This window comes from Nonomuraea sp. NPDC003560, assembly GCF_042878785.1.
GTDB lineage: Bacteria > Actinomycetota > Actinomycetes > Streptosporangiales > Streptosporangiaceae > Nonomuraea.
This window is the reverse complement of record NZ_JBIAOF010000015.1, coordinates 114,198-171,868: the sequence shown is the minus strand read 5'-3', so window position 1 is coordinate 171,868 and position 57,671 is coordinate 114,198. Positions and strand designations below refer to the sequence as shown.

The window sequence follows — 57,671 nt, the reverse complement described above, 5'->3', positions numbered from 1 at the left end:
AGGCGTTCAAGGGGCAGATGCTGGGGATCTGGTTCATCGCGGTGTCGGTGGGCGACGCGGTGGGCGGCCAGACGGGGCGGCTCACCCGGTACCTGTCCGACCCGATGTACTACCTCGTCCTGGCGATCATGGCGATCGCGGCCGGGGTGGCGATGTTCCTGTTCACGCGGAAACTGCGGGTGCTCATGGCCGAGCACTACCATGCGGCGGCCATGCCGCCGATCCGGTAAAAACATCCAACGTGTCTGAAATTCTCGACCTTGTCGGTATTTTTGTCTTCGCACTGACCGGTGCGCTCATGGGTGTGCGCAAGCGGCTCGACGTGGTCGGGATGGGCGTCCTGGCCGAGATGACCGCGCTCGGCGGCGGCCTGGTCCGCGATCTCATTCTCAACGTGCGGCCGGCCGCCTTCCAGAGCCTGGGTTACGTGCTGGTGCCGGTGGCCGCCACGGTGATCGTCTTCTTCTGGCATCCGCACGTGGCCCGCGTGATGCCGGTCATCCTCGTGCTCGACGCGGCCGGCCTCGGCCTGTTCGCGGCCGTCGGCACCGAGAAGGCCCTGGAGTACGGCCTCAGCCCGCTGCACGCCACCATCCTCGGCGTCACGACGGCCGTCGGCGGCGGCGTGATCCGCGACGTGCTGGCCGGCGAGATCCCCACGCTGCTGTACGACCGCCAGCTCTACGCGGTGCCCGCCCTGCTGGGCTCGGCCGTGATGGCGGGCCTGTCCACGGCCGGGCTGCACGGCTGGCCGGCCACGCTGGCCGCCGCGCTGCTGGCCTTCGGCCTGCGCATCACCGCGATGCGCCGCAACTGGCGGGCGCCCCTGGCCAAGGGCGCCGAGGAACATTCCTGACCTTTCACACCATCGGCACGAGCGAGTCGGGGTGGCGGCGGGCGCCGGTGGGGCCCTGGACGCGGGCGCGGGCGATGCGGGCGACGGCGTCGGCCACCGTCTCGGGCGGCAGGGTGAACGGCAGCCGCAGGTAGCCCTCCAGCGTGCCTTCCAGGCCGAACCAGGGCCCGGGGGCCAGGCGCACGCCGTGGGAGACGGCGGCGTCGGCGAGCGTGGTGGAGGTGTCGCCGTTGAGCCGCACCCACAGCGTGCCGCCGCCGCGCGGCAGCGTGTACGTCCACTCCGGCAGGTGCCGGGCCAGCGCGGCGGTCAGCGCGTCCCGCGAGGCGCGCAGGCCGCGCAGGCGTTCGGCGCGGGTCTGCGCCATCCGCTCGAACAGGCGGGCGGTGACCAGCTGCTCCATGACCGGGCTGGAGATGTCGACGACCGCGCGGTGCCGGGCCAGCCGGCGGGCCAGGGCGGCCGTGGTGCGGATCCAGCCGATGCGCAGGCCGCCCCACCACAGCTTGGACGCCGACCCGATGCTGATCACCCGGCTGTCGGTGTCGAAGGCGGCCATCGGCGCGGTGCGCGGCACGTCGTCCAGGGCCAGCTCGCTCCAGGTCTCGTCGACCAGCAGGATGACGTCGTTGCGGCGGGCCGCGCCGGCGACGGCGGCGCGGGTGGCGTCGTCCATGAGGGCGCCGGTGGGGTTGTGGAAGTCGGGCATGAGGTAGGCCAGGCGGGCGGCCGACTGCCGCATCGTGGCGGCCATCAGGTCGGGCTGCCAGCCCTCGTGCGAGATGCCGAAGGGCACGATCCGGGCGCCGTGCTGGCGGGCCACGTCGATGGCGTGCGGGTAGGTCGGCGACTCGACCATGACGGGGTCGCCGGGGCCGATCAGCAGCCCGGCCACGAGCTGGATGGCGTGCTGGGAGCCGGTGGTGACGACGATCTGGTCCGGCCGGGTGGCCAGGCCGCGCTCGGTGTAGCGGGCGGCGACGCGCTCGCGCAGGACCGGCAGGCCCATGGGGTCGTAGCCGTTGCCCATGCCGTACCTGGGCAGGTCGTCCAGGGCCTCGGCCATGGCCTCGCGCAGCGCGGACGGCGCGGGCGGGGCGGCGCAGTGGAGCTGGATCAGGCCGTCGTCGCCGGTGGACAGCCAGGGGTTCTCGCGGGTGGTGGCCGGGTCGGGCAGGCTGGTCCAGCTTCCCGAGCCCTGCCTGCTGTCGAGGTAGCCGCGCTCGCGCAGCAGGTCGTAGGCGGAGGTGACGGTGGTGCGGCTGACGCCCAGGGTCTCGGCCAGGTGGCGCTCCGCGGGCATGCGCACGCGTACGGGGATCTGGCCGTCCATGATGAGCGCGCGCACGCCGTCGGCCAGGGCGCGGTAGTACGGCCGCGCGGCCGGATCGACGTCGACCAGCCGCGCCACCTGCGTAGCCGACAAATGCCTCATAAGGCCACTTTCCACGATTGGCCCTGTTTTGGCAACCAGTTGGCCTGCCACCATAGGGCCATCATGAGCGAAGCAACCGTCCCCCGCCTGAGTTCCCTCCCCTCCCGCCTCCTGCGCCTCTACGGCGGCCTGGCCCTGTACGGCGCCGGCATCGGGCTGCAGGTGGAGTCGGGCCTCGGCAACGACCCCTGGGACGTCTTCCACCAGGGCCTGGCCCTGCGGCTGGACGTGTCCATCGGCACCGTCATCATCGGCGTCGGCGCCCTGGTGATGCTGCTGTGGATCCCGCTGCGCCAGCGGCCCGGCCTCGGCACGATCAGCAACGTGGTGTTCCTCGGCCTGTTCGCCGACGCGGCGATCCTGCTGCTGCCCACGCCGTCCCACCTGGCCGTCCAGGCGCTGTACGTGGCGCTCGGCGTGGTCGCGATCGCGCTGGCCACCGTGCTCTACATCGGGGCGGGCATGGGCCCGGGGCCGCGCGACGGCGTCATGACCGGCCTGATGCGGCTCGGCCTGTCCGTCCGGCTGGCCCGCTTCCTCATCGAGCTCACCGTGCTGGCCGTGGGCTGGCTGCTCGGCGGCAGCGTCGGCGTCGGGACGCTGGTCTTCGCCCTCGCCATCGGCCCGCTGACCCAGCTGTTCACCCGCTGGTTCCCCTTGTCGTGATCCCGCGCCGGGCCCGTCCTGACGCGACAGGCCGGGCCCGGCGCGGGATCGCCCGCGCGCGAGTAGCGTCTTCGGCATGCGGATTGAGGACTACGCGCTGATCGGAGACATGCAGTCGGCCGCACTGGTGGCGAGGGACGGTTCCATCGACTGGCTCTGCCTGCCCAGGTTCGACTCCCCCTCGTGCTTCGCGGCCCTGCTCGGCAGCGAGCGCAACGGCCACTGGTGGCTGGGGCCGGCGGCCCGGCGGCCGGCCACCCGGCGCCGGTACCGGCCCGACACGCTCATCCTGGAGAGCGAGTGGGACACCCCGACCGGCACGGTCCGGGTGATCGACTTCATGCCCCCGCGCGACCGGAACCCCGACGTCGTGCGCATCGTCGAGGGGGTCTCGGGCAGCGTCGAGGTCTCCACCCAGCTGCGCGTGCGCTTCGACTACGGGCGCATCGTGCCGTGGGTGCGCCGGACGAACGGCCACCTCCAGGCCGTCGGCGGCCCCGACTCGGCGTGGCTGCACTCCCCCGTCCCGCTCAAGGGCGGCGACTACGCCCACCGGGCCACGTTCACCGTCAACGCGGGCGACCGGCTGCCGTTCGTGTTCACCTGGCACCCCTCCCACGAGCCGATGCCGCCGCGCATCGACGCCGAGGAGCAGCTCGCCGAGACCGAGACCATGTGGACCGAGTGGGTCGGCAAGTGCGCCTACCAGGGCCCCTACCGGGAGGCGGTGACCCGGTCGCTGATCACGCTGAAGGGGCTGACGTACGCGCCGACCGGCGGCATCGTGGCCGCGCCGACCACGTCCCTGCCCGAGGACATCGGCGGCGTGCGCAACTGGGACTACCGGTTCTGCTGGCTGCGCGACGCCACGATGACGCTCGACGCGCTGATCAGCTCGGGCTACCTCGACGAGGCCGCCGACTGGCGGTCCTGGCTGCTGCGCACCATCGCCGGGCGGCCCCAGGACCTGCAGATCATGTACGGCGTCGCCGGCGAGCGCCGCCTGCCCGAGCTGCGCCTCGACTGGCTGGACGGCTACGAGGGCTCCCGCCCGGTCCGCATCGGCAACGAGGCGGTCCAGCAGCTCCAGCTCGACGTCTACGGCGAGGTGATGAACTGCCTGTACGTCTCCCGCACCCGCGGCCTGGCCGCCGACGAGCGCGCCTGGTCGATCCAGCGCCAGCTCCTCGACTACGTGGAGGAGCACTGGGACGAGCCCGACGAGGGCCTGTGGGAGGTGCGCGGCCCGCGCCGGCACTTCGTGCACTCCAAGGTGATGTGCTGGGTCGCCCTCGACCGGGCCGTCAAGTACGTCGAGAGCTTCGGCCGCACCGGCCCGGTCGACAGGTGGCGCGTGCTGCGCGACACGATCCACGCCGAGATCTGCGACAAGGGCTTCGACCCCCACCGCAACACCTTCACCCAGTCGTACGGGTCGTCGGAGCTGGACGCGGCGCTGCTGATGATCCCGGTCGTGGGCTTCCTGCCGCCCGACGACCCCCGCGTGACCGGCACCGTGGCGGCGATCGAGAAGGAGCTCATGTCCGACGGGTTCGTCCTGCGTTATCCGCTGGCCGCCGACAACGACGTCGACGGCCTGCCCGGCGGTGAGGGCGCGTTCCTGGCGTGCAGCTTCTGGCTGGTCGAGGTGATGGCGATGCAGGGCCGCAAGGAGGAGGCGCGCGAGCTGTTCGAACGCCTGCTGGAGCTGCGCAACGACGTCGGGCTGCTGGCCGAGGAGTACGACCCCCGCTACGGGCGCCTGGTGGGCAACTTCCCGCAGGCGTTCAGCCACGTGCCCCTGATCCACGCCGCCCGCGCCCTGTCGCGGGCCTGACCCGGCGGGAACGGGTTTCCTCCACCTCGCGGAGTGGGACAAGACCTCGCATGGGTGAGGAATGGGACCTGGCAGTCGTGGGCGCGGGACCGGCGGGCTCGGCGGCGGCGCTGCGGGCCGTCCAGCTGCGGCCGGACCTGCGCGTGGTCCTGCTCGACCGGGCCGGTTTCCCCCGCGACAAGCCGTGCGGCGACGGCATCGCCGCGCACGGCCGCGACGAGCTGGCCCGGCTGGGCCTGCCGGACCTCATCGACGACTACCGGCCCACGCCCCGGCTGACCGTGGTCTCGCCGGGCGGGCTGCGCGTCTCGGCCGAGGCGGCCCGGCCCAACCACGTGGTGCCGCGCCGGGTGTTCGACGCGCGGCTGGTGGCGGCGGCCGGGGCCAGGGGCGTCGAGGTGCGCCGCCACCGCGTCAGGGAGCTGGCCCACGACGGGTCCTGGGTCGTCCTGGACGGGCGGCTGCGGGCCCGCGCGGTGGTGGCGGCCGACGGGGCCTACTCGGCGGTGCGCCGGCTGATCGGGCTGCCCGCGGCGGGCGAGCGGCACACCGCCCTGGCCGTGCGCGGCTACGCGGACGTGCCCGAGGCCGACGACGTGCAGCTCATCGCGATGCAGCGGGCGGGCTGGCCGGCCTACGCGTGGTCGTTCCCGATCGGCGACGGCACCGCGAACGTCGGGTTCGGCATGCTGCTGCCCCGGCTGCGGGCGGCGGGGGCGCCGGGCCGCCAGGTGCTGCACGGCAGGCTGGCCGAGCTGCTGCCCGACCGGCCCGCGCGCGACCTGCGCGCCCATCACCTGCCGCTGTCGACCGGGCGGCCCGCGCCGGGCGCCGGGCGGGTGCTGCTCGCCGGGGACGCGGCGGGGCTGATCAACCCGCTGACCGGCGAGGGCATCTACTACGCGCTGCTGTCGGGACGGCTGGCGGCCGAGGCGGTCGTCGAGGCGGCGGGCGACCCGCTGGCGCGGTACCGGGCCAAGCTTCGCGGCGCGCTGGGGCGGCACCTGCGCACGACCGACGTGCTGGCCCGGCTGGCGCAGTCGCCGGGGTTCATCGACGCGGCCATCGCGACCGCCGCGCGCCGCAAGGAGGTGTTCGACCTGCTGGTGGAGGTCGGGCTCGGGGCCGGGACGGTGCCCGCGCCGCTGGCCCTGGCGGTGGGCCTGCGCTGGCTGCGCGGCGCGGCACGCCTGCCCCACCGCGGTTGACCGAGGCTCAGACCGTCAGGACGGCACCGTCGGCCCAGACCGTCAGGACGGCCCACTTGGCTCAGGCCGTCAGGGCGGCGCCGTTGGCGAGCAGCAGGAGCACGTCCACGGCCGCCACGGCGACGGCGGTGACAAACGGCGCCCGCGCGGACCGTCCGGCCAGCAGCGCTCCCCCGGCCGCGAGCAGCACCGCGGCCGCCATGGCCGCCCATCCCGCCACCCCGGGGCCGCCCGCGGGCCCGAGGACGAGCAGGCAGGTGGCGGCCACCAAGGGCACCGGCACCAGCAGCCGTACGCGCGCCGCGCCCAGCCGCTGCGGCCACCCGCGCACGCCCGTCGCCAGGTCGCCCTCGATGTCGGGCAGCACGTTGGCCAGGTGCGCGCCCACGCCCAGCAGCGCCGCCGCCGCGACCGCCCACCACGCCGGCCACGGCTCCCCGGGCAGCCCCAGCGTCACGAACGCCGGCAGCACCCCGAACCCGACGGCGTACGGCGCCCACGACAGGACGGTGGCCTTCAGGCCGAAGTCGTACCCCCAGGCCCCCAGCACGCCCGCCAGGTGCGCCAGCCCCGCCGTCCGGCCCGAGGCCAGCGAGAGCGGCACGCACAGGGCGAGGGCCGCCAGCGCGGCCACCCGCACGGCGGTCACGCTCACCGTGCCGTCGGCGGCCGGTTTGCCCGTGCGCCCCGCGGCGGCGTCGCGTCCGGCGTCGAGCGCGTCGTTGCACCAGCCGATCGACAACTGCCCGGCCAGCACGGCGGCGGCCACCAGGACGCACCCGGCCGGGTCCCGGCCCGCCGCCACGGCCAGCGCGGTGACCAGGGCGGTCACGGCCACGGTCGGGCCGGGATGGCAGGCCAGCGCCAGCGCGACGGCCGTACGGACCGGCCCGCCGCGCACGGCGGCGGCGGCCGCGGGATCCGGGTCGGTCACACGGTGATCGTAGACCGGGAGATCCGGACCGAGAATTCCCACGCGCCGCGTATGGCTTAAATGACCATCCTTGCGGGAAGCGTGCGGGGAGTGGATGTTGTGGGCGACCTGTCGAGGGAGCACTGCATGACCCGAATCTCCGCAGTCCGTTGTGCGTTCCCTCCCCACCGCTACCCGCAGTCCGAGCTCACCGACATGGCCGCCCGCCTGTGCCTGCCCGACGGCGCCGACCGCCGCCTGCTGGACCGGCTGCACCGCAGCGCCCGCGTGGAGCACCGCAACCTCGCCCTGCCCATCGACCGCTACGAGAAGCTGAACGGCTTCGGCGCGGCCAACGACGCCTTCGTCTCCGTCGCGGTCGAGCTGGGGCTGGAGAGCGTGAAGGCCGCCCTGGACGCCGCCGAGCTGGAGCCGACCGACGTCGACCTGATCATGTTCACGTCGGTGACCGGCATCGCCGCGCCTTCCGTGGACGCCCGCCTGGCCGCCGCGCTCGGGCTGCGTCCCGACATCAAGCGGGTGCCGGTCTTCGGCCTGGGCTGCGTGGCGGGCGCGGCGGGCATCGCCAGGCTGCACGACTACCTGCGCGGCTGGCCGGACCACGTGGCCGTGCTGCTGTCGGTGGAGCTGTGCTCGCTGACCCTGCAGCGCGGCGACTCCTCGCCCGCGAACCTGGTCGCCAGCGCGCTGTTCGGCGACGGCGCGGCGGCCGTGGTCGCCAGCGGCGCCGGGCGGGGCACGGCCGGGCCCGCCGCCGGGCCTGCGGTCGTCGCCACCCGCAGCCACCTGTATCCCGGCTCGGAGCACGTCATGGGCTGGCAGGTGGGCGACACCGGGTTCCGGGTCATGCTGGACGCCAGCGTCCCCGCCGTGGTGCGCCGCTACCTGGCCGACGACGTGCACGGGTTCCTGGCCGAGCACGGGATCACGCCCGGGGAGGTGACGGCGTGGGTGTGCCATCCGGGCGGGCCGAAGGTGCTGGAGGCGGTGTCGGAGGTGCTGGAGCTGCCGGTGGGCGCGCTCGACGTGACGTGGCGCTCGCTGGCGGCCAACGGCAACCTGTCGTCGTCCTCGGTCCTGCACGTGCTCGGCGACACCCTGGCCGGGGAGCCGCCCGCGCCGGGGAGCTGGGGGCTGGTCATCGCGATGGGCCCCGGTTTCTGCTCCGAGCTCGTGCTGCTGCGCTGGTAGTCCCCCGTCCCTGCGATCGGCTGGTGGTTGGCCTGTGACCTGGTATCTGGTGCTCATCATGCTCGTCGGCCTGGAACGCCTGGCCGAGCTGGTCGTCGCCAGGCGGAACGCCGCGTGGAGCATGGCGCGCGGCGGCGTGGTGACCGGGCGGGGGCACTATCCGTGGATGGTGGCCCTGCACACCGGGCTGCTGGTGTGCGCGCCGCTGGAGGTGGCCCTGGCCGGGCGGCCGTTCGTGCCCGCGCTCGGCTGGCCGATGCTCGCGGTGGTCGTGGCGGCCCAGGCGCTGCGGTGGTGGTGCATCACCGCGCTCGGGCCACGGTGGAACACGCAGGTGATCGTGGTGCCGGGGCTGCCGCTGGTGCGGCGGGGGCCGTACCGGCTGGCGTGGTTGCGGCACCCCAACTACGTGGCGGTGGCGGCCGAGGGGCTGGCGCTGCCGCTGGTGCACACGGCGTGGCTGACGGCGCTGGCCTTCACGCTGCTCAACGCCGCGCTGATGGTGGTGCGCATCCGCTGCGAGAACGCCGCGCTCGCCCTCGCGACCAGGGGGTGAGCCGGTGATCGACGTGCTCGTGGCGGGCGATCGGGAGGCGGGCCGGTGATCGACGTGCTGGTGGCGGGTGGGGGGCCGGCGGGGCTGGCCACGGCGATCCACGCGGCGCTGGCCGGGATGGAGGCGGTGGTCGTCGAGCCGCGGGCCGCGCCGGTGGACAAGGCGTGCGGCGAGGGCGTCATGCCGGGCGGGGTGGCCGCGCTGGCGGCGATGGGCGCGCCGGTCGAGGGGCGGGGCTTCCGCGGCATCCACTACCTCGACGGGCGGCGGGAGGCGCGGGCCGCGTTCGCCGCCGGGCCGGGGCTCGGCGTCCGGCGCACGAGCCTGCACGCCGCGCTCTGGCAGCGGGCCGCCGAGCTGGGCGTCAAGACGGTCACCGGCCGGATCACCCGCGCCGACCAGGACCGCGACGGCGTGAGCGCGATCGGGCTGCGGGCCCGCTGGCTGGTGGCCGCCGACGGCCTGCACTCGCCGCTGCGCCGCTCGCTCGGCCTCGACCTGCCGGTACGCGGCCCCCGCCGGTACGGCCTGCGCAGGCACTACCGGATCGAGCCGTGGAGCGACTTCGTCGAGGTCCACTGGTCGGGGGCGGGCGAGGCGTACGTCACGCCGGTCGGCGACGACCTGGTGGGCGTCGCGGTGCTCAGCTCGGCACGGCGCGGCTTCGAGGAGCACCTGCGCGGCTTCCCCGGGCTGGCCCGCCGCCTGAGCGGCCCGGCCGTCACCCCGGTGCGCGGCGCGGGTCCGCTGCGCCAGGCGGTGCGCTCCCGCCGGGCCGGTCGCGTGCTGCTGGTCGGCGACGCCGCCGGTTACGTGGACGCGCTCACCGGCGAGGGCGTCTCGCTGGCCGTGCGCTCGGCGGAGCTGCTGGTCGGGTGCCTGGCGGCGGACCGTCCGCAGGACTACGACGGCGCGTGGCTGCGCCTGTCGCGCACGCACCGGCTGCTGACGGCGGCGCTGGTGCAGGCCGCCCGCCGTCCCGGCACGGCCCGCCTGGTGGTCCCGGCGGCGCGCCGGCTGCCCCGCCTGTTCGCCGGCGTGGTCCGCGTGCTGGCCTGAGCCTTCCCCGGCCCCCGGCCGGACGCCGATAATGAACCCCCACGGTCCCCGTCAAGGACGGTCGCCATGACAGACAAGCTCGTGCGGCAGGTGCTCGACCAGGTGGACGCCCCCGACCCGCGGGTCGGCGAGATCGTCTCCGCGCTGATCGCCCACCTGCACGCGTTCGTGGACGAGGTGCGTCCCACCGAGGCCGAGTGGCGGGCCGGGCTGGCCTTCCTCGCCGAGACCGGCAGGTGGTGCACACCCGACCGCGACGAGTTCGTGCTGCTGTCGGACATGCTCGGCCTCACCTCCGCCGTGGACGACGTCAACCACGCCGGCCCGGACAACATGACGCCCTCCTCGGTCGAGGGCCCCTTCCACTCCCCCGCCCCCGAACGCGAGCCCGGCGCGTGGATCAGCGAGGGGCCCGAACGCGGTCGCGGGACGCCGATGGTCGTGCACGGACGGGTGCTGTCCTGCGACGGCACGCCGCTGCCCGGCGCGACCGTGGACCTGTGGCAGGCGGCCGACGACGGCCTCTACGACAGCCAGGACGACGCCCAGCGGCCCGGCAACCTGCGCGGCCTGTTCACCGCCGGCGAGGAGGGCCGCTACTGGTTCCGCACGATCCGCCCGAGCAGCTACCCGGTGCCTGCCGACGGCACCGCCGGCCGGCTGCTGCGCGCGATCGGACGGCACCCGATGCGCCCCGCCCACCTGCACTACCAGGTCACCGCGCCCGGCCACCGGCCGCTGACCACGCACGTGTTCCTGGCCGGCGACCCCTACCTGGGCTCGGACGCCGCGTTCGCGGTCAAGGAGGAGCTGGTGCGGCGGCCGGTCCCGCGTACCGGCGGCTGGGAGATGGACGGGCCGTACGAGGAGGTCGAGTTCGACCTCAGGCTGGTGCCGCTGGGGTGGGCGCCGGGCCGGTGAGCCGCTCCGGGGGGCGCAGGCCGTCCATGATCAGGCCGAAGAGGTGGTCGCCGCGGGCGGCCAGCGAGGGGGCCTGGTCGGCGATCCAGCTCACCGCGCTGGCCAGCGCGAACAGGTCGAGCCCGGTCACGTCGGCGCGCACCTCGCCGGCGGCCTGGGCGCGTTCCAGCAGCCGTCCGCCCGCCTGGCGCATGGCGTGGCAGGAGGCGTGCAGCGGCGAGCCCTCGTCGTTGATCGTGGCCATCATCGAGGCGGCCAGCCCCCGGTAGGCGCCCGCGCCCGCGACGAACGAGCGCAGCCACTCCACCAGCGCCTCGTGCGGCGCGGCGGCGCCGGCCAGCGTCCTGGCGCGCTCGGCGAGCAGGTCGAAGCGCTGCCGCAGCAGCGCCTCCAGCAGCGCCTCCCTGGTCGGGAAGTGCCGGTAGAGGGTGCCCAGGCCGACCTCGGCGCGGCGCGCGACGTCGCGCAGGGACGCCTCCGTGCCCTGCTCCTCGATGACGGCGGCGGCCACGGCCAGGATGCGCTCCCGGTTGCGCTGGGCGTCCGCGCGCTGGTTCCGGGGTGTTGAGGTCATCCGATACCTTCCGGCGATTGACAAGCGGAGCAGTGCTCCAGTTATGATCCGGAACACTGCTCCGCATCATAGCGGCGCCCGTCTCCCCGAGGAGAATCGATGATGAAGGCCATCCGCGTGCACGAGACCGGCGGCCCCGAGGTCCTGCGTCTGGAGGAGGTGCCCCGGCCCGCGCCGGGGCCGGGCGAGGTCCTGGTGCGGGTGCGCGCCGCCGCGCTCAACCCGCCCGACTGGTACGCCCGCCGGGGGTTCGCCAACATTCCGCCGTCGATGCGGCCGGAGATCCCGCTGCCCTTCACCCCCGGCTCGGACGTGTCGGGCGTCGTGACGACCGTCGGCCCCGGCGTCACCGAGTGGCAGCCGGGCGACGAGGTGTACGGCCTCGTGCGCTTCCCGCGCGTCGGCGACGAGGGCGGCAGGGGGTACGCCGAGTACACCACCGCCCCGGCCGGCCACCTGGCCCGCAAGCCCGCCTCGGTGGACCACGTCACCGCCGCCGCCGTGCCGATGGCCGGGCTCACCGCCTACCAGTACGTCCACGACGTCATCGGGCTGCGGCCCGGCAGCCGGGTCCTGGTCAACGGCGCGGCCGGCGGCGTCGGCCACTTCGTCGTCCAGCTCGCCACGGACCTCGGCGCGTACGTCATCGGCGTCGCCTCCGGCCGGCACGAGGCGTTCCTGAAGGACCTGGGTGTGGCCGAGTTCGTCGACTACACCCGGGTCCGGCCGCAGGACGCGGTGCGCGACGTGGACTGCCTGATCGACACCGTGGGCGGCCCCGACGGCCACACGCTGCTGCCCATGCTCAAGGACGGCGGCACCCTCAGCCCGGTCTTCTTCGGCGACTACCACGACGAGGAGCTCGCCCGCCGCGGCATCGTGCGCCGCGGCGGCCAGGTGCACTCCGACGGGGCCCAGATGGCCGCGCTGGCCGAGCTGATCGACGCCGGGCGGCTGCGCGTCGGCGTCGACAGCGTCTTCCCGCTGGAGGAGGCCCCGAAGGCGCACGAACGCGCCGAGCGGGGCCACATCCAGGGGAAGATCGTCCTGAGCGTGGCCTGAGCGCGGCCCGCTCCAGCGGGCGGATGGGGTCGCGGGCGAGGTCAGGACCGGGTCCACCGCTGGTTGGCGCCGCCGTTGCAGGTCCAGATGACGAGCCTGGTCCCGTTGGCGGTGGCGTTGCCGGGCACGTCGAGGCACTTGTTCGCGCCGACGGCCGTCAGCGTGCCGTCGGCGCCGAGCCGCCACTGCTGGTTGGTCTGGCCGTTGCAGTCCCAGATGATCACGCGGGTGCCGTCGGCGGTGCCGCGGTCGTACACGTCGAGGCACTTGCCGCCGTAGACGCGCAGCTCGCCCGCGGTGGTGGGGGTCCACTGCTGGTTGGCGCCGCCGTTGCAGTCCCAGATCTGGACCTGGGTGCCGCTGGTCTGGGACGCGCCGGGCACGTCCAGGCACCTGCCGGAGCCGACGCCCTTGAGCGCGGTGGCCGCGGGTGGCGTGCCGCCGCCGGTGACGACGTACATGGCGGCTCCGTGGGCCGGGACGGAGGCGCTGATCGTGCCCGTCGAGGAGCCGGTCGTGTGGGCCCACAGGTCGCGTACGGAGTAGGTGGCGGCGGCGCCGAGGCCGAGCGCGGAGGCGGTGGTGGAGACGGTGGCCGCGGCGCCGCCCCGGTTGAGCAGCACGACGGCGGCCGAGCCCGTGCCCGTGCCGGTCGCGGCCATCGGCTTGCGCCAGACCTCCAGGTCGCCGCTGTCGGCGATCTTCTGCCCCTGCCTGCCGCCCCAGTCCTGGTCGACGGCGATGACCTCGCCGTTGGTGAGGATCGTCCGGGTCTCGGCACCCATCGAGCGCAGGTCGTTGCCCGCGACGAGCGGCGCGTTGAGCAGCGCCCAGAGGCTGAAGTGGGCCCGCGACTCGGTGGCCGTGAGCCCGGCGTTGCCGACCTCCAGCATGTCCGGGTCGTTCCAGCCGCCCGGCCCCGAGTACGCCGCGAGCCCCGCCTGGCTGTCCAGGATGCCCATGACCGAGCCCCAGTTCGCCTGGATGTCGCCCGTGGTGCGCCAGGAGTTGCCGACCGGCATGCCCCAGGTCCAGACGGCGTCCTGGCCCCAGTTGCACAGGCTGTAGAGGATGGGCCGGCCGGTGGCGGCCAGCGCGTCGCGCATGGCGGTGTAGCGCTGCTGCGCGCTCTGCCCGAGGTGGTCGCCGCAGTTGTCGTACTTGAGGTAGTCCACGCCCCAGGACGCCCACAGGGCCGCGTCCCTGCGCTCGTTGCCGAGGCTGGCCGGGTAGCCGGCGCAGGTCGTGGTGCCGGCCGAGGAGTAGATGCCGATCTTGAGCCCCTTGGCGTGCACGTAGTCGGCGACGGCCTTGACGCCGCCGGGGAACTTCTGCGGGTCGGGGACGAGGTCGCCGGCCGCGTCGCGGGTCCTGGTGGACCAGCAGTCGTCGATGTTGACGTAGGTGTAGCCGGCCGCGGCCATGCCGGAGGCGACCATGGCGTCGGCCGTCTGCCTGACGAGGGCGTCGCTGACCGAGCAGCCGAAGCTGTTCCAGTCGTTCCACCCCATCTGGGGCGTTCTGGCCAGGCCGTTGTCCAGGGCGGCGGCGGGGGGCGCGAGGCCGGCGACGGCGGTCAGGCAGGTCGCGGTGAGGGCCAGGGCGAGGGTTGACCGAAGGATCGCACGCATGGGACTCCTTCAACACCGAGGGTGAGGACCCAACATGATCCGACTAAATCAAACAGGATCGTCCGTCGGTTTGCGTGTGCAGTCAAGGGGTCTTGAGGGATTCTGTTGCCTGCCGTTCGGCGCGCAAAGGGCTGCCGAAGGGGTGCCCCGGAGCCCTCCGGGCCGCGTTTCAAGTCGCTGACCTGCGGTTACTATCTGTAGCGGTTAGATCATCGACAGTGATTGGATCGGTGTGATGCGACGACTCATCGCAACACTTGTCTCTTGCGCCACCGCCGGCGCTCTTCCGCTCGTCACCGCCGGTCCGGCTGCCGCCGACCCGCGTCCGGAGCCGATCGAGTACGTGGCCCCGGACTACGACGTCAGGGGTCCGTACATCCTCGCCGACGACCCGTGGTGGCACCACCACCACAGGCACCACGGCGACCACCACTGGGACGGCGACCGTTCCTGGGACGGCGACCGCGACCAGGACGACCGGCACAAGGACGACGACCGCTGCAAGGACGACGACCACGGCAAGGAACACGCCTGGTACCAGGACGACGACCGGTACAAGGACGACGACGACCGGTGCAAGGACGACGACCACGGCAAGGAACACGCCTGGTACCAGGACGACGACCGCGACAAGGACGACGACCGGTACAAGGACGACGACCGGTACCGCGACGACGACCGCTACCGGGACGACGACCGTTACCGGGACGAAGGGCGCGACGACGACGACCGCTACCGCGACGGCGACCGCGACTGGGGCTACAACTACCGGTACGTGACCTCGCTGCGCTGCAGCCTGGGCGGCGGCGTCGTCGTGCGCAGCTGGCACAGCCCGACCAGGCTGTCCTGCTACGGCGGACGGTACAACGGATACTGGGTGGTCAGCTACGGGCTGTGATCCCCATGGCTGCCATCAGGGCGGGTCCGCACCACGCGGGCCCGCCCTTCTCGTGCCCGCCTACGGCGCGCACATGGTGAACCTGACCGACTTCGTCCTGGGCGAGGGGGTCAGGATCCGGTAGGTGACGGTGTGCCTGCCCTTCGCGGGGGTGATGAGCCTCCTGGAGCTGACGTAGCCGCTGCGGCTGTTGGCGGGGAAGCGGGACGAGCCGCGCTCGATGACCCTGCCGTCGTAGAGCCACTGGTAGGAGTAGGCGGCGCCGGGGCGGCTGGCGTTCACCCCCGCGGCGAAGTTCACCGCGCCGGTGTAGCAGGCGACCCCGGCCGAGTTGATCGTCGAGGAGCCCTGGACGCGCACGTACGCCAGGGCGAAGGAGGCCCTGCGGGTGGTGGCGGGCGGTGTCGTGGAGCGTTCCGACGGGCCCGTGGCGGAGGGGGTGGGGCGGGTCGCGCGGCGCTGCGGCGTCCTCGTGGGCCTCGACGCCGCCGTGCCGTGCCGGGACGGCCCCGCCGAGGCGGACGTGCGCACGGGCTCGCGGGCGGACCGCACCTCGGCGTCCGCCTGACGCTTGCCGGAGTTCCACACCACGACGCCGGCCGCCACCGACACGGCCACCGCCCCGGCCGCCAGCGCCAGCACCGGCGACCGCCGTCCCACCGCCCACCTGGACCGGCCATCCGGTGAGGCGACCGGACCGTCGGCCGCCCTCGCGGGAGCGTGCCGATGACCGTCAGGAGGGTCCGCGGCCGTTCCCGCGGGAGCGTCCCGAGGGTCCTCGGGAGGCGCCGGGGCAGCGGGGCGGGGCTCGCCCAGGACGAGCGGCAGGACGGCCGTCATGGGCGGGCGGGCCTGCGGATCCTTGGCCAGGCAGGCGCGGACGATGTCACGCAGCGGGTCCGGCAGGTCGCCGAGCTGGGGCTCGCCGCGCAGGATGCGTCCGGCGACCGCGGCCGGGGCGTCGTCGCCGAACGGCGGCCGGCCCGTGGCCGCGAACGCCATCACCGACGCCCAGGCGAAGACGTCCGCCGCCGCTCCCGCCGCTGCTCCCGCCGCCGCTCCCGCCGCCGCCCTCGACGTTGCGCCCGCCGTCGGGCCCGCGGTCGCCCCTGACGTTGCGCTCGCCGTGTGCCCGTCCAGTTGCTCCGGCGCCATGTACGCCACCGCGCCGCCGTCGGAGCCGTGCCCGGGCCCGGTGCCCGCGCCGGCGCGGCCGGAGCCCGGGCCGGTTCCCGCGGCGCCGAAGCCGACCAGGCGTGCGCCGTCCCGGCCGAGCAGCACGCTGGACGGCTTGAGGTCGCCGTGCGTGAGCCCCGCCCGGTGCAGCGCGGCCAGCCCCGTGGCCGTGCCGACCGCCAGGTGCCGCAGGTTCCCGCCGCCGAGCCTGCCCACCTCGGCCAGCGACGGCCCCTCCACGTACTCGCTCACGATGTACGACAGCCGCCCCCAGGCCGCGTCGAGCACCCGCGCGACGCCCGGCGAGTCCACCCGGCGAGCCGCCTCCGTCAGGGCGGCGAACCGCTCACCGGCCACGACCCCGTGCAGGACCTTGACGGCCACGGGCCGCCCGTCCGGCCCCTGGCCGAGGTAGACGACCCCCTGCCCGCCGGAGGCCAGCCATCCGGTGATCCGGTGGGCCCCCAAGGACGTGGGATCTCCAGGACGTAAAGGCTCGGCGTTCGGCATGAGGCGGTGACTCCTGGGACAGCAGCGGTACCGAATCATGAACTTTAGCGGGATGAATCAGGATCCGCCGCCCGCGGGTTCACCTCACCGTTCCGCGCGGGACCCGTCCTGCGCCCGTTGGACAGCAGCCGGCTCCTCACACTACGGTAATCATCAGCACTACTGACGATCAGTAGTGCTGATGACAAGGAGTTGGGGCAATGATCCTCATCACGGGCGGGCTCGGTTTCATCGGCACGCACACCGCGCGAGCGCTGCTCGACCTCGGCGAATCCGTCGTGCTCGTCCAGCGCAGGGCCCCCGAGGTGCCCGCGCCGCTGGCCGGGGAGGCCGAGGGGCGGCTCGTCGTCGAGCGGGCCGACCTCACCGACCGGGCGGCGCTGCTCGCCCTGGGCGACCGGCACAAGATCACCGGAATCGTGCACCTGGCGGGCTCGATGCCCTGGCCGGTCGGCGCGCACGAGCCGGTCGAGGCGGTCGAGAAGTCCGTCGCGAGCCTGCTCAACGTCTTCCACGCCGCCACCGAGTGGCAGGTGTCCCGGCTCGGCCTGGCCAGCACCATCGGCGTCTACGGCGGCGTCGAGGCCCCGAGCCCGCTGGCCGAGGACCTGCCGCTGACGATGTCGGCCGGCCACCCGATCCCGACGTTCAAGAAGATCGGCGAGCTGATGGCCGGTCATCTGGCCGGGACCGCCGGGCTGGACGTGGTCAACCTCCGCATCGGCGCGATCTGGGGGCCGCTCGGCCACGCGCGTTCGCCGTTCTTCCTCCTGCCGCAGCTCGTGCACGCCGCCGTGCAGGGGGCCGCGCCGGACCTGACGAGCCCCGCGTGGGGCGCGTACGCCGGGGACGGCGGCGACCTGTGCTACGTCAAGGACTGCGGCCGGGCCATCGCCCTGCTGCAGACGGCCGAGCGGCTGCGCCACCGCACGTACAACGTCGCCACCGGCCGGATGACCACCAACGGCGAGGTCGCCGCGGCGATCCGGCGGGCCGTGCCCGGCGCGGACGTCGAGCTGCGGGAGGGCCGCGACCCCGCCGGCCCCGGCCGCGACCTGTGCCTCGACGTCACCCGGCTGCGCGAGGACACCGGCTTCGAGCCCGCCTACGACACCGCCTCCGGGATCGCCGACTACGTCTCCTGGCTGCGCGCGGGACACGCCCGCTGACCGGGCGCGGCACCGCGGCCCCCGACGGCCCCCGACGGTACCCGGCGGCTGGTCAGCGGCGGTCCAGGCACCCCTGCCTGCCCAGCAGCCGGAACGCCCGCGCGGCCGGCGGCGGCAGGGCGCGGTAGGACCTGGGGAACACCGCCCGTACGGCGGCGGGCCGGTCCGGGGCTCGCTGCTCGGCGGCGAGGTCACCGTCGAGGTCGCCGTCGAGGTCACCGGCGAGGTCACCGGCGAGGTCACCGGCGAGGTCGGCCATGGTGAGCGACGGGTTCACCACCAGGTGCTCGGCCACGATGCGCAGCGCCAGCGGAAGATATCCGCACAACCGCGTCATGCCTGCGACGGCCCGCGGCTCGGCGGCGATGCGTTCCGCGCCGGCGGCGGCGGCCAGCAGGTCGGCGGACTCGGCGGCGGTCAGGGTGCCCAGGGCGAGGTGGTGGGCGCCGTCCCGGGCGACCAGACCGCCCAGCCGGTGACGGCTGGTCACCAGCACCAGGCAGCCGGGGTTGCCGGGCAGCAGCGCGCGGACCTGGTCCGTGGAGACGGCGTCGTCCAGCAGGACGAGCATGCGCCGGCCGCCGATCAGGCTGCGGAACAGGGCCGCCCGCTCCCCCACGTCGCCGGGCAGGCGCCGCAGGTCCGGGGCGAGGGCCCGGACGAGCTGGGCCAGCGCCTCGGCGGGCGGCAGCGGCCCCCGTTCCACGTCGGAGCCGCGCAGGTCGAGGTGGAGCTGGCCGTCCGGGAACCGGCCGGCCACGCGATGCGCGAAGTGCACGGCGAGCGCGCTCTTGCCGACGCCGGCGACGCCGTCGATCACCGCGATCGCGATGGCGTTGCCGGAGTCCGGCATCAGTTCCGCCAGGCGGGCGAGCTCGGCGCAGCGGCCGGTGAAGCCCGGCACGTCGTGCGGGAGCTGCGCCGGACGCGGCCGCTCGGGAGGACCGGCCACGGCCAGCTCCCACAGCGCCACCAGGCGCGCGGTGTCGCCGCAGCACGCCTTGCTGATGGCCTCGACGGCCTGGCGGGGCGGCAGCAGCTTGCCGCTGAGGTAGCGCTGGAGCGAGGACTTGCTGCAGTGCGTGTGCCCGGCCAGCTGCACCAGCCCGAGACCGGAGGCGGCCTTGAGCAGGCTCAGTTCGGCCGCGAGCATGCGGGCGTGGATGCCGTTCACCACTGCGGGGCTCATTCGCCCGCCTCCTTTTCCGGGGTTCACAGGACGTTCCAGGCGCGGATGACCGGGGGTCAGGCGTTGGCGAAGTAGGCGTACAGGTCGACGTCGACGCTCACCTGCCCGGTGCCCTCGTTCTTCAGCACCACCGACCCGTCGGCGCGGACGGCGGCGATGGTGGACCCGACGGCGTCCTTGCCCGCCGGGTAGGCGACGACGCGGGCGGTCGAGGGCCCGCTCTGCGGCAGCACCGAGACGGTCCCGGCGGCCGAGCCCCGCGCGGCCACGGTCAGCGCGACCGCGGTGACGCCGGAGGCGGGCAGGCCGGTGAAGCGCACGGTCTTGGTGCCGCCCGCCGGGATCGCCAGGGCCCGTCCCGCCGACGTGGGACGGACGGCCTTGACCAGCGCGCCGCGCCGCTCGGCGGAGAAGTAGCCGGTGACGTCCACGGAGATCTCGGCGTTGTCGTAGCCGAGGTTGTGCACGTTGATCTTGCCGTCCTGGCCCGGTTTGACGATCGTGTGGAACTGCGTGGTGAGGTTCGCCGGGTAGTCGATGTTGGCGTCGACGGGGTAGGCGTCTCCGGCGGCGTACATCCGTACGGTGCCGGTCGACGGGCTCTTCAGGACCACGGTGAGGGCGACCTGGGCGACCCCGGTGGCGGGCAGGCCGTTCACGCCCGCGACGGACAGCTCGTAGTTGCCCAGCGCGGGGATGACCGTGTGGTCGGCCACCCGGGCGGGCGTGACGGGGAAGTAGGTGCCGCCCACGGCGGCGGCCGCCTTGTCGAGGGTGTGGCCGTGCGCGTCGAGCGTCACCTTGACGGGGCCCGTCCCGCGGTTGACCAGCTTGATCTTGCCGTCGGCGCCGACCCTGGCGATGATCATGGTGGAGGCGTAGCGGGAGGTGTCGTAGGCGAGCACCTTGCCGTCCGGTTCCTGCTCGTCGGAGGCGTGCACGGTGATCGTCCCGGTGTTGAAGAAGTCGCCCTTGGCGCTGACGTTGAGCGCGACGGACCGCACGCCCTGCGCGGGCAGCCCGGCCACACCCGCCACCTGCACGGCCATGGTGGAGTTGGCGCTGATCCGGACGTTGTCCAGGATCCTGCCCCGCGAGTGGAAGTACTGGTCGGGCCCCGGCCGGGGCGTCGCGCCCTGGGCGGCGGCGTCGAGCTGGATGCGGGGCGTGGTGGCGCCGGTGTAGGCGATCGCGCGCCCGGTCTCCTTGAGCTTGGCCTCCAGAGCCACGGGCCCGACCCCGGGGAACGCCTGGCTCAGCACCGCGAGCGCCCCGGCGACGTGCGGCGCGGCCATCGACGTGCCGCTCATGGACGCCCAGCGGTCGCCGGGCACGGAGGAGACGATGTCGCTGCCGGGTGCCAGCAGATCCAGCAGCGGGCCGCGGTTGCTGAAGGAGGACAGGACGTCGGCGTCGGTGGTGCTGCCCACGGCGACGGCCGACGAGACGCAGGCGGGGGCGGCCACCGCGTTCGGGGAGGCGTCGTTGCCGGCCGCCACGACGGTGGCGACCCCGGCCGCCAGCAGGGCGTCGATGAGAGCCTTGCGCTCGTCGATTTCGCAGGGCGCGGTGTACTCGCCGCCGCCCAGACTCATGTTGACCGCCACGATGGGCAGTGTCGCCTTCAGCGCCTGGACCTTCTCCAGCGCGGCCACCTGGGCGCTGACGAAGCTGAGCAGGCACGGCGTGCCGAGGGAACGGCAATGGACGTCGGAGTCGAAGCGGCTGAAGACCTGGATGGCCACGAGGTCGGCGCCCGGCGCGACCCCGCTCCCGCCGTCGCCGTCGATCCCTTCGCCGTCACCGGCGATGATCCCGGCCACGTGCGTCCCGTGGGAGCAGTCCAGCAACTCGTCGGAGCAGCCGCCGCGCTCGGCGTCGGCCGAGCCGGGGCCGTCCTGCTCGGGGGTGCCGTCGGGGCACAGGCTGGTGGCGGAGTAGTCGGGATCGGCGGGTGAGAAGCACGCCTCGGCCACGACGCGGCCGCCGAGGAAGGGGTGGCCGGTGGCGACGCCGGTGTCCAGCACGGCCACGGCGGTGCCCGCGCCGGTCAGGCCGGCCGCCCTGGTGCGGTCGCCGCCGATCAGCGGGACGCTCTGCCCGAGGGCCGGCGGCACCGGCCGGTCCTCGGACACGCTGAGCACGCCCGGCCTGGCGGCGAGCCGCTGGAGGCCCGCCCGGTCGGTCCGCAGGGTGACCATGGGCAGGCGGGACAGCGTCTGGAGCACCTGGCCTGCGCCGGAGCCGGAGACGGCGGCCAGCTCGTCGCGATCCCTGGTCACGACGTTGACCCGGAGCCTGCCTCCGGCGTCGAGCTTGCGGGCCAGTCCGGGCTCCACCCACGGCACCGCGTCCGCCCGCTGCCCCGCCTCCGTCCGCTGCCCCGCCGCGGCGGCCGGCGAGCCGGTCGCGACGGCGAGCGAGGAGAGCAGGATCGCCGTCAGGACGAGCACGCGGTGGATGGTCGCCGTGACGGTGGCTGATCGCCTCATGAGGCTCTCCTTCGGCGCGGGACGAAGATGCCCGCGCAATGTAAGCGCCCCCTGTTGCCACCCGTTTGCCAGCGACGTCAGCGCCCTTCGCGGCTGCCGATCCGGCTGAAGATGGCGGTCGACTCCTGGCGGGCGGCGCCGGCGTGCGCGGCCTCGCCGTTGCGCGACTCCAGGCGGGCCAGGACGGAGAGCGTGCGGGCGCGCCACAGCGGCAGCTCCAGCGTGTCCCACAGGTCGAGGGAGGCGGACAGCGCGGCCCTGGACTCGGCCACCGCGTCCTGCTCCAGGCGCAGCTCGCCGAGCGTCCGCAGGCCGAGCGCGCGGCCGAAGCGGTCGTCCTGGCGGGTGAAGACGCGCAGGCTCGCCTGGAGCGCCCGCTCGGCCTGCGGCAGGTCGCCCACGCGGATCCGGATCTTGGCCAGGGACTGGTCGGCGTAGGCCGTCCCGTGCGGGTCGGACAGGGCGGCGAACAGGCGGCGGGACTCGCGCGTCCTGGTCGCGGCGTGCCCGTACTCGCCCCTCGCCCGGTGCACCAGCCCGATGCTGCGCTGGAGCAGGGCCTGGCAGCGCAGGTCACCGATCTTCTGGTACGTCTGCAGCGCCCGGCCGAGCAGCCACAGCGCCAGCTCGTCGTCGCCGCGTTCGCGTTCCACGAAGCCCAGCATGTAGATGGCGTGCGCGTGCCCGGCCTGGTCGCCGAGGGCGGAGCAGAGCGAGGCCGCCTCCAGCAGGTCGGTCTCCCCCTCGGCGAACCAGCCGCCCTCGGCCCGTACCGTGCCCAGCCCGGACAGGGCGGCCGCCAGGTGCCGCCGGTCGCCGAGCCGCTGGAAGGCCCGCCGGGCCTCCTCGTAGGCGGCGACGGACTCGGCGAAGCGGTCCTGGGCGAAGCGGATCCGGCCCAGGCCGAGCATCACCAGCCCCTCCCCCTCCAGGTCGCCGGACCGCCTGACGGCCTCGGGGCCGCCGGCGCCGCCCTGCCCGGACCGGCCGCCGAGGCGGGGGTCGCCGCGCAGGATGTCCAGGCGCAGCCGTACCAGGGCGGGGCCGGGATCGAGTCCCAGCTCGTCGTTCAGGTGGGCGCGTGACCGTTCGAAGGCGTCCAGGGCCTCGGCGATGCGGCCGGAGCGGTAGAGCGCGAGCATCAGCAGGCCCACCAGCCGTTCACGGGTGGGGGCGGTCGCCACCTCCTCGGCCAGCGCGCCGAGGACCTGCCGGTGGCGGCCGAGCCGCAACGACGCCTCGGCGTGCTCCTCGATCGCCTCGCGCCGAGCCTCCTCCAGCCGGACGCAGAGCGTGTCGCGGGCGGCGCCGACGGCCGCCTCATCGAGCACCGGGCCACGCCACAACTCCAGCGCCTGCCGCAGCAGCCCGGCCTTCTCCTCGTCGTCGTCACTGCCCCCGGCCCGCTCCCTCAGCACGGCGAACCGGTGGGCGTCCACGGCCATGGGGTCGATGCGCAACCCGTAGCCGGAGCCGGTGGCGAACACCTCCACGTCGCTCCCGGCGGCGTCCGCGAGCAGGCCGCGCAGCCGGGAGACGAGCACCTGGACCTGCCTGCGCGCGCCCTGCGGCGCCCCCTCGGGCCAGAGCACCTCGGCCAGGCGCTGGAGCGGGACGACCCGGCCGGCCGACAGAGCCAGCACGCCGAGCAACAGCCGCTGCTGCCGCCTGCGCAACACCACCGGCGCCCCCGCCCACCGGAAGTCGACCGCCCCCAGCACCCGGACGCCGTCGTTCGGTGAATTGATCACCTCCCCATGATTGACCGACTGTCGAAGCCCACCGTCAACCGATATTCAACCGAGACAAATCCCGCGATTCTTCGGAAAACCTTTGGCATTTCCGAGTCGCGGCCGAGATCCGAATGAGACGAAAAGCCAATCACGTAAGGGGCAGGTCGCATTCCGCCACACCGGTTCGGGCGAGGAAGGCAGGGTCCGGCGCCCCTGTACGGCACGAACAGGGGCGCCGGACCGGCGATCGCGACCACATTGCGCCGATCGCCGGTCGCTGTTCAGGGTCGACGGGTCAAGAAAAGCTCTCCGTCCGCGCCCGCACCACGATCGCGGTCGCTTCGCGTACGGCTGAGAGCAGCGCCTCTCGCTCCTGCGCGACATTTCCCGCCCTCGCGCCCGCCGTCCTGTACAACTCCTCATAGGCGACCCAGGCTTCATGGACCACACGCAACCCTTCGGCGACGGCCCGGTCCACCGCGAACCGCTGTCGCAGTGTCACCGGCGGGTCGACCCGGCCTGTCCACTGTTCGAACCGCGCCTTCTCGAGCACGAACTCCGCGATGACCTCGATCTCGTCGTTGCCCACGATGTTGCTGCTGAGCATCTGAAGCGCGAGGTTGAGGGACACCGACGCGGTCGGGACCCGCAGCCCCTCGGGAGCCTCCCAGGCCGGCGGCAGCCCCTTGGGCCATTCCCAGTCTTCCTGCTCCACCTAGAGCCTCCTTTGCGGGAATGACGAGTTCAGCAGCCAACCCACGATGTTCGGCGAGTCGGAGGCCGGCACTGTGAATCCTCCTGCTTCCAGGATCCTCGCGCAGTACGTCACGCAGTTGTTCGACAGGTTGTCATGCGGGCCGAAGTTGTATTCGTCAAAGGCGCGTTGCGCATTCTGTGCGTTCCGCGCATCGCTGAGCGGAATCCTGACGACCGTTGAACCAGGGGTGTGTCTTCTTGTCCGGGTGGTGGCTATCGAAGGCAGTCCTGGCGCGGACCCTGCTTCGGTGTGCACCGTTTCACCCCCGTATGTGACTGCGATGGACACATGCCCTTCATAGTCGTCGAAGTACACGTCCGCATATCCGTTGCCGCAGTTGTGGACCAGAACCGGGGTGGCGCCCACCAGCACGTAGTACGTGTGGATGTCGGCGACGGTCAGGTTGTGGACGCGGGCCTGCGTGGTCTGGGTCCTGACGGCGGTGATCTGGACGTAGGTGCCGGCGGAGGTACGCAGGAACTGCCCGGGACGCAGGTCCTTGGCGTCGCGCCACGCCTTCTCGCTGTCTATCCAGAAGGGATGGCCGTCGGTGGCGATGATGTCGCCGGTGGCCTTTCCGGCGGCGCCGTCAGTGTCGACGGTGACGGTCACGAGGTTTTTCGAGCCCTGCCCGACGATGGTGGCCAAGATCGCCTTGGCCTCGGTGCGGCCGGTCTCCGGGTCGGTGGCCAAAACCTTGTCGCCGGGTATCAGCTGGTCGATGCGTTTGGCGGAGCCGTCGGCCAGCAGCACCTTCGTCCCGGGGACGAAACTGTTGGACAGACTGCAGGACCGGCCTCCGGACGGGTTCTTGCTGCGTTTGCCCGCGCGGGCTATCAGGCCGTCCAGGGCGGCGATCTTCTTGTTGATGTCGTCGATCTTGGCGTCGATGGCCTCGATGGCGCGGCGGGCCGCCTTGATGGCGCCCTGGACCTTTTTGTAGATCTTGATGCCCATCCGGACCCTGGTGGCCAGTTTCCAGATCAGGCCGCCGATCTTCTTGGCCGGCACGAATTCCAGGATCAGGCTGACGCAACTGCCGACGCTGCCGCCTAAACAGCCTTTTATGTCATCTATTTTCAGGAAATCTTTGATGAATCCGATGCCTGCGGCCTTCAAGGCTTCGAGCACCGCGTTCCGCTTGGCGATCTGCTGCTGTTGCTGCCGCTCGTTCTGTTGCGAGTCGCGGGCGTTGTTGAGGCGTTTTCTGGCGCCGTCCCGATCGCAGGGGCCTTCGCAGTCCGGGTTGTCGTGGTCCTCGCCCGGCGCGCAGGGGGGTGCGATGGAGTGGAAGCAGCCGACGCCGGTGCAGCAGGGTTTCTTGCCCGTGGGGTCGGCCAGGGTGGGGGGATTGTTGTTGGCGTAGTTGTAGCCGTTCATCTGCTGGGAGTCGCCCATCTGGATGAGCGGGTCGACGGAGATGAAGCGGCCGGTGAGCGGGTCGTAGCTGCGGGCGCCGAGCGTGGTCAGGTCGGTGCCGGCGTCGTTGATGCCGCCGACGAATCCGCGCTGGTGGTCCTGGGGCCAGGCGCCCTGGCTGCCGCGCAGGGCGCCGAAGGGGGTGTAGCGGCGCTGGCTGAGGGCGCCGGTCTCGGCGTTGATGGCCAGTTCGGCGGTGCCGTGGTGGTCGCCGAGGACGTAGGTGACCCCGGTGGTGGTCCGCATGGCGTTGCCGACGTAGCGGCTGGCCGTGGGGCTGGTGGCCCCCTTGACCAGGTGCACCTCCAGACCGGGCAGGTACAGGGTCGTGCCGTCCTTGTCGCGCCGGATGAGCCGCTCGCCGTCGGCGGTGTAGAGGAAGCGGGTCTCGCCCTTCTTGTCGTCGTTGACCTTGACGAGCTCGCCTTCGGCGTCCCAGGTCAGCGTCTGGTTGCTCGCCTGGGTGCGGCGCTCGACCGTGTTGCCGGAGGCGTCGTAGGCGAAGGAGGCGGCGCCGGGGACCGTGGTGAGGCGGTGGGCCTTGGCCGGGTCGTAGACGTAGGCGCGGTCCGACTGCTGGACGCCGCCCGCCGGGCCGGCGCCGTAGAGGGACTCGCTGCGGCGGTTGCCCGTGTCGTCGTAGGTGTAGGCGGCGCGGTAGGGGGCCGGGCCGCCCACGGTGGCGGTCGCGCCGGTGGCGGCGCAGGCCGCGTCGCCGTCCTGGGTCCAGGCCTCCGACAGGCGGGACAGCTCGTCGTAGCGGAAGCACTGGTTGTCGACGCCGTCGCGGGAGGTGTCCTTGATCTGGGTGATGTTCCCGGCGGGCTGGTAGGCGTACTGGGTGCTGCGGTCGGTGCCGGCCATGCCGAAGTGCCAGGTGGTGGCCTTGGCCAGGCGGCCGGTGCCGAACTCGTAGTCGAAGGTCTGGTCGATCTGCTTGCCGTCGCCGCCGGACTGCATGCGCAGGCCGATGACCCGGCCGGTCTTGGTGTAGTCGGTGCCGACGAGGTACGTCGACAGCTGGGACTTGGTGGAGACCAGGCGACCGAGGTCGTCGTAGGTGTAGGCGATGTTCTCGGCGGGCAGCCCGCCGACGGCGGGGCTGCTGCTCGCGGCGACGCTGCCGTCGAGGTTGTAGCTGGTGTCGAAGACGTACCCCTGGGCGGGCGCCAGGCCGCCCTCGACGGCGGGCAGGACCACCCTGCTGCGCTGCGGGCGGTCCAGGTTGTCGTACGCCTCCACCTGCGTGGTGTACCGGTCGTTGCCGACGATGCGGGTGGAGCTGGTGAGCTGGCCCTTGCGGACGGTGTCGTACACCCACTCGGCGACCTTGGTGCCGGGCGACGACGTGGTGGCGTCGTACTTGGCGACCATGCGGTCGAGCCCGTCGTACTCGATGCCGATCTTCTGGTTGCGGGCGTCGGTCATCAGGACCGGCCGGTCGAGGTTGTCGTAGGCGGTCTTCTCGACGCCGCGGTCGGGGTCGTTCGACTGCACCCGGCGGCCGAGCAGGTCGTAGCTGTAGGACCAGACCTGGTTGCCGGGGCCGGTCACCGACTCCTGCTGGCCGCGGTGGTTGTAGGCGAACTTGGTGACGACCGGCCCGGCGGCCGTCTGCTGCTGGATCTCACGGGTACGCCCGTGCACGTCGGTGTAGGTGGTGACCGGGGTGCCGCCGGACGGGGGGACGACCTTGGTCCAGTCGCCGCCGTACTCGTAGCGGGTGTTCCACAGCTCGTTGACGTCGCCGTCGCTGTTGCCGGACAGCAGCCGTTCGGACAGCAGCCGGCCGCGGCCGTCGTAGGTGTTCCACAGCTGCGACTCCACCGCGCCCACGGTGGCCACGCCGAACCGCTTGGGCTCGGGGTCGCCGTCGGCGTAGTAGGGCGCGAAGGTGTAGTGCACCTGGCCGGCCCCGTTGTAGACGCTGTCGGAGACGATCCGGCCCCTGGTGTCGCCGTTCTTGCCGGGGGCCTGCGACTGCCTGGGCCGCAGCCACCCGTCGAACAGCGTGTACGACGTCTGCTGGCCGCCTTCGCTGGTCAGCGTCTTCGCGCCCACGGCCACGATCGCGCCGGCGTTGACGAGGTACTGGTACTCGTTGTCGGGCGTCATGCTCGTCGTGCGGCCCGGCCCCCAGACCTTCGCGGTGCGGCCCAGCGCGTCCCGTTGCGCGATGGTCACCTTGCCGGCCGCGCCGGTCTCGCGCGTCGCCAGGCCCCACGCCGGGTCGAGCACCCGGGTCGTGACCATGGCCGAGTCGGGGTCGTCGGCGCGGGCCCGCGGGGTGGTGGTGACCACCTGCGTGGTGACGCCGTGCGTCTCGGTGTAGTCGGTTGAGGTGGTCAGCCCGGCGGCGTCGGCGACGGTCTTGGGGCGTCCCAGGTCGTCGTAGGTCGACCGGGCCATCACCTGGTAGCCGGTGACCGCGGTCGCCGAGGCGGCGTTCCCGCGTTCGGTCCTGGTCACGTCCCCGTGCACGGGCGCGGCCTTGAACGCCTTGTCGTCGTAGTAGGTGCGCGCGTCGGCGATCAGGTCGGTGAGCAGGTTCGGCGTGTCGGCGCAGCGGCGGGCCACCGTGGTCACCCGGGCCGGCAGGCGCAGCACCCGCGCCCCGTCGGCGGTCAGCTCGGTCCTGGTGCACTCCTCGTCGCCGGCGACGCCCACCTCGCCCTCGTCGTCGGTGGCCAGCGCGGCGCCGGTGGTCAGGTCGAACTCGGTCACGGTCGAGCGGGTCTGCTGCCAGGACAGGCCGACCAGGCCGAAGGTGCGGGTGGACCTGGTGCCGGTCAGGTTGGCGGTGATCGTGCCCCACGGGCGGGACCTGGAGGCCGTCTGGTGGTACCACGGCGTGCTGATCGACTTGCTCACCGGCACGCCGCCGGCCTTGTCGTAGGTCACGGTGCGCAGGGTCGTGCCGTGCAGGGATTCGTGGTCGGTGTACGTGCCGCCCTCGCCGTCGTCCACTGTGACGGCCTTGGTTCCGCCGGAGACCGCCGCGCGGTCGCCGTTCATGCCCTGGAAGTACCAGTAGTCGGTCTGGGACGGGGTGCCGCCGCCGGCCGCGCTGGTGGCCCCGCCGATCACCCGGACCTTGTCGAAGCCGCGCCAGTTCGACCACGTCTTGAACTTCTCCGGCGTGATGCCGTCGTCGTCGGCGTAGTGCCAGGCGGGCTTGCCGATGCTGTAGTCGTAGCGGGTGACCATGTCCGGGCCGCCGCCGGTCAGGTCGGTCTGGATCAGCTCCCGGACGACGTACTTGTGGAACCAGTCCAGGCTCGGGTCGGCGCCGCCGTTGGAGTTCTGCCAGAACGTCGGGAAGCACAGCCGCCGGTTGCTCGCCGGTTGCGGCAGGTCGGAGGGGCTGCAGTCCATCCCCGAGTAGGTGACGTCCAGCTTGCCGCCGGTCTCGTTCTGGATCGAGGCCACCCGCTCCTTGACGAACGGGCCGACGTCGTCGCCCAGTTTGTCCACCCGGTTGGCCAGCTGCTGGTAGACGAAGCTCACCGGCGGCATGGTGACCGGCGCCGCACCGGCGTGCCCGGTGTGGACGATGTCGGTGAGCTTGAGCTGCCGGTCCACGTCGGCGATGCCCCATAGGTGCTTGAACTCCCAGGAGTCCACGTCGCGGTGGCCGGTGCCGGCCGCGTTGACGACCTTGGTGGTGACCTTCGTCAGGCGCTTGCGGGTCCAGAAGCTCGGCGAGGCCGTCCCCTTGCCGTCCTTGCACTCGGTGCCCTCGTCGCAGTTCATGTCCCAGGGCACGTCCGGCCAGCGGACCGGATGGGCGGAGATGTCGGCGCACTCGGCCGCGGTCAGCAGGCAGCGCTCGGCGTTGGTGAAGTCGACCCGCGCGGGCGGCGTGGCCGGGAACAGGTCGCCGGTGCGCAGGCCGTACTGGATGGAGGTCAGGTAGCCGCCGCGGTCGTAGGCGGTGTCGTCGGCGGCGCGCAGGTTGCGGCCGTAGCGGTTCTGCTCCTTGGCGTAGTAGAAGGTCACCGCGTTGCCGTGGGTGTCCTCGATGTAGTCGAGGTTCCACCGCCAGGTCTGACGGCACCAGGAGTCCTTGAAGGCGTCCTTGTGGCAGGGTTCGCCGGCGTCGTCGCCGAACACCGGGACGTCCCAGGCGGAGTTCGTCTGGGGTTTGCCGGCGGTCCAGCCCGGCAGGCGGTTCTTGCCGAAGTAGTACTGGGTGCCGTCGGCGGTGGTCACGCGCCAGTACTCGTTGTCGTCGTCGCCGTTGGCGGTGTCGGCGGCGGTGCCGGTGAGGCGCTGGACCCGGGTGCCGTCGTCCCTGGCCAGGACCCAGGCGTCGGGGCCGGTCGGGACCAGCTCGCCGCCCGATCCGCCGAGCGCGAGCGTGGCGTTGTCGTAGGCCCAGCACTGGTCCATCGGCTCGACCTGGTAGGTCGGGTCCTTGGGGACGCCGTCGTCCTTGCAGGACTTGTACTTGCGCTCGATGTACCCGGGCGACAGCTCGAAGCCGTCGCCGAGCCAGGACGCCTGGTTGTTGGTGGTGGCGGTGCGCCCGTCGATGGAGGCGGCGGAGTAGTTGACCACCAGGTTCGGCACCAGCCCGCCCGGCACCGGCGGCACCCGCAGCGGGTAGGACCAGGTGAAGTCGCCCGTCTGCGGGCTGACCTGCCAGGTCGCCGACGGCGACAGCGAGGTGACGCCGAAGTCGCCCTTGTCCCCCGACGTCCCGGAGGTCACGGCCAGCACCATCGGCTCGGCGGCCAGGTCGACGTCGGCGCTGAGCGTCCTGGTCTCGGTGTCGTTGCGGCCCTTCAGCGGCACGGCCTGGCGGCACTCGGCCTTGTCCGGGCTGGTCAGGGCACATGCGGGCAGGGCCGCCAGGCGCACCCGGGAGCCGAAGCCGCCTCCGTAGGCTTCGGCGAAGGGGGCGTAGTCCACCTTCATCGTGACCTTGCCCGGCGGTCCCGACGTGCGGGCCGCGGTGAAGACCGGGCCGCCGACGCCCGCGCGCTGCGAGGCCGCGCGGTCGTGGGTCTGGATCCGCACCCGCCCGGCGGCGGAGGCGGCGTCGGCCGCCGTCGCGGACAGCGTGCCCGCCTTGCGGGCGGCGGCGGACGCCGGGGCGGCCGCCAGGTCCACCTCGACCGTGCCGGGCGCGGGCCAGGCGGCCACGGGGTCGGGGGCCTTCGGTTCGGTGATCCGTGGCTTCACCGCGGCGGGCCGGCCGGGCACGACCCGTTCCCGGTCGACGGGCTTGGGCCGATCCCGCTCGGCGGCGGCGCTCGCGGAGGGGAGCGTCGTCGGCACGACCATCAGGCCGACAGCGAGCAGCAACGTGAGGGCCGCGCGGAGCAGCCGGGACCAGGAAGAGCGACGTCGGCGTGCGGCATGGACGCGCATGCCGTACCTCCCAGGGAAGAGAGCGGAAGCGGCAGGAGGGACGGCGGGGGCGCCGGCGCGGCGCCCCCGCACCGGGGTCAGTCGGGGGTGTTGTCGTTGAGCGCGTCTTCGGAGACGGTCGTCATCTCCGACCACAGGGACAACAGGTCGATCAGGCTGCCGTCCGCGGGGCCGCGCAGCACCCACACGTCGTCGACGTGGCCCGACCAGTTCAGGCCCGTCCCGCCGCGGCCGAGCTGGGCCGAGGTGATGGGGCCCGTCAGGGTGACGTCGTTGCGGTAGGACTTGACCTCGGCCTCCGGCGCCGCTTCGAGGGTGCCGTTCACCCAGAACTCCAGCGTCTTCTCCCGGGCCCGGTAGACGATCGCCAGGTGGTCCCAGTCGCCGAACCCGGTGTGGAAGGCGGGGTGCTCCACGACGGTGCCGCCGGGGATCTCCACGACGTACCGGCCGGTCTCGCCCATGTCCGGGTCGCCGCGGGCGGGGTCGAACTTCACCGTCAGCGCGCTGCCGGTGGCCATGGGCAGGTTCAGCAGGGTCATCGCCTTGCGCGCCTGGCCGCTGGTCTCCACCCAGGCCGAGAGGGTGAAGCTCTCCCGCGGATCCAGCACGGCCGACTCGACGGCCGCGTAGTCGCCGGTCGCGCCCGGCAGGCGCAGGGAGCCGGGCACGACGCTGTTGCTCATGGGGGTCTTGGCCACGAAGCGGGCCGCGCCGTACAGCTTGACGGGGGTTCTCGGCGCCTCGCCGCTGTCGTCGGGGACGTTGTTGAGGTGCCACTTGTGCGTCACCGTCAGCATCTCCTTGGACAGCGCCGCCGCCTCCTCGACGCCGACGATCCGGTCGTAGACGCGGACGTCGTCGATCTTGCCGGGGAAGTGGTCGAGCTGCTGGGCGCCCCACAGGACCCGGCCGATGGTGAGCGGGCCGTTGGCCGCCCAGGCGGCGGTGTAGTCCATCTCGGTGCCGGGCTCGCCGTTGACGTAGATGCGCACCTTCCTGGCCACCGAGTCGAAGACGCCCATCAGGTGCGTCCACTCGCCGGGTCTGGCCTGTTTCGCCGACCACGCGCTGGCCGAGGTCGCCGAGGTCGAGTCGGCGTTCATGCGCCAGAACACCCATTTGCGGTTCGGCGCGTCGTAGCGCAGGCAGAAGCCGGACACGTTGGCGCCGTCCTGGGCCAGCACGGTGGCGTAGGACGAGGGCAGGACGTCCGGCAGCTTCGCCCACGCCGTGACCGTGAAGCTCTTGGTGGTGTCGAGCACCGCGGCGTCGGTACGGGCGTAGGCGGTGGTGCCGTTGCCAGCCATCGCCGTGCCGCGGGAACCGGCCACGCCGAGCTGCGGCGTGCCCGCGGTACGGGCCGGGTAGCGGCCGCCGGTCTCCGCCAGGGTGGTGGCGCCGGCCGGGTCGTTGAGCTTCCAGTGGGCCTTCGGCCCGCGGCCGGGCGCGACCCGGAACCGGTAGACGGCCGACCCCTTGGAGTAGTTGCCCGCCTGGTCCTTGACGCGGACGTAGAGGCTGTTGCTGCCGACGACCTTGGGCAGGATCTGCACCGTCTCGGTGGCGCTGCCCGCGGTCCTCTTGCGGAACTGGGTGGGGTCGTCGTTGACCGCGTACGCCCACTCGGTCACCGACGGGTCGAAGGTGATGACGAACCGGCCGTAGCGGCCCATGCCGTCCTGCGGCGTCTGCGCCGGGTCGAGGGGGTCCTCCGCGGCGTACCCGTCGGCGCCGGACGAGGTGATAACCGGCAGCGGCGGCGCCTTGGTGTCGAAGACGAAGTAGCAGGCGGTCGCCGCCCCGGCCGAGCTCCACGGCCCCTTGCCCTTGCGGCTGTCCTGGGCGCGGACCTGCCAGTTGACGACGGTGTTCTCCGGCAGCAGCCCGCGCGGCACCTGCGCCATGAAGCTGTTGCCCGCCTTGCCGGACTTGGCGCTCTTGGCCGGCGTGAGGTACCGCCATTCCTTGTTCTGCCCGGCGGCGTTCTTCCACGACACCAGGAACTCCGCCTGGACCTTGTCGGCCGTGCGGTTGTAGGTGTCGGGGTCGCGGAGGTTCTTGGCGATCAGCTTCGGCGTGGACCAGTTGAACACCGACGGGTTGCCCGGCCCCTTGCACGGGCCGCCCGGCTCCATCTCCAGCTGGCTCATTCTCGGCTGCAGCGGCGGCCGGTTGTAGTGCACCCGCAGGTAGGCGCGCGACTCGAACCGCTTCCAGCCGAGCTGGTCGCCCTCGTCGGCGGCGCGCAGGCCGAACGTGGTGTCCCGCCAGCCCTTCTGCGCCGCCTCCTTGACGCCCGAGGTCACGTTGAACAGCACGTCACCGGCCGGGCAGGACTTGGCGGCGCAGCCCGACCACCCCTTGGCCACGTTGCGGCTGTCCAGCTTGCGCAGCCAGTTGTCGGAGGTGGAGTTCCAGGTGGAGTTCTTGCCGAACGCCTTGGCCAGGTGGATGTTGACCGGCCGCTTGCTGCCGGAGGCGGCCCACACCTCCCGTACGTGGAACTCGGCGGACAGCACCTGCTTGCCGGCCAGCCAGCCGGTGGGGATGCGGTAGAACAGCCGCTTCTTGTGCGGGGAGCCGCAGCTCTTGCCGCTGGAGGGCAGGCCGATCGGGCATCGGCCCATGCCCTGGTCCTTGGTGAAGTTGTAGAGCTCGAACCCGCTGCTGGCCACCATGAGGTTCGCCGAGCTCATCGGCGTGCGGTACATCGGGTCGATGTAGACGGGGAACGTCGTGTCGGCCGCGGTCAGCATGGCCGGGTCGGGGGTCAGCGTGAGCTGTCCCTCGCCCAGTTCGGTGCCGATCGTGGCGATCTTCGACGCGTCGCCGGGGGTGCCGTCCGTGGCGTGCGTGGTCGGCGGGTCGACGGGGCCGTCCTCGCCCACGGTGCCCGTGCCCGCGGCGGGGGGCGCGGGCGCCGAGTCCCACATGACGGGCTTGGGCGCCTCGAAGATCACCGCGCCGTTGTCGGGGTCGACCGCCTCCTGCGTGCCGTCGGCGCCGGTGCTCACCGTCAGCGTCGGCGCGGACAGGCCGAGGGTCAGGCTGGCCAGCCGGGGGTCCTGGGCGGCGGCGGGGGTCTTCACCACCAGCGTGTGCGCGAAGCCGTCCGCGGTGGCCCGCACGCGCAGGTCCACGTCCGGCCCGAGCACGCCGGCGTACACGGCGGTGTCGCCGTCCAGGCTCGGCGTGGGCAGCGTGGTCGGCCAGGTCAGCGACATGGTGTGGCCGGAGCGGGTGAGCGTGGCCATCGGCCCCGTCCCGCCGGCCAACAGCCTGAGGTCCACCAGCGAGGAGTACGGCCGGACCGTCCCGTCCTGGAACCGCAGGCCGTTGTACAGGGGGACCCACGTGTCGCCCTGCTTCTTCCTGATCGGGGCGAGCCGGTCGTTGACGTACATCGTGCCCTCGGGGGTGGCGTACACCTCGCGCGTCTCGCCCCGCTCGGCCAGCACCTCCACCAGTTGCCCCGTGGCCTCGGCGGAGGCCAGCGCCTCGGCCTCGGTCTGCCGGGGATCGGTGGAGACGGTCCACTTCTGTTCGGTCAGCGAGACGTTGTCCAGGAAGGCCGTCAGCGCGCCCTGGCCGCCGAACTGGAAGGTGAGCGCCCCGGTGGTGGTGTCGGCGGTGGAGTCGAAGGTGTAGGAGAAGTGTTGCGGCTGGTCGGGCAGCTCCACGTCCGTGGCGAAGATCTCCGGGCAGGTCTCGGCGTCCTCGCAGAGCACGGCCTTGACGGTCGCCGCGGCGGTGGCGTGGGCGTCGAAGGAGAGCGTGTACGTCTTCTTGGCCTGCAACGTGCGCCCGAGCTGGCGCAGGTGGGCCTGCCCCGGTTCGGTGGTGCCGTCGGCCACGGTGACCTTGAGCACGCCGTCCTCGACCGCCGTCGTGGTCGGCCCGGCGGCCTCCCATGACGCGGCGTCCGTGGTGAACTCCCCGTTGAGCAGCAGCTTCTTGCTGAACGAACCCCGTCCGTAGAAGGCGACCTTCTGGTACGTCCAGCCTTCGGCCAGCGCGCGGGCCTTCTCCGCCTCGCCGACCGCGTACCGGTGGGAGGGGCCCTTGACGAGCTGGTGGACCGGGAGCAGCCCGTCCCCGGCCGCGGCCTGGGCGTGGAAGCGCACGCCCTCGTTCACGTAGCCCTGCGCGACGGCCTGGTCGCGCTCGCTCTGGTCGAGGGTGAAGATGCGATCGCCGCCCGCCTTGCGCAGGCCGGTGACCGGCGACAGCCCGGTCACCGCCTCGCGCGAGACGTGCAGCACCTGACCCTCAGGGGTGTAACCCCATTTCGTCACCGCGCTGTCGTACTCCGTCTCCCAGGTGGTGAACAGCGTGTTGTCGGTGCCGGTGGTGCCCCGTAGCCGGAACAGGGGTTTGACCATCCACGCGGTGGCGGCGTCCACCGCTTCGGCGACCGCCTGCGGCGGCGTCCACACCGTGCCGGCCAGACCGCCCACGGCCAGCGACGCCGCTGCCAGGACGGCCGTCCACCTTCGTAACCCCATGCGTACTCCCCTGGTACACGATCGCGTGGCATGCGTTCCGCCACAGCATCGATCGCTCGGACCGCCCGGGGTAGGCCGCGGCCGCCGGTTGGGAAAACGTGGGAAACGCTTCCCGCCCGGCCGGCCTCCGGCCGCGCCCGGCGTGGCAGCATGAACGCGACCGCTGACACCCCCGCCGGGAAGGGCCCCCATGAACACCGCGGACCTGTACGACGAGCGCGGCGACGAGCTCGACTCCTGCGACCTGCAGCTGCGCCAGTACGGCGGCCGCCGCGCCTTCCACGGCACGATCGTCACCGTGCGCTGCCACCAGGACAACGCCCTGCTCAAGGCGGTCCTGTCGGAGCCCGGCGAGGGCCGGGTCCTGGTGGTGGACGGCGGCGGCTCGCTGCACGCCGCGCTGATGGGCGACATGATCGCGGGCGGCGCGGTGGCGGCCGGCTGGGCGGGCGTGGTGATCCACGGCGCCGTCCGGGACGTGACCGCGCTGCGCGAGCTCGACCTCGGCGTGAAGGCCCTGGGTTCCAACCCGCGTAAGAGCGGCAAGACGGGCACGGGCGAGCGGGACGTGCCGGTGACGTTCGGCGGCGTCACGTTCTCGCCGGGGGCCGAGCTGTTCAGCGACGACGACGGCATCCTGGTCACCCGCGTACCGGGCTGACCCGGCCGCCGCGCGGGCTTCCACGGGGCCGCCGGGGTGTGGTTTCGTGACAGGACATCACGATCCGGAGGCGGACCATGGCATTCCAGCTCATCGTTCTCTACCACCACCCCGAGGACGTCGCGGCCTTCGACCGGCACTACGACGAGATCCACGCGCCCCTGGCGGCCAAGCTTCCGGGCCTGCGGGGCTACACCGTCCAGCGGCCGGTGGCCGGCGGCGGTCAGCGGCCCGCTTACCACCTGGTCGCGGTGCTGACCTGGGACGACGAGCAGGCGTTCATCGCGGCGATGAGCAGCGAGGAGGGGCAGGCGGCGGTCGCCGACGTGGGCGAGTTCGCCGGGTCGGGGGTCACGATGACGACCGGGCCGTCGGGTTCGGTGCTCTGAACATACGAGAAGGGCGTCCCCCACAGGGAACGCCCTTCTCGTCGCGCGCGCGTGTTACTTCTTGACCGACACCGGGGCCGTGCCGGTGTCCTGCTGACGCCAGGCGCCCGTGTCGAACGCCACCGGAGCGGCCTTCCTGCCCACGCCGTCACCCCACTTGGTGACCACGTACTGGATCTTGATGTGACCCTCGCCCTTCACACCGTCCACACCCAGCGTGTCCGGATTGAACCGGCCACCGGTCAGCTCGGCGAACGTCTTGGCGTCCAGGTCCAGCATCACCCCACGGCTGGAGGGGTCACCAGGACCACGGTCACCCACGAAGAACGGCAGCTTCTTACCCTGGTAGACCACGTAACCCTCGGTCATCAGCGGCCACGACGGCGAAGCCGCCAGACCCTTCTGCATCGGCTTACCCGCAGCCGGCAGACCCGTGTCACCGGCACGACCCGAGGAGTCGTCCCAGAAGTAGGACGCCGTCGTCGAACCGGCCAGCACACCCCGGCCGTTCACATCCGCATCAGCATGCGCGGGATGAGCGGCGGCACCGATCGTCAGCGCCGACAGCGCAGCGGCGGAAAGCATGGCGAAAGAACGCAGGCGAGCAGTCATCAGCAGTCTCCTTGGTGACATCGATCATCAGGGGGGCATGCGCTCGCTTGACTCAGACAAGACATGAAGGCCGTAGCCGGGCACAAACGCCATCGGTCGCTACGTGGAGCGCACTTGGTGGTCCGACGGACGTGATGAAGTCACGTGCGGTTCCACCGGCTGGATAGATACAACACTATCCCAAGAAACGGACAAACGCAAACCTAACACCCCAAAACGGGCAAAGATCTACCTCTGAACCGTAAACCCCGGGCAAACAGCCTCAGTCACTGCCAAAGCCCTCGGGGTATGCGTATGTAAACCACTGGCAAGCTCCCGGCATTCCCCCCATGACCTGGGCGTTCGTCCGGGGCCGATCCCCTGCCTCCCCTTGGGCTCCCAGCCAACTGCAAAGAGGATGCAAGCCCGTTCCCAGTGTCGTCCGAGATCATCGCGCCAGCGTCAGCGCGACAGACACGAGGTGAGGAATGGCGACGACGATCAGCGCGTCCACGCTCAACGGACGGCACCACAAGGCGGCACTCACGGTTTTCATGCTCATCGTGGTGGCCCACTGGGCCGAGCATCTGGTGCAGGCGGTGCAGGTCTACGTCTGGGGGTGGCCGCTGAGCGAGGCCCGCGGGGTGCTCGGCCTGCCGTTCCCGTGGCTGGTGACCTCGGAGTGGATGCACTACGGGTACGCGCTGCTCATGCTCGTGGGCCTGGTCATGCTCCGCAAGGGGTTCGCGGGCCGTTCGCGCACGTGGTGGAACATCTCCCTGGGCATCCAGGTCTGGCACCACATGGAGCACCTGCTGCTGCTCGTGCAGAAGATCACCGGGCTGTACCTGCTCGGACGGCCGGTCCCGACCAGCGTCCTGCAGATCTTCCTGCCCCGGATGGAGCTGCACCTGTTCTACAACGCGGTCGTCTTCGCGCCGATGGTGGTGGCGATGCTGCTCCACCGCCGGGCCGCCGAGCACGGCGGGGCCGTCTGCACCTGCGCGGTGGCGCACTAGCTCATGGCGGTCACCAGACGACGTCCGGGCGGGTTCACGGTGGTGCTGGCCGTCGTGGGACTGTTGCTGCTGTCGGTGTCCGTGCCGGAGTTCGGCCCCGTCGTACGGGCCGCCCGCGCCGACGGGGTGAGCGGCGCGTTCACCGCCCGGGAGCTGCGGTGCGTGCGGCATCCCGGGCACGAGTCCTGCGTCTGGGCCGGGGACTTCACCTCCGGCGACGGGCGGATCCGGCGGCGCGACGTCGAGCTGTACGGCAGCGACCGCGGCACCCTGGCGGCGGGACAGGCCACCGCGGCCGTGGACACCGGCCGCCTGACCCGCGTCTACGGGCCGGAGGGCTCGGACGAGTGGCTGTTCACCGCGCTGCTCACACTGGCCGGGGCAGCCGTGCTGACGGTGGCGGCCAGACGGGCGCGCCGCCCCGCGCCCGAACCCGCGCCCGAACCCGCGCCCGAACCCGTGCCTGAATCCGTGCCTGAATCCGTGCCCGAACCGCGCGCCTGAACCCCGCGGTGCCGCGTGCGGGCGATCGCCCGTACGATTCCTCCAGCGTTTTCCGGATCTTGTGAGGTTCGTGTGTTCGGGATCATCCGTCCGTGCGGTGAGCACGGGTGCGCGGCGGTACGCGCGGCGTGGCGGGCGCACCTGTGCGGGCTCTGCCTGACACTGCGGGACGGGCAGGGGCACGCCGCCCGGCTGACCACCAACTACGACACCCTGATCCTCTCGGTGCTGACCGAGGCCCAGCTCCCGGCCGCCGTGCCGCACCGGACGGCCGGGCCGTGCGCGCTGCGCGGGTTCCGCTCCGCCGACGTGGTGGACGCCCGCGGTCGCGGCGCCCGGCTGGCGGCGGGGGTGTCGCTCGTCCTGGCCGCGGGCAGGCTGCGCGACCAGGTGGCCGACGGGGACGCCGCCCCGGCCACGGCTCCGGCCCGCCGCCTGCTCGCGGCCCGCTGGCAGGCGGGCGGCGCCAGGCTGGCGTCCGGCGTCGGCTTCGACACCGCCGTGTTGTCGGCGACGGTCGACCGGCAGCTCGAACGCGAGCGCCGGGCCCTCACCGCACCGATGGACCTGCTCGACCTCACGGCGCCCGCCGAGGAGGCGGTGGCGGCGGCCTTCGCCCACACCGCGGTGCTGGCCGGACGGCCGGGCAACGCGGCGGCGCTGGCCGAGGCCGGCCGGTTCTTCGGCCGCATCGCACACCTCCTGGACGCCGTCGAGGACCAGGCGGGCGACGACGAGCGGGGCGCGTTCAACCCGCTGACCGCCACCGGCACCGGCCGCGAGCGGGCGCGGCAACTCTGCGACGACGCCGCCCACGGACTCGCCCTCGCCGTGGCCGACCTGGAGCTGGACGAGCGGCACCTGGTGGAGCGGCTGCTCGGCGCCGAGGTGCGCCGGGCGGTCGAGCGCTCGTTCGGCGCGGCCTCCTACCGGCGTCCCGGCTGGATCCGCAGGTCGGGGGCAGGGGTGGTGACGTTCCTGACCTGCGGGCTCTGGCGGCCGAGGTGGAGCAAGAAGGCGGGACGGCCCTGCTGCGAACGCTGCTACCTGGACAACTGCAGCAGCTGCGACTGCCCCGACTGCGGCGGCTGCTGCGACTGCGGCTGAGCCGGCGGCCGGGGCGCCGGCGAGAGGGTCAGGGGGCCGAGATGTGCAGCACCTCGCCCGCCTTGTGGTAGCCGACGCGGGCGTAGACGCGGCCCGCGGCGTCGTCGGCCGGGGTGAGGAACGGCATGGTGATGCCGGCGTCGACGCCCGCCCTGGTCAGCAGGGCCGTGACGGCTCCGCCGATGCCGCGCCGCCGGTGCGTGTCGCGCACGGCGATGCCGGCGACCTCGGCCACGCCCTCCTGGGGGCCGCCGAGCTGGCCGGCGCCGACGACCTCGCCGGTGGCGACGTCGGTGGCCGCCGCCACGAGGCCGCCGCGGTCGAGCACGCCGCGCAGCCGCGCGACGTCGTGCTCGGTGACCTCGGGCGCGTCGAAGGCCGCGTTCATCACCCGCGCGACCTGCCACAGGCCCGGGTCGTCGGTCACCAGCGCGAGGCGTACGGCGGCGTCGGCGGGCGGCTCGGCGAGCGACCCGGCCGGGCACACCAGCAGCGGGAAGCGCCCCTCGACGGCGAACCCGGCGGCCAGCAGGGCCTCCTCCACCTTGGGCGCGACCTGCGGCACGTACTCCAGCCGGGGTGTCCTGCCGCGCTCGCGGAAGGCGGCGGCCAGCGCGGCCACCTGCTCGCCGGTGGGCGCGAGGTCGTCGTCGGGGATGGCGTAGTTGAACGGCGGCGCGTCGTCGTGCTCGTCGAAGCGGATCAGGAACGGCCCGGCCCGGTGTGCCCGGGTTCCGGCCGCCGCTCGAAGGTATGCGTGCACGCGGGCGCCCAGCAAGTGAAGTCCTCTCGGTCGACGTACGACGCGATTGACGTACGACCGTCACAAGGTAGGGCCGCGCCCACCCCCGGACAAGCGGTTTTCCAGGCTCCCCCGGAGGGGCGCCGGGTCACCAGCGGTCGAGATGCAGCACCTCGTCGAGCGGCTGCCGCGCGGCGGGCCGGAAGCTCTCCCCCGTGAAGTACGCGGTGGGCAGCAGCACGCCCTGGCGCACCTCGGCCGGGATGCCGAGCAGCTCGGCGATCTCGCTCTCGTACTCCAGGTGCAGGGTGGTCCACGCGCTGCCCAGGCCGCGGGCGCGGGCGGCGAGCATGTAGCTCCACGCGGCGGGCAGCAGCGAGCCCCACAGCCCGGCCTGGTTGCCCTCGGGCAGGCGGCCGCCGGGCAGCTCGATCGCGCCGATCACCAGCACCGGGACGTCGCCCATGTGCTCGGCCAGGTAGGCGGCGCTGCCGCTGACGCGCTCCTGGACGGCCGCGCGCGCCGGGTCGTCCCGGAACATCGAGCGGGCCGAGCCGTCGGAGGTGTGGTAGCTGTTCCACGACCGCCGATAGTAGTCGCCGATCACCTTGCGCCGCTCGGGGTCGGTGACCACGATCCAGTGCCATCCCTGCCGGTTGCCGCCGCTCGGCGCCTGGAGCGCGACCTCCAGGCTCTGGCGGACCAGCTCCGCCGGGACCGGGCGGGACAGGTCGAGGCGCCTGCGCACGCTGCGGGTGGTGGTGAGCAGGGTGTCCGGGGCCAGTGGTTCGATCGTCATGGGGTCATCATGTCAACGCGGGCCGCCGGAATCCCGTAGCCCGTACGGCCCGGCCCGGGCCTGATTTTTCCGCGCCCCTGGACGTATGATCACGCCAGCCGGACTCGCCCGACGCAACCGAAGGAGCCGACCGTGGCCGACGACGAGCAGGACGCGCCCGCCCTCGGCGTGGACACCACCAAGCCCAGCGTCGCCCGGGTCTACGACTACATGCTCGGCGGCAAGGACAACTTCGAGATCGACCGCGAGGTGGCCCAGATGGCGCTCCGGATCGCCCCGGACGCCCCGCAGGCGGCCCGGTCGAACCGGGACTTCCTGGCCCGCGTCGTCCGCGACCTGGTCGTCGAGGCCGGTATCCGCCAGTTCCTGGACATCGGGTCGGGGCTGCCCACGCAGGGCAACGTGCACGAGATCGCCCAGGCGTCCGCGCCGGGCTGCCGGGTGGTCTACGTCGACCACGATCCGATCGTGCTGGTCCACGGCCGGGCCCTGCTGGCCGTCGACGACAGCACCACCGTCATCGAGGCCGACATCCGCCGCCCCGACGACGTCCTCGACCACCCCGAGACCAGGCAGCTCCTCAACCTGGACGAGCCGGTGGGCCTGCTGCTGTTCGGGATCCTGCACCACCTGGCGGACGAGGAGGACCCGGCCGGCATCGCCGCGCGCCTGGTCGGACGGCTCGCGCCCGGCAGCCACGTCGCCGTCTCGCACTTCCACAACCCGATGGAGGAGCGCCCGGAGGTGTCGCGGCAGGCGTTCGAGGCCGAGCGGCTTTTCAACGACACCATGGGCACCGGGCGCTGGCGCACCCGCGAGGAGATCCTCGGCTTCTTCGACGGCCTGGAGCTGCTGGAGCCCGGCCTGGTGCCGCTGGCCGAGTGGCGGCCGGAGCCGGGTTACCGGCCGGCCCTGGGCATCACGTACCACACCTTCCTGGGCGGGGTCGGGCGCAAGCCGTGACGGTCAGCAGACCGCGTCCGGCAGGGCGATCGGCACCTGCTGCCGGTCGCCCGGCGTGAGACGGCGGCCGAACACCTCGCACAGCCGCGCCCGCCAGCTGCCGGGGTCGAGCCGGAGCAGGTCGGTGGAGTAGCCCGTGGCGCCGTCGCCGCCCTTGAGGCGCAGCAGCAGCGAGCCGTCGGGCGAGATGTCGAGGAAGTCCTGGGCCTGGCGGAAGGTGTAGCCCTCCTCGTAGGACACCCCGGTCCCGCCGAGCCCGTAGACGCTGATCTCCCGCTCGCGGAACAGGAACAGCCGGCCCGCGTTCTCCGGCATGATCGAGGTCATGCGCTCGCCGCCGCGGATGTTCTCGCCCGACGAGCGCAGCGGCCCGAGCACCTTCCTGAGCGGGTGGGTGAGCCACACCTCGGGCAGCATGCCGCTGCGGAACAGCAGCAGGTGGGTGCCCGTGCGGTCGAAGACGAACCCGCTGACGACGTCGGCGCCCACGGTCAGCCGCCGGTCCTTGACCTCCTCGCCGGTGCGCAGGTCGATCGTGCGCAGATGGTCGGCGCCCTGCACGGCGACCATCAGGTGGCCGGCGCTCCACGGGCTGACCTGCACCTCCGTGACGACCGCGCCGGGGCCGGCGACGTCGAAGGCGCTCTTGCGGCGGCCGGTGGCCGGCTCCCAGCGCTCCAGGCGGCGGCCGGCGACGGTGAACAGGTCGCCGTCCTTGAAGAAGTAGGTCAGCTGTGTGCCCTCGGGCGGCCGGGCGGTGGTCACCTCGGTGAGGGGGGACAGCGAGGGCAGCGCGCGGACGGCGACCCTGGTCGGGGCGACGGCGTCGGCGAGCAGGCGTCCCGACTCGTCCGCGACGGGGTCGCCGTCGGCGTCGAGGCCCTTCGGGCTCTTGGCGCGGGAGACGTCGGCCAGGGTGCGCTGCGGATCGCCGGTCTCCATGAGGCGCAGCCGGGCGCCGCCGTCGGCCTGGGCGACCATCCGGGTGCCGCCCTGGAGCAGCGCCGGGTTGCCGATGAGCTGCTCGCCGTCGCGCAGCGCGGTCAGCACCAGGGTGTCGGGCGACCTGGTGAGCAGTTCCTGCGCGCCGGGCGCGCCCACCAGAGCGACCGGGGCGGCACTGGTCTGGGCGTCGATCCAGGCGCGCGACAGGGTGCGGCCGCCGGCCAGGTCGACCAGCTCCCAGCCGGCGGCGCCCTGCTCGGCCACACGCCTTCCCTCGCGGTCGACGACGAACGCGCCGCACGGGCGTCCGGCCTCGAAGCCGCCCAGCCGCTCGCCGTCGCGCACCGCGAAGCCCGTGTACGTGGCGGCGCGGCCGTCGTCGCTGGTCCGGCAGGTCACGGCGGTGGCGCCGTCGCCGGAGACGGCCAGGCCGTCGGCCGGGCCGAGCTCGCGGATGGTCAGCTGCCGCCACACCGGGCTGCCCTTGCTGCTGTACACCTTGGCCACGCCCTTCTCCCGGACGACCAGGGTGGTGGCGTCGGGGCCGAACCGGACCAGGTCGGCGGGCAGGTCGTACACCCAGGTGCGGGGGGTGCCGGTGGCGCCGAGCGACTGGAGCACGAGCTTCTTCGGGCCCGCGGTGACGATCCAGCCGTCGTCGCCGTCCGCCCTGACGTCGGCGACGGGCTCGTCGGCGGCGAGCCCGCCGGCCGGGACGGGCCGGTCCTGGCGGGCCAGGACGTGGCCCTGGTCCAGCAGCTCGCCGTCGCGCGGGTCGACGCGGTGCCAGACCATGCCGCCGTCGTCGAGGGCGTAGGCGATCAGGCCGCCGTCGGCGGAGACGGCGGGCCGGCTGGTGCCGCCCCGGTCGGGCAGGTGGGCGGGCCGGTAGCGGCCGTCGGGGCCGCGGGTGAACAGCGTGGCGCGGCCGGCGGCGGAGGTGGTGGTGGCCAGCAGGACGCGGGCGTCGTCGCTGGCGTCGGCGGCGGTGATCGAGCCGAGCGCGCCCGTGGCCACGCCCTTGGTGTACCGGTGTTCGACGTAGCGCTGCAGGAGCTGGGCCCTGGCCTCCTGGGTGGGGGCCGCGCGGTAGGCGCCGACGGCGAGCAGCGACGACAGCTCGGGGTCGCGTTCCGCCAGGTCGGCCGAGGCGCCCGCCAGCGCGCGGGAGCGGGACTCGGCGGCCCGCTGCTCGCCGATCCGGCCCTGGTAGAGCGTCCAGGCGACCAGCGAGAGGACCGTCAGCAGCGCCACCCCCGCGCCGCTGATCGCGCCCCGGCGGCGCAGCGCGCGGCGTCGCTGACGGCGGCGGCCCTGGCGCAGGTAGTCGTGCTCGTCCTCGGTCAGGTCGGCGGGCCGTTCGGCGAGCCAGCGGGCGGCGGCGGCCAGCTCGGGCGGGCCGGGGAGCCGGTCGGGGGCGCGACCGGCCTGCCGCCAGCGGCCCATGTCCTGGTGGAGCAGGTCGCGCCATTCGAGGAACTTCAGGTCGGCGGCGACGATCCCGGCCAGCCGCGGCCATTCGGTGATCAGCGCCTCGTGGGCCAGTTCGACGGTCTGGCGGCCGTCCGCGCCGGTGTCCATGACGAGCAGCCGCCCGGCGGCCAGCCGGCCGGCGGTCCGCCAGCGCTGCTCCCCCGCCTCCTCGCGGGTGACCCGGCGGCGCAGCGGCGCGTGCGCCCCGGCGGTGACCCGGACGAGCCGGGACAGCAGTTCCTCCCCGGCCGCGGTGTCCTCCTCGGGCACGCACGCCGTCCAGACCTGCTCGGCCTGCGCGCCCAGGGCCCCGCGCACGCCGCGGCACGCCTCGTAGGAGGTGTGGGTGATGCGGCCGCCCTCCTGCTCGTGCCAGAGGCGGTCCAGCAGGAAGCCGATCAGCGGCAGGGCGCCGGGCGCGCCGCCGGCGTCGCCCAGGATGCGGTCGACCAGGCCGGGGTCGTACGTCACGGCGGGGACGGCGTCCAGCGGCGCCTCGACGGCCTGCCTGAGCTGGTCGCGGGTCATGGGGGTGAGCCCGTAGGTCTCGCGGCCGAGCGCGCCGCCGAGCGCGGGGTGGGACAGGGCGGCGGGCAGGAAGTCGGCGCGCAGCGTGAACAGCACCCGCACGGCCGGGCAGGCGCGGGCCGCGGCCAGCACCACGGCCGCGTCGTCGGCCTGCTCGGGGTCGCCGACCAGCAGTTCCTCGGCCTGGTCGACGACGAGCAACAGGCCCGTCGCGCCGGTGTCGCGCAGGACCTGGGCGACGACGTCGGGCAGCCGGCCCTTCCGCAGCGGCTCGCGCAGCGCGTCGGCCCTGGCCAGCGCGTCGGCCCCGGTCAGGCCCGGGTGCGACAGGGCGGCCAGCTCGGCGGCGAGCGCATCGGGCCAGGACCGCACGGCCGACGGCCGCAGGACGACGACCTGGCAGCCCTGGCGGCGCATGGCGGGCACGACCCCGGCCAGCGCCAGCGACGACTTGCCGCAGCCGGACGGGCCGGTGAGCGTGACCTCGGGGTGGGTCTGGAGGAGGCGGGCGATCCGGGCGGTCTCCACGTCGCGGCCGAAGAAGACGGCGGCGTCGCCCTCGCGGAAGGCCGACAGCCCGCGGAACGGCGAGGCCGGCCGCACGGTCGCGGCCAGGGCGGGGACGGCGCGGGTGAGCGACCGGGTGGGGATCACGAACGCCTGGCGGGGCCCGCCGGGCTGGGCCGCGACCACCATGCCGACGACGTCGCCGAGCTCGACGTCCCAGACGGGGCTGCCGCTGAAGCCGCTCTCGATCGGCACGCCGCGGGGGTCGTCGGGGGCGCACTGGAGCCAGCCCTGCTGGGTGCCGCCGAGCAGCCGCCCGGTGTGCCAGCCGCCGCCGCGCAGGCCGGGCGGGAACCCGGCGACGACGACCCGGTGGCCCCACAGGCTGCGCGGCTCGGCCATGCGCAGCGGGCGTCCGCCCGGGGGCGCGGCGTCCAGGCGCAGGACGGCGATGTCGCCCGAGCCGTCGGCGGCGGTGTGGACCCAGTGCTCGACGTGGGCGCGCACGGGCGCGGGTTCGCCGGCGAAGGGCAGCTCGACGGTGACCCAGGCGTCCGGCGGCGGCGGGCCGTCGGCGTGGCCCAGGGCGCCGGAGACGACGTGCGCGCAGGTGAGGGCGCGGTCGGGGGCGATGAGGAAGCCCGCGCCCGCCACGGCCCCCTCGGGGCCGCGCACGCGCAGGACGGCGAGGTTCAGCGCCTCGTCGGGCCCTGTCTCCATCACTTACGGTCACCGTCCGTCACTCCAGGTCGTCAGTTGAGCCAGTATGGCCGCTGGGCGGGGGCGGTGTTTGCCGTTCCTTGACATGCGAGAAGGGCGTCCCCCGCGGGGAACGCCCTTCTCGTCGTGCGCGCGTGCTACTTCTTGACCGACACCGGGGCCGTGCCGGTGTCCTGCTGACGCCAGGCGCCCGTGTCGAACGCCACCGGAGCGGCCTTCCTGCCCACGCCGTCACCCCACTTGGTGACCACGTACTGGATCTTGATGTGACCCTCGCCCTTCACACCGTCCACACCCAGCGTGTCCGGGTTGAACCGGCCACCGGTCAGCTCCGCGAACGTCTTGGCGTCCAGGTCCAGCATCACCCCACGGCTGGAGGGGTCACCAGGACCACGGTCACCCACGAAGAACGGCAGCTTCTTACCCTGGTAGACCACGTAACCCTCGGTCATCAGCGGCCACGACGGCGAAGCCGCCAGACCCTTCTGCATCGGCTTGCCGGCCGCCGGCAGACCCGTGTCACCGGCACGACCCGAGGAGTCGTCCCAGAAGTAGGACGCCGTCGTCGAACCGGCCAGCACACCCCGGCCGTTCACATCCGCATCAGCATGCGCGGGATGAGCGGCGGCACCGATCGTCAGCGCCGACAGCGCAGCGGCGGAAAGCATGGCGAAAGAAAGCAGGCGAGCAGTCATCAGCAGTCTCCTTGGTGACATCGATCATCAGGGGGGCATGCGCTCGCTTGACTCAGACAAGACATGAAGGCCGTAGCCGGGCACAAACGCCATCGGTCGCTACGTGGAGCGCAATGGGGGCGGACCCAGATGGGCCACTCACCCGCCAATAGGTACACACTAACCCAAGAAACGGACAAACGCAAACCAAACACCCTAAAACGGGCAAAGATCTACCCCTGAACCGTAAACCCCGGGCAAGCGACGCCAACATGGGCAAAAGCCCAGGTCACTGTCGCGGGGTGTCCGTATGTAAACCCCGGGCAACGCGCGGGCATTCCCGACCCCCGCGAACGCCATGACCTGGGCATGAGCCGCCCGGCGGTCACGGCCTCCGGTAGTCGGCCGCCACCCCCACCAGCGAGATCAGGCCCGCGGCGAACTCCATCGCCTCGGCGTGCCCCTCCTCGAACGGCGGCTGGAAGCCCACGCCCTCCCACGTCCGCGCCGTCGGGTTCCACAGGTCGGCGCCGACCTCGAAGTCCCAGCCGTAGACGCCGTGGTCGTACCAGAGCTCGTCGGCGGAGTTGCCGGCCGCCGAGTAGAGCACGTCGGTCACCGGCCCGGTCTGCTGGGGCCAGATGACCGTGCCGCGCTCGGCGGCGATGGCCTGCTCGATCGTGCGGGCCGAGCGCATGAAGTACGCCTCCTCCTGGGCGCTCGGCCTGGGCAGCGCCACGCGGCCGTCGAGCTTGTACGCCCCGGGCGGCCACATGAAGTACCCGCCGTAGCTGTGCACGTTCATGGCGAACCGGATGTTGCGGTACGTCTCGGCCAGCCACATCACGTTGCGGCTCTCCGGCTCCGAGTGCTCGGCCGGACCGGCGTACGTGCCGCTCTGGCAGTTGGCCGAGGCGCCGAAGTAGCCGTCCGACAGGGAGCCGACGGCGTAGTTGCGGTTGACGTCCACGCCCCAGGTGTTGCGCTGCGCCGGGTCGGACTGCGCGGCCGGGCAGTGGTTGGTCATGTTCTTCCGCTGGCCGTTGAAGTCGTAGAAGCTGTAGTTCGCGCCGTCGGGGTTGACGGTGGGGACGATGAAGATGTCGGTGCGCTGCAGCAGCCTGCGGGTGGCGGGGTCGTGGGCGTAGTTGCGCAGCAGCCGCTCGGCGGCCTCGACGGTGACCAGCGGCGCCACCCATTCCCTGGCGTGCTCCTGGGCGTAGGCCAGCACGCCGGTGCGCGAGCCGTCGCGGTGGACGCCGACGCGCAGCGCCAGCACCCGCATGGGCTTGCGGGAGACGTCGGCGGGCGCCTTGAGCGAGTCGGTGAGCCGGGTGGCGGGGGCCGCGGCCATGACGCCGGCGCCCGGGTCGGTGCGGTAGGCGGCGGCCTTCAGCCCGGTGCCCGGCGCGGCGTTGATCGCGGCGACGACCTGGGCGGCGGTGCTGACCGGCGTGCCGGAGCCGTCGGTGGCCAGGCTCACCGTGACCTGCTTGCGGGCCACGCTCACCTGGAGCGGCCGGTCCGGCGCGCCCGGGGCGGCCAGCTCGACGGACAGGTCGTTGCCGCCCTCGGAGCCGTAGGCGTCGGAGGTGACCACGATCGCGGCGCCGGGCGGCGTGCCGATCAGCGCCTGGGCGTGGCGGCGGTAGCCGTTGGTGAGGTTGGGCAGCGGGATGACGTCGGTGAGCGACGGGTACCGCCGGTGCAGGGCCTGGATGCGCTCGTTGAGCTGGGCGGGCGGCATGTACTGGGTGACGAAGTCCTTCTGGTAGCCCGGCGCCCGGTGGTCGGGGCGGTCCCCGTCGGGCCATTCCCGGACGCGGGCCTCGGCCGTGCCGCCGGTCGCCGAGGTGACCGTGACGCGCTGCGGCTCGGCCGGCACCGGGGCGGGGGTGCTGAACTGGTGGCCCAGGTAGGCGCCGGCGTCGACGTACGGGACCATCGCGACCTGGCCGGTGGCGCCGCCGCGGCCCGTCCAGGTGGCGGTGAGGGCCGCCGTCTCGCCCGCGCTGCTGCTGGCCTCGACCGACAGGAAGTACCCGTCGCGGGACTTGTACCAGACGGCCCGTTCGATGACGATCTGGTCCTGCGCGGCGGTGGCGGACGGCGCCTGCCGGGCGGCGGGCGGCGTGCCGGACGCCAGGCCCACGCCGATCGCCCGCAGCTCGGCGAGCTTGCCGGCCGTGAGCACGGCGTCCACCTGGACGCTGCCGTCGGCCTGCGGACGGACCCGCTCGGTCAGGTCGGCGCCGGAGGCGACCAGCCGCTCCATCGCGGCCCTGTCGGGCACGGAGAGCGTGACCAGCGACGCCGGCTCGGGATCGGCCGGCCCCGCCACCGCCGGCAGCGACGACGGCCCGGAGGCGAGGAACGTCGAGACGACGATCATCAGGATGACTGCGGACGCCCTCAAGCCACGCATCGGCTCCTCCAGGATCACCGGTATCCCGATCATTGAAAGCCGACTTGACCCGACCGGCAAGACCCAGTTTCACCTTTCTGTGGAGGCGGCGACGTCCCGAATCGCCGTGACGACCAGATCGGGCTGCCGATAGTGCACGTAGTGCTCGGAGGTGCCGGCCACCACCACCCGCCCGCGCGTGGACCGGGCGGCCACCCGCCGGGCCTGGTCGAGGGCGCTGCGCGGCCCGCCGGACGGGATGACCACCACGACCGGCGGCCCGCCCGGCCCCTGCGCCGTCCCGGCGACCTCCCGCGCGCTGTCCGGCGAGGCCCACGCCTCGGCCCTGGCCGCGGCCATGGTGCCCGGCCCGTAGACGACGGGGGCGGCGGCGCGCGCCGCCGGGGTGGCGTCACCGGGCACCAGGAGATCCCCGGCCAGCCGGAGCAGGCCGATCCTGGCCAGCGCCTGGTCGGCGGTGAGCTGGACGGCCAGCAGCGGCCGGGACACCCGCATGGCCGTCACCGCCTCCTCGTCGGTGGCGTCGATCAGCACCAGGCCCGCCGTCACCTCCGGGTACCGGGCGGCGAACAGCCGGACGATCTGGCCGCCGTAGGAGTGCCCGGCCAGGACGTACGGGCCGGGCTCGCCCGCGGCGGCGAGCAGCGCGCGCAGCTCCCCCGCCGCGCGGCCCGCCGTTCGCGGCCCTGGCCCCTCCTCGCTCCAGGCGTAGCCGGCCCGGTCGTAGGAGCACACGCGCAGCCCGGCCGACAGCCGCCGCTGGACCACCTCCCAGCTCGCGCTCGACTCGACCAGGCCCGCCTCCAGCACCACCACCGGGCCGCCGGACCCCGTGCAGCGCAGGTGCAGGCGGTGGCCGCCGACGTTCACCAGGCGGCCCGGGGGCGGGTGGCGCGTGGCGTCGCCGCGCCGGGCGGCGGTCTCGTAGCCGAGCCCCGCGCAGGCGGCCATCAGCAGCAGCCCCGCGCACCAGGCGGCCAGCCGCCGCGCTCTTGTCATGCCACCGAATCTAGGGAGCCGGCCGCCGGGTTTCCTCGTCCTGGCGGCCGAACGCGGGCTGGGAGCGGGGTCCTGGAGGGCCGTCGTTCAGCGGAAGGAGGCCGCGGAGCGGGGTCCTGGAGGGCCGTCGTTCAGCGGGAGGAGGCCGCGCGGCAGGCCAGCTGGAGGGCCAGGCGTTGCCGCGGGTCGGCGAGGTCGGCCTGGAGCAGGGTCTCGATGCGGCGCACGTTCCTGCTGACGGCGTTGCGGTGCAGGTGCAGCTCCTCGGCGGCGCGGGCGGGCGAGCCGTTGTGGTCGAGGTAGGCGCGCAGGATGGCCAGGAGGTGGGCGGCCCGCTCGCCGCCGAGGTCGAGGATCGGTTGCAGCAGCTCCCTGACGGCGTGCTGGGCGGCGTCGGAGGCGTACCACTCCTCCAGCATCCGGTCGAGGCCGGCCAGGTCGTAGGTGGCCAGCGGCAGGGTGCTGCGGCGCAGGGCCGTACGCGCCTCGGAGGCGGAGGTGCGCAGGCCGACCAGGCCCTGGTGGGCGGTGCTGACCCCGCAGCGCAGCTCGGCGCCCGCCGGGCGGACCCGTTCGAGCAGGCGGGCGGCGTCGCGCACGGCCTCGCGCAGGCCCGCCCTGCCCTGGTCGCGCCGCTGGCTGCGGACCACGATCAGCGCGTCGCCGGCGAGCGCGGCGTTCCAGGCGGCGCCGCCCAGCTCGCGGGCCGCGCGCACGGCCCGCGAGGCGGCGGTCTCCAGCAGGGCGTAGCGTTCCTGGCCGCCGTCGGCCGGGCCGTCGGCGGCGGCGTCCGGGGTCTTCGCGGGGTCCTTCGCGGGTTCCAGGCGCAGGACGACGTGCCAGTCGTCGATCGGCAGGCCGAGGGCCCTGGCGCGGGGGGCCAGCTCCTGCGCCTGGTTCTCGGGGGCGACCAGCAGCTCGGTGAGGAGCTGGGCGCGGGACCGTCCGGGCAGCTCGTCGGACGGGCCCGCGGCGGCGGCCAGGGCGGCGACCCTGAGCACGATCCCGGCGGCCCGGTCGAAGTGCGTCCCGGCGGGCCCGCCGGCCTGGGCGGTGAACGCGCCTCCGTCGGCCCGCACGGGACGGCCGAGAGCCGCGCCGGCCGCCTCGGCGATGCGCTCGGGGACGCCGCCCGCCCCCGCCACGGCCTCCGCGGCGCGCGCCGTACGGACCAGCGCCTCGGCGGCGTCGCCCGCGATGGCCCGGTCAAGGGCCACCACCAGCTCCGCCAGGTCGCCGCCGGCGGCCGCCAGCAGCGCGACCCCGCCCCGCTCGGCCAGCGCGGCGGCGCTCCGGTCCACCGCGGCCTCCAGGGCCTCCAGGGGCTGCCCGGCCTCCGCGGTGAGCACGAGCGCCACGGCGCCGGCCGCGGCGGCGTCGCGCAGCGCGACGTCGAGCCGGTAGCCGGCCGCCTGCCGGGAGGCCGCGCCGGTCAGGACCAGCACCGACCCCGGCGGCTGGCCCGCGATCCCGCCCAGGTCCTCCACCAGGCGCACGCCGGAGGCCGCCGCCGGCACCTCAGGCCCGGCCAGCGGACGCAGCTCTTCCAGCAGGAACATGCCATCAGTGTGCCATCGGCACACGAAGCCCGGCAAAAAGGTGCGGCGGGAACATCCGCCCTCGACCTGCGGCTTCGTAACCTCGACAGCATGGACATCGACACCGGGCTGCTGCCCGCCTTCGCCCGCGGCTGCGCCGTGCTGGGCTCGGGCGGCGGCGGTCCCGTGACCATCGCCCGCGCCGCGGCGCTGCAGGCGCTGGAGGACCACGGGCCGGTACGCGTCGTGCAGCCCGCCGAGCTGGACCCCGAGCTGCTGGTCATGCCCGTGGGCACCGCGGGCTCCTCGGCCGTCATGTCCGAGCGCGTCGGCGGAACCGACGAGCCCGTCTACCTGCGCGACAAGATCGAGGAGCTGTACGGCGCGCCCGTCGGCGCGGTGCTGGCCAGCGAGATCGGCGGCGCCAACGGCTGCCTGGCGGTGGCCTGGGCGGCCCGCGTCGGCCTGCCGCTGGTGGACGCCGACGGGATGAGCCGCGCCTTCCCCCGCATGGACCAGACGGTGATGCAGTTGCGCGGCATCGCGCCCACCCCGGCCGTGCTGTGCGACGAGCGCGGCCGGACCGTCGTCGTCGACCGGGCGACCGGCGGCTGGCTGGAACGGCTGGTACGGGCGTCGCTGGAGGCGTTCGGCGGCCAGGTCGCGACCAGCGAGTACATCATGCGCGGCGACCAGGTGGCCGGCGCCACCGCGCTCGGCTCGGTCACCCGGGCCGTGCGCCTCGGGACGCGGCTGCCCGACCCGCTGGTCACCGGCAAGGTCGCCGAGACCGCCGGGTCGATCCTGGTCGAAGGGCTCGGGTACGACCAGGGGCGGCTGGTGCGCGTCCAGGCGGGCAGCGAGTTCCTGGCCGTCGTCGAGGACGGCGTGCCGCTGGCCGTGGTGCCCGACGTGATCGCGATGCTGGACACGCGCACGGGCGAGGTCGTGCAGGCCGAGCAGGTCCGGTACGGGCTGCGGGTCAGCGTGGTGCGCGTCCCCTGCGACCCGGTCTGGCACACCCCCGAGGGGCTGCGGCTGGCCGGGCCGGCCGCGTTCGGTCTCACCGGCCTTCCCACCCCTCCCCCACCGCAGCCGTCCCCCCTCCCCGCGACGCCGGAAACCCCGGCGGGCACGGCCTTCGGCCCCTCCTCCACCGCGTCCACCGGGTCTTCCGGGCCCCACGGGTCCGCCGAGCGGGAGGCGGGGGCGTGAGGGCCGGGGTGGACGTCGGGCCGACCAACACCGACGCGGCCGTCGTCGCCGACGACGGCCGGGTGCTGGCCACCGTCAAGATCGCGTCGATCCCCGGCGACCCGGTGGCCGGCGTGCGCGCCGCGCTGGCCCGCCTGCCGATGGACGGCGAGCCGGCCCAGGTCGCCGTCGGCCTGCGTGGCGCCGCCACCGCCGTGACCAGGCGGTCGGGGTTGCGCAAGGTGGCCGTGCTGCGCATCGCGGGCGTGTCGGCGACCGCGGTGCGCCCGCTGTCCGGCTGGCCGCCCGACCTGCGCGCCGCGGTGAACGCCGGCACCGCCGTCGTGGACGGCGGCGGCGGCCTCGACCGCGAGGACCGCACGCCCCTCGACCGCGACGCCGTGGCCCGCTTCGCCGCGGGCGTGGCCGGCACCGCGCAGGCCGTCGCCGTCGCGGGCCTGTTCTCGCCCCTGGACGGCGAGCAGGAGCGCGAGGCGGCCGAGATCGTCCGGGCGGAGCTGGGCGAGGGCGTGCCGATCGCGCTGTCGGCCGACCTCGGCTCGCTCGGCCTGCTGGAACGCGAGAACGCGACCGTGCTGGACGCCGCCCTGTCGGGGTTCGCGGGCGCGGTCTCCGGCGGGCTGGCCACCGCGCTGGCGGGCCTGTGCCCGGGGGCGGCGGTGTTCGTGACCCGCGGCGACGGCACGCTGATGAGCCTGGAGCACCTGGCCCGCCATCCCGGGCTCAGCCTGGGCAGCGGCCCGGCGAGCGTGCTGCGCGGCGCCGGCGCGCTGACCGGGCTCGGTGACGCGGTGGTGGCCGACGTGGGCGCCACCCGCGTCCGGGTCGGCGTGCTGGCCGGCGGCTATCCGGAGGAGGCCGTGGGCGGCGCGGACATCGGCGGCGTGCCCGTCGGGCTGCGCATCCCCGGGCTGATCAGGGTGCCGCGGCCGGTCGACCCGACCGAGCTGGCCGAGGCCGTGGACCGGCTGCAGCCGGGCGCCGGGCTGCTGCCGCTCGTGGTCGTGGGCGGCGGTGAGCACGCCGTGCCGGAGGGGCTGCATCCCGAGCACGGGCCGGCGGCCGGCGCCATCGGCGCGGCGGTCAGCCCGGTCGGCGGCCAGTACGAGCGCATCGTCCGCCTGCCGGACCGCTCGGCGCTGGCGGCGGCGCTCGAACCGGTCGCGGAGGAGGCCAGGGCGGCGGCCGTCCGCGCCGGGGCCGATCCGCGGCGGGTGCGGGTCATCGGGGTGGAGGAGATCCCGCTCGCCTACCTGCCCGGCCCGTTCGTCCGGCTGCGCGCCCGCGCCGCCGGGCCGCCCTCGCTCCTGTGACCGCCGCTGTGAACAGCCCCGATGCTCTGAGACCAGCCCTGTGACCGCCTGCTCGTGAGCCCCCGCTCGTGAGCCCCCGCCACGACCCCCCGACGCGAAGGAAGACCACCATGACCGACTCCGACTACCCCCTGGAGCGGGTGCCGCAGGCCGCCCGCTACTCCTGGTTCAACGTGGCCGTGCAGCGGTTCGGCCAGCTCTCCGACCTGACGCAGTTCCTGCTGGGCGCCACGCTCGGCGCCGGGCTGTCGTTCTGGGGGGCGTTCTGGGCGTTCACGCTCGGCTCGGTGATCCTGGAGGTGGTGTGCATCTTCGTCGGCATCGCCGGGATGCGCGAGGGCCTGTCCACCTCCATGCTGGCCCGCTGGACCGGCTTCGGCCGGTACGGCTCCACGATCATCGGCGTGATCATCGCCCTGAGCCTGTTCGGCTGGTTCGGCGTGCAGACCGCGGTGTTCGCCTCGGGCCTGCACTCGATCATGTCCTGGCTGCCGCTCTGGGCGTGGGCCATGATCGCCGGCATCGGCGTGACGCTGCTGGTCATCCGGGGGTTCAAGGCGATGGGGATGACGGCGTTCATCACCGTGCCGGCGTTCCTCGGCCTGGCCGGCTGGGCGATGTGGGTGGAAATTTCGCGACATGATCTGGGGTCGCTGGTGGCCTCGCCGCCGTTCGGCGAGCCGATCAGCATCGCGACCGGCGCCACCATCGTGGCCGGCTCCTACATCATCGGCGCGGTGACCACGCCCGACATGACCAGGTTCAACCGCAACACCGGCGACGTCGTCAAGCAGACCCTCGTCGGCATCTCCCTCGGCGAGTACGTGCTCGGCCTGGCCGGCGTGCTGCTGGCCTACGCGGTCAAGTCCTCGGACGTGATCGCGATCATCACGGCCTCCTCCGGCGTGATCGGCGTCATCGTCCTCATCTCGGCCACCGTGAAGATCAACAACTGGAACCTGTACTCCGCCGCGCTCGGCCTGCTCAACGCCGTGGAGTCCACGGTCGGGGTGCGGCTGAACCGGGTCGCCGTCACCATCGGCATCGGCGTCCTGGGCAGCGTGCTGGCCGCCGCCGGGATTTTGGAGCGCTTCACCGACTTCCTGCTGATCCTCGGCGTCATCACGCCCCCCGTCGCCGGGATCATGGTCGCCGAGTACTTCGTGGTGCGCCGCTGGCGCCCGGTGCTGGACGCCTCGCGCGCCACCGGCACGCTCCCCGAGACCGAGCCGACGTGGGTGCCCGCCACGCTGGTCATCTGGGCCGCCGCCGCGCTGGTCGGCTGGCTCAGCGACCACTACCAGTGGATCGGCATCCCCGCCCTGAACTCCCTGATCCTCGCGGGCCTGGGCTACGTCGTCGCGGGCCGGCTCGGCCTGGTCCGCGGCACCCGCGAGGTCCCCGTCGAGCGGCCCGCGCTCACCGTCTGAGAGTCGCGCGGCCCCGCGCTCACCATCCGAGAGCCGAGCGGCCCGCGCTCACCGTCCGAGAGCCGAGCGGCCCGCGCTCACCGTCCGAGAAGAGAGTCCTCCTTCATGCGTATCGGCATCGACGTGGGTGGCACCAACACCGACGCCGCCCTCATCGGCGACGACGGCCAGGTGCTGGCCACCGTCAAGTCCCCCACCACCGCGGACGTCACGGGCGGCGTCGCCGCGGCCCTGGCCGGCCTGGGCGCCACCCGGGTGTCCGCGGTGATGATCGGCACCACCCACTTCGTCAACGCCCTGGTGGAGGCCGCCCGGCTGGAGCCGGTCGCGGCCGTCCGGCTCGGCCTGCCCGCCACCGCCGCGCTCCCGCCGCTGGTGGACTGGCCCGACCGCCTGCGCCAGGCGGTCGAGGGCGCGGTCTACCTGTGCCACGGCGGCTGCGAGTACGACGGCGCCCCCATCTCCCCCCTCGACCCGGACGAGCTGCGCGGCGTCGCCGCCGACATCAGGCGACGCGGCCTGCGCACGGTCGCGATCTCCTCGGTGTTCTCCCCGGTCAGCGACGCCCACGAGCGCGAGGCCGCGCGGATCCTGGCCGCCGAGCTGGGCCCCGAGGTGCACCTGTCGCTGTCCTGCGAGATCGGCCGGGTCGGCCTGCTGGCCAGGGAGAACGCCACGATCGTGAACGCCGCCCTGCGCCCGCTGGCCGGCCGGACCGTGGCCGCCTTCGGCGAGGCGCTGCGGGTGGCCGGGATCGACGCGCCGCTGTTCCTGTCCCAGAACGACGGCACCCTCATGGACGTGGACCAGGCCCGCCGCTACCCGGTGGCCACGTTCGCGTCGGGGCCGACGAACTCGATGCGCGGCGCGGCGTACCTGTCGGGGCTGACCGACTGCGCGGTGGTGGACATCGGCGGCACCACGTCCGACGTGGGCATCCTGGTCGGCGGGTTCCCGCGCGAGGCCGCCGGCGAGGCGCTGGTCGCCGAGGTGCGCACCAACTTCCGCATCCCCGACGTGCTGTCGATCGGCATCGGCGGCGGCTCGCTGGTCGCCGAGGACGGCACCACCGGCCCGCGCAGCGTCGGCTACCGGCTGACCGAGGAGGCGCTGGTGTTCGGCGGCGGCACGCTGACCGCCACCGACCTGGCCGTGGCCGCCGGGCTGGCCGACATCGGCGACCGCGACAGGGTCGCGCACGTCGACCCGCAGCGCCCGCTCAAGCTCATCGCCGAGCGCGTCTCGGAGGCGGTCGACCGCATGCGCACCTCGTCCGCGCCGCTGCCCGTCGTGCTGGTCGGCGGCGGCAGCGTGCTCATCCAGGAGCTGCCCGGCTTCGACGACGTGCGCCGCCCGGCGCACTTCGAGGTGGCCAACGCGGTCGGCGCGGCCATCGCCCAGGTCGGCGGCGAGGTGGACCGGGTCTTCTCCGGCCCCCGCGAGCGCATCCTGGAGGAGGCCAAGAGCGAGGCGATCATCCGCGCCGAGCGCGGCGGCGCCCGCGCGGGCAGCGTGCGGATCGTGGACGTGGAGGAGCTGCCGCTCGCCTACCTGCCCGGCGACGCCACCCGGATCAGGGTGAAGGCCGTCGGCGACCTGGACCTGGAGAAGATCGATGCGTGAGATCGGAATCGACCGGCTGGACGACATGGCGCGCGGCGCCGGGATCCTCGGCACCGGCGGCGGCGGCGACCCGTACGTGGGCAAGCTGCTGGCCCGCGAGGCCATCCGCAGGCACGGCCCCGTGCCGCTGGTGGCCATCGACGAGGTGCCCGCGGACGCGACCGTCGTGGCGGTCTCGGGCATGGGGGCGCCGACCGTGCTGCTGGAGAAGCTGCCGGCGGGCACCGAGGAGCTGACCGCGCTGCGCGCCCTGGAGGCGGTGCTCGGCCGTCCGGCCACGCACATCGTGCCCATCGAGGTCGGCGGCGTGAACTCGATGATCCCGATCGCCGCCGCCGCGCAGGCGGGC

Annotated in this window: 42 protein-coding genes (2 of these 42 cut by a window edge); 23 read left to right on the top strand and 19 right to left on the bottom strand. The window is 73.7% G+C overall.

The window, feature by feature from the left end; translation table 11 throughout:
- Together ACFYUV_RS43790 and ACFYUV_RS43785 are read left to right on the top strand one after the other, a co-directional pair.
- Positions 1–230: the 3' end of a peptide MFS transporter gene (locus ACFYUV_RS43790; protein WP_387680147.1), read on the top strand. The gene continues 1,261 nt to the left of window position 1, outside the view; the window shows 230 of its 1,491 coding nt (coding positions 1,262–1,491); its start codon lies off the left edge, out of view; its stop codon occupies positions 228–230.
- An 11-nt stretch (positions 231–241) separates the two neighbouring features.
- Positions 242–856: a trimeric intracellular cation channel family protein gene (locus ACFYUV_RS43785; RefSeq protein ID WP_352363435.1), complete on the top strand. Its 615-nt coding sequence runs from the start codon at positions 242–244 to the stop codon at positions 854–856.
- 4 nt (positions 857–860) lie between these two features.
- On the opposite strand, the gene ACFYUV_RS43780 is transcribed toward ACFYUV_RS43785, so the two are convergent.
- Positions 861–2,291: a PLP-dependent aminotransferase family protein gene (locus ACFYUV_RS43780; protein ID WP_387680143.1), complete on the bottom strand. Its 1,431-nt coding sequence runs from the start codon at positions 2,289–2,291 to the stop codon at positions 861–863.
- 63 nt (positions 2,292–2,354) lie between these two features.
- Here ACFYUV_RS43780 and ACFYUV_RS43775 point away from each other — a divergent pair, with 63 nt between their 5' ends.
- The 3 genes from ACFYUV_RS43775 to ACFYUV_RS43765 all read left to right on the top strand — a co-directional run bounded on the left by ACFYUV_RS43775 (position 2,355) and on the right by ACFYUV_RS43765 (position 6,002).
- Positions 2,355–2,957 carry a hypothetical protein gene (locus ACFYUV_RS43775; protein WP_358302308.1) on the top strand — a complete coding sequence of 201 codons (603 nt, stop codon included), beginning with the start codon at positions 2,355–2,357 and terminating at the stop codon, positions 2,955–2,957.
- Positions 2,958–3,033: 76 nt separating this feature from the next.
- Positions 3,034–4,794, top strand: coding sequence for a glycoside hydrolase family 15 protein (locus tag ACFYUV_RS43770; RefSeq protein ID WP_387680141.1), 1,761 nt, complete (start codon positions 3,034–3,036; stop codon positions 4,792–4,794).
- A gap of 50 nt (positions 4,795–4,844) precedes the next feature.
- Positions 4,845–6,002: an NAD(P)/FAD-dependent oxidoreductase gene (locus tag ACFYUV_RS43765; protein ID WP_387680139.1), complete on the top strand. Its 1,158-nt coding sequence runs from the start codon at positions 4,845–4,847 to the stop codon at positions 6,000–6,002.
- Positions 6,003–6,063: 61 nt separating this feature from the next.
- Here the strand turns inward: ACFYUV_RS43765 and ACFYUV_RS43760 are convergent, their stop codons facing one another.
- On the bottom strand, positions 6,064–6,936 hold the full coding sequence (locus ACFYUV_RS43760) for a UbiA family prenyltransferase (RefSeq protein ID WP_387680137.1): 873 nt from the start codon (positions 6,934–6,936) through the stop codon (positions 6,064–6,066).
- A 126-nt stretch (positions 6,937–7,062) separates the two neighbouring features.
- On the opposite strand from ACFYUV_RS43760, the gene ACFYUV_RS43755 reads away from it, so the two are divergent.
- The 4 genes from ACFYUV_RS43755 (at position 7,063) to ACFYUV_RS43740 (ending at position 10,663) form a co-directional block, all read left to right on the top strand.
- The gene (locus tag ACFYUV_RS43755) at positions 7,063–8,127 is read left to right on the top strand and encodes a type III polyketide synthase (RefSeq protein WP_387680134.1); all 1,065 of its coding nucleotides are present in this window, start codon (positions 7,063–7,065) and stop codon (positions 8,125–8,127) included.
- 34 nt (positions 8,128–8,161) lie between these two features.
- Positions 8,162–8,683, top strand: a complete 522-nt coding sequence (locus tag ACFYUV_RS43750) for an isoprenylcysteine carboxyl methyltransferase family protein (protein ID WP_387680132.1) — start codon at positions 8,162–8,164, stop codon at positions 8,681–8,683.
- A 45-nt stretch (positions 8,684–8,728) separates the two neighbouring features.
- Positions 8,729–9,742 (top strand): NAD(P)/FAD-dependent oxidoreductase, encoded by a 1,014-nt coding sequence (locus ACFYUV_RS43745; RefSeq protein ID WP_387680130.1) that lies wholly within the window; start codon positions 8,729–8,731, stop codon positions 9,740–9,742.
- Positions 9,743–9,808: 66 nt separating this feature from the next.
- Positions 9,809–10,663, top strand: coding sequence for a dioxygenase (locus tag ACFYUV_RS43740; RefSeq protein ID WP_387680127.1), 855 nt, complete (start codon positions 9,809–9,811; stop codon positions 10,661–10,663).
- Here ACFYUV_RS43740 and ACFYUV_RS43735 read toward each other — a convergent pair.
- A complete protein-coding gene (locus ACFYUV_RS43735; protein ID WP_387680124.1) occupies positions 10,626–11,237 on the bottom strand; it encodes a TetR/AcrR family transcriptional regulator in 612 nt (203 codons plus the stop codon). The genes ACFYUV_RS43740 and ACFYUV_RS43735 overlap by 38 nt on opposite strands.
- Before the next feature lie 99 nt (positions 11,238–11,336).
- On the opposite strand from ACFYUV_RS43735, the gene ACFYUV_RS43730 reads away from it, so the two are divergent.
- Complete coding sequence (locus ACFYUV_RS43730) at positions 11,337–12,299, top strand: NADP-dependent oxidoreductase (RefSeq protein ID WP_387680121.1); 963 nt, start codon at positions 11,337–11,339, stop codon at positions 12,297–12,299.
- Positions 12,300–12,340: 41 nt separating this feature from the next.
- Here ACFYUV_RS43730 and ACFYUV_RS43725 read toward each other — a convergent pair whose 3' ends face one another.
- A complete protein-coding gene (locus ACFYUV_RS43725) occupies positions 12,341–13,930 on the bottom strand; it encodes a glycoside hydrolase family 27 protein (protein ID WP_387680119.1) in 1,590 nt (529 codons plus the stop codon).
- A 235-nt stretch (positions 13,931–14,165) separates the two neighbouring features.
- Here ACFYUV_RS43725 and ACFYUV_RS43720 point away from each other — a divergent pair, with 235 nt between their 5' ends.
- On the top strand, positions 14,166–14,828 hold the full coding sequence (locus ACFYUV_RS43720) for a hypothetical protein (protein ID WP_387680116.1): 663 nt from the start codon (positions 14,166–14,168) through the stop codon (positions 14,826–14,828).
- Positions 14,829–14,888: 60 nt separating this feature from the next.
- On the opposite strand, the gene ACFYUV_RS43715 is transcribed toward ACFYUV_RS43720, so the two are convergent.
- Entirely contained in the window at positions 14,889–16,514 is a 1,626-nt protein-coding gene (locus ACFYUV_RS43715) for a serine/threonine-protein kinase (protein WP_387680113.1), read from the bottom strand.
- A gap of 200 nt (positions 16,515–16,714) precedes the next feature.
- Between ACFYUV_RS43715 and ACFYUV_RS43710 the strand changes: the two genes are divergently transcribed.
- The gene (locus tag ACFYUV_RS43710) at positions 16,715–17,683 is read left to right on the top strand and encodes an NAD-dependent epimerase/dehydratase family protein (protein ID WP_387680111.1); all 969 of its coding nucleotides are present in this window, start codon (positions 16,715–16,717) and stop codon (positions 17,681–17,683) included.
- Positions 17,684–17,735: 52 nt separating this feature from the next.
- Here ACFYUV_RS43710 and ACFYUV_RS43705 read toward each other — a convergent pair whose 3' ends face one another.
- The 6 genes from ACFYUV_RS43705 to ACFYUV_RS43680 form a co-directional block, all read right to left on the bottom strand.
- Positions 17,736–18,872, bottom strand: a complete 1,137-nt coding sequence (locus tag ACFYUV_RS43705; protein WP_387680108.1) for a helix-turn-helix domain-containing protein — start codon at positions 18,870–18,872, stop codon at positions 17,736–17,738.
- Positions 18,873–18,928: 56 nt separating this feature from the next.
- Positions 18,929–21,364 carry a S8 family serine peptidase gene (locus tag ACFYUV_RS43700; protein WP_387680105.1) on the bottom strand — a complete coding sequence of 812 codons (2,436 nt, stop codon included), beginning with the start codon at positions 21,362–21,364 and terminating at the stop codon, positions 18,929–18,931.
- Positions 21,365–21,441: 77 nt separating this feature from the next.
- Complete coding sequence (locus ACFYUV_RS43695; RefSeq protein WP_387680102.1) at positions 21,442–23,115, bottom strand: BTAD domain-containing putative transcriptional regulator; 1,674 nt, start codon at positions 23,113–23,115, stop codon at positions 21,442–21,444.
- A gap of 277 nt (positions 23,116–23,392) precedes the next feature.
- Positions 23,393–23,812 (bottom strand): hypothetical protein, encoded by a 420-nt coding sequence (locus tag ACFYUV_RS43690; protein ID WP_387680100.1) that lies wholly within the window; start codon positions 23,810–23,812, stop codon positions 23,393–23,395.
- Positions 23,813–30,649, bottom strand: a complete 6,837-nt coding sequence (locus ACFYUV_RS43685) for a polymorphic toxin-type HINT domain-containing protein (protein ID WP_387680097.1) — start codon at positions 30,647–30,649, stop codon at positions 23,813–23,815.
- A gap of 77 nt (positions 30,650–30,726) precedes the next feature.
- A complete protein-coding gene (locus tag ACFYUV_RS43680) occupies positions 30,727–35,157 on the bottom strand; it encodes a LamG-like jellyroll fold domain-containing protein (RefSeq protein WP_387680094.1) in 4,431 nt (1,476 codons plus the stop codon).
- 190 nt (positions 35,158–35,347) lie between these two features.
- On the opposite strand from ACFYUV_RS43680, the gene rraA reads away from it, so the two are divergent.
- Entirely contained in the window at positions 35,348–35,818 is a 471-nt protein-coding gene (gene rraA, locus ACFYUV_RS43675; RefSeq protein ID WP_358302365.1) for a ribonuclease E activity regulator RraA, read from the top strand.
- A 77-nt stretch (positions 35,819–35,895) separates the two neighbouring features.
- Entirely contained in the window at positions 35,896–36,207 is a 312-nt protein-coding gene (locus ACFYUV_RS43670) for an EthD family reductase (RefSeq protein ID WP_358302368.1), read from the top strand.
- Between the two features lie 54 nt (positions 36,208–36,261).
- On the opposite strand, the gene ACFYUV_RS43665 is transcribed toward ACFYUV_RS43670, so the two are convergent.
- Positions 36,262–36,819 (bottom strand): hypothetical protein, encoded by a 558-nt coding sequence (locus ACFYUV_RS43665; protein WP_387680090.1) that lies wholly within the window; start codon positions 36,817–36,819, stop codon positions 36,262–36,264.
- Positions 36,820–37,286: 467 nt separating this feature from the next.
- Between ACFYUV_RS43665 and ACFYUV_RS43660 the strand changes: the two genes are divergently transcribed.
- From ACFYUV_RS43660 to ACFYUV_RS43650, 3 genes are all read left to right on the top strand, one after another.
- Positions 37,287–37,817 carry a hypothetical protein gene (locus ACFYUV_RS43660; protein ID WP_387680087.1) on the top strand — a complete coding sequence of 177 codons (531 nt, stop codon included), beginning with the start codon at positions 37,287–37,289 and terminating at the stop codon, positions 37,815–37,817.
- A gap of 3 nt (positions 37,818–37,820) precedes the next feature.
- Entirely contained in the window at positions 37,821–38,321 is a 501-nt protein-coding gene (locus ACFYUV_RS43655) for a hypothetical protein (protein WP_387680084.1), read from the top strand.
- 72 nt (positions 38,322–38,393) lie between these two features.
- On the top strand, positions 38,394–39,428 hold the full coding sequence (locus tag ACFYUV_RS43650) for a DUF5685 family protein (protein WP_387680081.1): 1,035 nt from the start codon (positions 38,394–38,396) through the stop codon (positions 39,426–39,428).
- 28 nt (positions 39,429–39,456) lie between these two features.
- Here ACFYUV_RS43650 and ACFYUV_RS43645 read toward each other — a convergent pair whose 3' ends face one another.
- Together ACFYUV_RS43645 and ACFYUV_RS43640 are read right to left on the bottom strand one after the other, a co-directional pair.
- A complete protein-coding gene (locus tag ACFYUV_RS43645) occupies positions 39,457–40,191 on the bottom strand; it encodes a GNAT family N-acetyltransferase (protein WP_387680079.1) in 735 nt (244 codons plus the stop codon).
- A 127-nt stretch (positions 40,192–40,318) separates the two neighbouring features.
- Positions 40,319–40,969, bottom strand: coding sequence for a nitroreductase family protein (locus tag ACFYUV_RS43640; RefSeq protein ID WP_358303027.1), 651 nt, complete (start codon positions 40,967–40,969; stop codon positions 40,319–40,321).
- 132 nt (positions 40,970–41,101) lie between these two features.
- Between ACFYUV_RS43640 and ACFYUV_RS43635 the strand changes: the two genes are divergently transcribed.
- Complete coding sequence (locus ACFYUV_RS43635) at positions 41,102–41,932, top strand: SAM-dependent methyltransferase (protein ID WP_387680077.1); 831 nt, start codon at positions 41,102–41,104, stop codon at positions 41,930–41,932.
- A gap of 3 nt (positions 41,933–41,935) precedes the next feature.
- On the opposite strand, the gene ACFYUV_RS43630 is transcribed toward ACFYUV_RS43635, so the two are convergent.
- The 5 genes from ACFYUV_RS43630 to ACFYUV_RS43610 all read right to left on the bottom strand — a co-directional run bounded on the left by ACFYUV_RS43630 (position 41,936) and on the right by ACFYUV_RS43610 (position 51,762).
- Complete coding sequence (locus ACFYUV_RS43630; protein WP_387680362.1) at positions 41,936–46,105, bottom strand: trypsin-like peptidase domain-containing protein; 4,170 nt, start codon at positions 46,103–46,105, stop codon at positions 41,936–41,938.
- 137 nt (positions 46,106–46,242) lie between these two features.
- Complete coding sequence (locus tag ACFYUV_RS43625) at positions 46,243–46,800, bottom strand: hypothetical protein (RefSeq protein ID WP_387680075.1); 558 nt, start codon at positions 46,798–46,800, stop codon at positions 46,243–46,245.
- A 364-nt stretch (positions 46,801–47,164) separates the two neighbouring features.
- The gene (locus tag ACFYUV_RS43620; protein WP_387680072.1) at positions 47,165–49,195 is read right to left on the bottom strand and encodes a M14 family zinc carboxypeptidase; all 2,031 of its coding nucleotides are present in this window, start codon (positions 49,193–49,195) and stop codon (positions 47,165–47,167) included.
- A 78-nt stretch (positions 49,196–49,273) separates the two neighbouring features.
- The gene (locus ACFYUV_RS43615; protein WP_387680069.1) at positions 49,274–50,203 is read right to left on the bottom strand and encodes an alpha/beta fold hydrolase; all 930 of its coding nucleotides are present in this window, start codon (positions 50,201–50,203) and stop codon (positions 49,274–49,276) included.
- Positions 50,204–50,334: 131 nt separating this feature from the next.
- Positions 50,335–51,762, bottom strand: coding sequence for a PucR family transcriptional regulator (locus ACFYUV_RS43610; RefSeq protein WP_387680067.1), 1,428 nt, complete (start codon positions 51,760–51,762; stop codon positions 50,335–50,337).
- Between the two features lie 90 nt (positions 51,763–51,852).
- Between ACFYUV_RS43610 and ACFYUV_RS43605 the strand changes: the two genes are divergently transcribed.
- The 5 genes from ACFYUV_RS43605 to ACFYUV_RS43585 all read left to right on the top strand — a co-directional run.
- Positions 51,853–52,956: a DUF917 domain-containing protein gene (locus tag ACFYUV_RS43605; RefSeq protein WP_387680064.1), complete on the top strand. Its 1,104-nt coding sequence runs from the start codon at positions 51,853–51,855 to the stop codon at positions 52,954–52,956.
- A complete protein-coding gene (locus ACFYUV_RS43600; protein WP_387680061.1) occupies positions 52,953–54,269 on the top strand; it encodes a hydantoinase/oxoprolinase N-terminal domain-containing protein in 1,317 nt (438 codons plus the stop codon). The genes ACFYUV_RS43605 and ACFYUV_RS43600 overlap by 4 nt, the downstream gene beginning before the upstream one ends.
- 110 nt (positions 54,270–54,379) lie before the next feature.
- The gene (locus ACFYUV_RS43595) at positions 54,380–55,699 is read left to right on the top strand and encodes a cytosine permease (protein ID WP_352329663.1); all 1,320 of its coding nucleotides are present in this window, start codon (positions 54,380–54,382) and stop codon (positions 55,697–55,699) included.
- A 105-nt stretch (positions 55,700–55,804) separates the two neighbouring features.
- The gene (locus ACFYUV_RS43590; protein WP_387680059.1) at positions 55,805–57,322 is read left to right on the top strand and encodes a hydantoinase/oxoprolinase N-terminal domain-containing protein; all 1,518 of its coding nucleotides are present in this window, start codon (positions 55,805–55,807) and stop codon (positions 57,320–57,322) included.
- On the top strand, positions 57,315–57,671 hold the 5' end (the start) of the coding sequence (locus ACFYUV_RS43585) for a DUF917 domain-containing protein (RefSeq protein ID WP_358300040.1). It continues 708 nt past the right edge of the window; 357 of the gene's 1,065 nt are visible here — the first part of the coding sequence; its start codon is at positions 57,315–57,317; the stop codon falls past the right edge of the window. Before ACFYUV_RS43590 ends, ACFYUV_RS43585 begins: the two co-directional genes overlap by 8 nt.

Coding starts and splice junctions, on each gene's coding strand:
- ACFYUV_RS43775 (WP_358302308.1), top strand. CDS start 2,355: ATGAGCGAAGCAACCGTCCCCCGCCTGAGTTCCCTCCCCTCCCGCCTC.
- ACFYUV_RS43755 (WP_387680134.1), top strand. CDS start 7,063: ATGACCCGAATCTCCGCAGTCCGTTGTGCGTTCCCTCCCCACCGCTAC.
- ACFYUV_RS43780 (WP_387680143.1), bottom strand. CDS start 2,291: ATGAGGCATTTGTCGGCTACGCAGGTGGCGCGGCTGGTCGACGTCGAT.
- ACFYUV_RS43685 (WP_387680097.1), bottom strand. CDS start 30,649: ATGCGCGTCCATGCCGCACGCCGACGTCGCTCTTCCTGGTCCCGGCTG.
- ACFYUV_RS43630 (WP_387680362.1), bottom strand. CDS start 46,105: ATGGAGACAGGGCCCGACGAGGCGCTGAACCTCGCCGTCCTGCGCGTG.
- ACFYUV_RS43720 (WP_387680116.1), top strand. CDS start 14,166: ATGCGACGACTCATCGCAACACTTGTCTCTTGCGCCACCGCCGGCGCT.
- ACFYUV_RS43665 (WP_387680090.1), bottom strand. CDS start 36,819: ATGACTGCTCGCCTGCGTTCTTTCGCCATGCTTTCCGCCGCTGCGCTG.
- ACFYUV_RS43640 (WP_358303027.1), bottom strand. CDS start 40,969: ATGACGATCGAACCACTGGCCCCGGACACCCTGCTCACCACCACCCGC.
- ACFYUV_RS43700 (WP_387680105.1), bottom strand. CDS start 21,364: ATGAGGCGATCAGCCACCGTCACGGCGACCATCCACCGCGTGCTCGTC.
- ACFYUV_RS43670 (WP_358302368.1), top strand. CDS start 35,896: ATGGCATTCCAGCTCATCGTTCTCTACCACCACCCCGAGGACGTCGCG.
- ACFYUV_RS43610 (WP_387680067.1), bottom strand. CDS start 51,762: ATGTTCCTGCTGGAAGAGCTGCGTCCGCTGGCCGGGCCTGAGGTGCCG.
- ACFYUV_RS43710 (WP_387680111.1), top strand. CDS start 16,715: ATGATCCTCATCACGGGCGGGCTCGGTTTCATCGGCACGCACACCGCG.
- rraA (WP_358302365.1), top strand. CDS start 35,348: ATGAACACCGCGGACCTGTACGACGAGCGCGGCGACGAGCTCGACTCC.
- ACFYUV_RS43625 (WP_387680075.1), bottom strand. CDS start 46,800: ATGACTGCTCGCCTGCTTTCTTTCGCCATGCTTTCCGCCGCTGCGCTG.
- ACFYUV_RS43660 (WP_387680087.1), top strand. CDS start 37,287: ATGGCGACGACGATCAGCGCGTCCACGCTCAACGGACGGCACCACAAG.
- ACFYUV_RS43705 (WP_387680108.1), bottom strand. CDS start 18,872: ATGAGCCCCGCAGTGGTGAACGGCATCCACGCCCGCATGCTCGCGGCC.
- ACFYUV_RS43680 (WP_387680094.1), bottom strand. CDS start 35,157: ATGGGGTTACGAAGGTGGACGGCCGTCCTGGCAGCGGCGTCGCTGGCC.
- ACFYUV_RS43605 (WP_387680064.1), top strand. CDS start 51,853: ATGGACATCGACACCGGGCTGCTGCCCGCCTTCGCCCGCGGCTGCGCC.
- ACFYUV_RS43655 (WP_387680084.1), top strand. CDS start 37,821: ATGGCGGTCACCAGACGACGTCCGGGCGGGTTCACGGTGGTGCTGGCC.
- ACFYUV_RS43715 (WP_387680113.1), bottom strand. CDS start 16,514: ATGCCGAACGCCGAGCCTTTACGTCCTGGAGATCCCACGTCCTTGGGG.
- ACFYUV_RS43735 (WP_387680124.1), bottom strand. CDS start 11,237: ATGACCTCAACACCCCGGAACCAGCGCGCGGACGCCCAGCGCAACCGG.
- ACFYUV_RS43725 (WP_387680119.1), bottom strand. CDS start 13,930: ATGCGTGCGATCCTTCGGTCAACCCTCGCCCTGGCCCTCACCGCGACC.
- ACFYUV_RS43765 (WP_387680139.1), top strand. CDS start 4,845: ATGGGTGAGGAATGGGACCTGGCAGTCGTGGGCGCGGGACCGGCGGGC.
- ACFYUV_RS43740 (WP_387680127.1), top strand. CDS start 9,809: ATGACAGACAAGCTCGTGCGGCAGGTGCTCGACCAGGTGGACGCCCCC.
- ACFYUV_RS43730 (WP_387680121.1), top strand. CDS start 11,337: ATGATGAAGGCCATCCGCGTGCACGAGACCGGCGGCCCCGAGGTCCTG.
- ACFYUV_RS43770 (WP_387680141.1), top strand. CDS start 3,034: ATGCGGATTGAGGACTACGCGCTGATCGGAGACATGCAGTCGGCCGCA.
- ACFYUV_RS43590 (WP_387680059.1), top strand. CDS start 55,805: ATGCGTATCGGCATCGACGTGGGTGGCACCAACACCGACGCCGCCCTC.
- ACFYUV_RS43615 (WP_387680069.1), bottom strand. CDS start 50,203: ATGACAAGAGCGCGGCGGCTGGCCGCCTGGTGCGCGGGGCTGCTGCTG.
- ACFYUV_RS43595 (WP_352329663.1), top strand. CDS start 54,380: ATGACCGACTCCGACTACCCCCTGGAGCGGGTGCCGCAGGCCGCCCGC.